Origin of the sequence: Bradyrhizobium viridifuturi, from assembly GCF_001238275.1 — a bacterium.
Lineage (GTDB): Bacteria > Pseudomonadota > Alphaproteobacteria > Rhizobiales > Xanthobacteraceae > Bradyrhizobium > Bradyrhizobium viridifuturi.
The window spans coordinates 55,145-112,815 of sequence record NZ_LGTB01000006.1 but is presented as its reverse complement, the minus strand read 5'-3'; the positions used below and the strand labels follow the sequence as shown (position 1 = coordinate 112,815).

The following is a 57,671-nucleotide window of genomic DNA, read 5'->3' as shown; positions in this document are numbered from 1 at the left end:
CGAATGCCATGCCCGGAACGACCGCAGCCAAACCACCGCTTGAGACTGGTGTCCGCCACGCCCCGGCTTCTTCGAAGCCTGCTGACCGCTCACTTATCTCAAGCATCTCGCATGCTCGTTTTCCCGCGCGTTCGCCACCCGATTCGGCGTTCAAGCTCCCATTGGGACTCTGCAAGCTCCCATCGACGCCAGAAACCGTCGCAAAACCCTCGTCGCCGCCCTTTTGACCCTCGGTAAACCCTCGAAAACCCTCGTCAACCCTCGCCGCCCGGCGTCGGCGGTACCAGGTGGCGCGACTGACGCCGTCGTCTTCCCACGGACGCAGGCTCTCATTGGAGTTTTCTTCGTACAGATCGCGCGGCACTGCGCCGTCGGCGCGGCGCTTCCGTTGCTCATTGGCTCTGGACCGCTGCCTGCGAAGGCGCTCGCGGTCGGCCGAGTTTACGTCCGTCGAGCCGATGGTCTTGATACCGAGCGCCTGACGCTCGGCGTAGATCAACCCGACCTTCTCCGCGAGTACGTCGGCGGTGAACTTGTAGGGATGGCTCACGACGTGCGCGGCAAGCGCGGCGGCTTCGCCGGCTGAGCACCACGGCGCCCAGACTCGTGCCCAGGCGACAACCTTTGTCGGGATATCGCCTTGCCGTCTGCTGATCAGCTGAGCGGCGATCCAGAGGTCATCCGCGCCCGCGTCGTCGTTCGGAAGGGTGCCTCCGTAGCGAACGCTCCACAACCGCTCGAGCTCGCAGAGCCGGAGCAGCGCCACAAGCGACCGCGATCCGCGCCGCAGCGGCGCGTTGCGCGGCTTCTGGCTCCATGCATAGCGCCGAATGATTTCACCGTGAGCGGGCTCGTCACGAGGCGCGCCATCTCGATAGATCGAGTTGGCCAACTTCTTGTTGGCAATACGCCGGCGACGATTTCGAGACCGCTCGTCCAGTTCGTAGCTCTCGATCTCGGCATCGATCGTCGCTAGCCGCGCCAAGCTTGCTTGGCGCGCGTCAAGCGCATTCGTGGCTTCGCGAAGGTGTCTGGATCGAGCTTGGCGCAGTATCCGTAATTGGGTGCGAGGACTGTTGTCTAACATGGGGCACAATCCGCCGCCGCGATGAGCTTGATGCCGAGGAACCAGATCACGCTGCTTTGTCGCTTAGCAAAACCCCGCTCGCTCAGCCAAGTTGAAAAAGCCTTGTGAGATATCGGCTCTCGATCGCGAGACAAGCTCATGCGCCGGTAGGCATCGTACAACACCGAGGACTGAACGCGGTCCCCAGGACTCTTGACGATGCAGCGACAAAGAAATTCGCTCAACGTTGCATCGTCGGCTGGACGCGATCTGACGGGCGCTGGCGGTCGCAGCGCCGCCGCCGCTCCTGGCAAAAGCTCCACCAGCAGCTCGGCAACAAAGCGGCGGCGCTCAATGCTACTGGCGGCGTTCCAAGCAGTCCGCAGAGAAACCCGCGCGCGCAGCGATCGATTGTGGGAAGCTCTCATTGTCGGGCATTCCCCGCTTGCAGCAGGCCGCTTTTTTTACTAGCTTGCTGCTGCTCAACATCAGCCTTCTTTTGCGAATTTGCCCTCTCATCTTGCCGGATGGGGGGGCTTCGCATTTGTGGAGGATCGGGAGGCGGATCGTCTCCCATAAAGTGCTCTGGCGGAACCATTCTCGCACCGGAACAGTGGGGTTCATCCACAAGCCGCCAACCATTCAGGATGTAGGTCTGAACCTCATGCACCGGCACGGTGACGAGCTTGCGAACTCCACCACCTGAGACACGAGGTTGAGACAAACATTGGCATTTATTGAAACTTGCCAGCGTCTCAAGTCGCGATAAGTCTTTGTTTTCGCTACATTGGATCAGGCCTGCCGGGCCCACCAATGATATCTTACCGGCCCCTCATTGCTCGTAGCGCAGCGAGCGCGAGTATTGCCGATTATTCCCGATATTTAGGAACGAACTGGTTGTCGCCACGTTCACCGACCGGAGCAAACGGAGTGGCTGAGATGGGCGTTGGCGATCAGTTCGCATGCATGTCTGTGGTGGCGGTGTTCTCACTTGCGCTGATCGTGACATCCAGCCTGTTCGCGGAATCGAGGGCGGCAAAGAACGTCGCGATACCGGCCACACAGCAGCTCCGGACCCAGCGCTAGCCGGCACCAAAGCCTTAGCTTCTTCGATCCGGGCGGTGCCTGAGGCAATGCCGCCGACTTAGTCGTTCATCAAATTTGGCCGGTACGGCAATTGGCGCGCGGCTAAGACCCGCGCGCGCGCCGCCACGAGCCGAAAAAGTTAGCTCCGGCGCAGCCGGGGAACTGCGCCGGAGCCCTTTGGGAAGTTGATTGTGTGCCTTAACACGGATCATTAATCGCCGCGGCGACCAGTAGTTCCCGCGCGAATTGCACATTTTTCCCGCCAGGCACTGAGCGCCGTACGAGCGGTTCGCCTTCCGCGAGCAGGAGCGTCGCGGCTATTGGCGCGGCGACAAGTGGACCACCTGTTTGCGCCCCGGGGCAACAGAAGGAGGCCGCCGATCGGCGGCCTCTTTCTTTGGTGAGAGAGCCGTCAAGAACGTACGCTTGCCGTTTTTCCCATTGTCGGGCGCAAGTCAGCCGAGCTCCATTTCGACGGCGATCCGCACCAGGTCGGAGTGGCTCTTCGCGCCAAGCTTCTGCTTGAGCAGTGAGGTCGTGTTGGCGACGGTCTTATACGAAATGCCAAGCACCGATGCGACCTCGACAATCTTGTCGCCGCGGCCGAGCAAGCGCAAGATTTCCAGCTCCCGCGCCGACATCTGCGAGGCGGGGTTGGCCTTGATTGCGGCGCCGGCGAAGGCGATCGCCTCCGCGAGGTGCGGCGAAATGAACCTTTCGCCGGCCGCAACCTTGCGCACCGCCTTGACGAACATGCGTGGATCGTCGCTCTTGGAGAGGTAGCCCTGAGCGCCCATCTCCACGGCCCGCACCACGAATGCGGGATCGTCATTCATGCTGAACATGATGATGCGGGCGTCCGGATCGACCTTGCGGATTTTGCGCAGCAGCTCAAACCCGGACACATCGGGAAGCTTGATATCGATGACGGTCACGTCCGGTCGCTTCTGCATGAAGGCTCGGTGACCGGTCTTGGCATCGGCGGCGTCGTCGATCTTCACCGTCTTGTCGGAAGCGAACAGCGAGCGACAGCCCGACACTACCACCGGATGGTCGTCGACGATCAATACCCTTGTGGCTAATTTGGCCGTATCCTGCATTGCTGCCTCCTCTGCCTACATAGAACTTCGCGCGGGAATTGAAAGAGAAGAATCGCCGAACGGAGCCTGAAGTGTCCAGATTGTGGAATCGCCTCTCCCTTCGCGCACGACTGTTGTTGCCCATGGCGGCAATGGCTGTCGGCGCGTTGCTGCTCGGGGGCCTCGCCTTGCAGACTTTCTCACCCGAGCAGTTCAAGGACGAGAACACCCAGGGTGCGCGCTCCGCCCAGCTTGTGGCTGATGCGCTGAACGCTGCTCTAGCAGCCGCTAACAATCCGCGCGAAACGCTCGACGCGTTCGCAGGCGCGCTCCGGTTGCCTGCCCCCATCGCGTTTGTGCCGCCGGGCACCGAGGGGCAACGTACCAGCTCGTACATTTATCATGGCAACGTTCCCGCCTGGTTCACCGCACTGCTGCAGATTCCCGAGCTCGGCTCGACCCACCCGATCACAATTCGAACGACGCATGTCGGTGACATCGTGTTCAGACCTGACCTCTCAGCCGAGATCCTCGAAAAATGGGTGGGTTTCCTGGCCCTCGCCGCTTCGAGCATAGCGCTGATGCTAGTTGCCGGACTCAGCGCCTATCTTACGGCAGGCACGGCGCTTCGCCCGCTGGAGCAACTCGGAGCCGGATTGACCCGAATGCGAAGCGGCGTCTACGATTCGGCGATTCCGTTGGCCGGGCCGCCCGAGATTAGCAAGAGCTGTGCGGAGGCCAATGAGCTTGCAGCGACGCTAAAGCGCCTCAGCCGCGACAATCGGGACCTGCTGCGCAAACTCGTCGCGGTGCAGGACGACGAGCGCCGAGACCTGGCGCGGGAGCTGCATGACGAGATGGGCCCGCTTCTGTTCGCGATCCGCGCCAACGCCACGGCGCTGTCCGACCCCGAGGCAGAGGATCCCCCCGAACCTGGTTCCCCGGTATACGGCATACTCAGCGCAGCGGAGGCCCTGCAACAGGCGAATCGGCGCGTGCTGGAGGGCCTGAGCCCGATCTACGTTGCGGAACTGGGATTAACCGCCAGCGTGCAGGCGCTGCTGCGCGATGCTCAATCCCAGGCTCCCGACCTCTATGTGATCTCTCGTATCGACCATCGCTTGAATGAGCTCGACGGCTTACTCTCGCAAACCAGCTATCGCGTGATCCAGGAGGGCGTGACAAATGTACTTCGGCATGCGCAGGCGAGCACGATGAGCGTCGCGGCGACCATCAACGGCGATCAGATCCAGATCGAGATATCCGACGACGGAATTGGTCTGCCGCCGGATCTGACGTTCGGCAGAGGCCTGACCGGGATGCATGAACGCGTACGTGCACTCGACGGAAAATTGAGACTGCTCCGCGAGGGGGGCCTGACCATGGTCCGCTGCGGGCTTCCGCTCGATCATCTCATCGTGCGTTAACTGGGATATCACGGACCTGTCACCACGCCGGCCGGCGCCCAGCGAGCTTCCCGTGCGCACTCCAGGCCGCTTCCTGGCCCCTCGTCACGGCTTGGCTTCGAGCTCCTTGCGGACAGCTACCGCGAAATCCCCGGCCCTTTCGACAATTTTCCGAAGCTCGCCGTTCGCGATGCAAAACCGCGTCCTACGATAGGCGCTCCCGAAGCTCACGCCTGACAGACTTCGCTTGTGCCTGCCGAAAAACGTCAACACTCAACTGCGCTTCAAACGAGCGACGCGCCTGACATCTATCCACAACTCGATGATCTCGTGCGCATCCAGATAATCCTCCGCCCGCCGTTTCGCCTCTTCGTCATTAGCGCAGCGAAGTTCGTAGGTTGCGCAAGCAATGCCCGCTGGATCGACTCCGAATGCCACATATGCTTTGCGTTCTTCAATCATTTTGCCCTCGCAAACAACAACGTGATGCAGCCCGATCGACGCAGCATGCATCGATGGCGCCTTTGCAAATCAAAGGAGCAATGAGGAGGCCGCCAAACCGGACAGCGGCCTCCTGAACCCGATTTCAAATGAACATCTTGGAAATAAAAATCGCCGCTGCGGGTCCGCCAGTATTAGACAGCGAATTCGTTACGCCGTGAAGTCCAAGTGCGTCCGATGCTCAAGGCAAATATCGAGACGTTGCGAGCGCGACACACCTTAGCAGACCATTTCGAAGATCTTTTTGAAGGTGGCTGCCACTTCTTCCCCGAAATATTTGCCACTTTCTCCCACGAGACTCTGCCGCTTTTTCCCATAGCGTACTGTGCGGCAAATGAGCACGAGCAGGACTCTCTTGGTCGCATACTCGCCGTCATGCGGCCGAACAGGTCTTTGCTTGTCAGCCGCGAATGAAGCTCCAGCCCTTCCGCAGCGAGTAACCTTAAGCCGACGGCTCTCTCGCGCGGTAGTTTGCGAGTTACTCCAATCTTGCTAGGCTAGACCTCATATTGATGGCGTTTTCAGTACACATTCGATTTTCTATCGACATTTGCTATTTGCGATAAGGCGCAGCAAACATGAGAGTATTGATCGTCGATGACCACCCGGTGGTGGTGTCGGGGTGTCGATCCCTGTTCGCCTCCGACAAGACTGTGACGGTCGACGAAGCCGTCGACGCCAAGACCGGCCATCGGGCCTTCCTGCAGAACCGGCCGGATGTGACTGTCATCGATATCAAGCTTCCCGATGTATCCGGGTTCGAGCTGCTGCGCAGGATCCGCAAAGGCGATCCGGACGCCCGGATCATTGTATTCAGCATGAACGACGATCCGGCATTTGTGGTGCGGGCCGCAGAGATGGGCGCACAGGGCTATCTCTCCAAGAGCGACGATCCGCGCATGTTCGTCAAGGCGGTGCGCATGGTCGCCGCCGGTGAACGGTTCATTTCGCCGCACCTTGCGCAGGCGGTTGCATTTGCCAGGGGCGCAATCAAAGCCAATCCCGCTTCGCAGATGTCAGCACGCGAACTGGAAATCCTGCGGCTGCTCAGCCGCGGCAGCAAGATCATCGACGTCGCAAAGATGCTCAATATCTCCTACAAGACCGTCGCCAACACCACGTCCCTGCTTAAGCAGAAACTCGGCGCAAAGAACCATTCGGACCTGGTGCGGATCGCCGTCGAAATAGACCTTACTTGACGATCGGGGCCGACCGAGCCGCTTGCCATCAGACCGGGGCTTTTCAGGATAGGCGGCGTCGCGGAAATGGTATAAAAAAGTTACTCGGCATTCTGGTGATTAAATATGTCCGTTGACCCAATGGCCACCGCGATTGACTGGCTTGATGCCTACCGCGCGCGTGACCTCGATACTCTCATGTCATTGTTCGGAGACGAAGCTATTCTCGAATGCACTTGGTGTGTTTCCGAGACGATAGTCGGGAAAGAGCCGTTGAGGGCGTTTTGGCCAGAACGGTTTAGCGACTGTGGCGCTTCGATCGAGGTGCACGACATCATGCCCGAGCATGATGGGGCTTCAATCTCTTATGTCGCTCGCAACGAGCTGATGATGGCCACGTTGAAACTTGCCCCAGATGGCAAGATCGCCTTTATGCGGTGGGGCCGCCCGTGCGCGCCTTCAGAAAAGTCATTCGACACACCAGTCAACGACGAATTTCCATTCCTTGTATTGCAACGGATCAACGGAATGTATCGAAACCTGCTCGAGCCGTTCGCCTCGTTCGCTGACGCGCTTTCCAAGGTGGAGAGCGTGCCGCCTGGCGATTACGCAATTCTGCATCTCGGCGAGATCATTTGGCCCCGGACTGCGCGGGCATAGTTTCCTACGCTGCAGTTGCGCCGACACTTGACTGAAGCGCTTGCATGATCGACGCTCTAGAGGCGTGCTAAATTTGCATGAAGTCGTGAATGGGCATGGAGCGAGACCGGGAAAAATTGGAAATCGAGCGGAAGCTTGCGCATTGCCGCCAGCTAGCGAAGCAATTTACCGACGACCCGACCGCCAAACACATCCGTGAGCTCGAGGCGGAGCTCAGGCAATGCCTGTACGCGCTGGAATTCCCTTCGCAACAATAGCCGGCGCCCGTACCCGGCTCCTGGCACCAAGGAAAAACATCCTATCTACACCGAACGATCTGTTCGCCGGATGCTGGACAAGAAGGCCCCAGCAATTCTGGGGGCATATGAGGCCAGTACCGAGGGCGTTCGCCGCAATCTCATCGCGCCTCAATGTCGCGGTCTCTCCGTTTGTACCCTCGCCGAGCCGCTGTCTTTTGGATCGCTCGCGAGCGGCAATCGGAAGCAAACACGCCGTCCGCCTAGATATGGCGCGGACGGCGGTTGCTAGCCCGAGCCCACTTCTGGGGTAGTCCGCGTGGGCAGTTTTCCGTTACCACTTTTTCCCGATACCATGCATAGCGCTCTTGGATGGGCGCTGAGAACGGCTCCGGCGCGTTGGCCCTGCTAGCCCCGGACGTTGCCGGAGCCGTTCCCACTCGGAAGCTCGGCTTGGCGCTACCGGGGGCAGCCCCCGGGGCGCAATTCTCACATCGGCTCGAGCTGGTTGCTGTTCGGCCAATTGCCGATTTATCCCGATCTCACATAGGCCTATGCGTGTAGCCCAGCTTGTCGCTGGCGTGACGCGCTGTACCATGCATGGGCGGTCCATTCGCATAGGTTGCCGCTGAGGCGGATCACGAACGCCTGACGACTAGAACCACCAACTTGGCCTCAGCTTGTGCCCATAGCTGGGGCCCTCTTCTTTTGGCCGCTATGCCTGCCAGGCCAAATTCGGTGCTGTTCGGGCTAGAGCACTCACAACGGCATCCAAATTTCGGGAAAAACTGGCAATTGCTCTGGTCATATGGAACCGGGCGGTTTACGATTAGACTATCGGGCATGCCCGACATCATAGGAAACAACTTAGGCCCGGGCTTCGCCGCCCGGGCTTTTTTTTGTGCCGAGCGTCGGGAAAAACTGGAAACGCTTCGGACATTAGAATCCGCCGCCCGATTTGGCCGCCATGGACGGCTCTTGACCGGACCGCGCGGAGCGCCTGCCGCTCGCCGCTCCCTTCTCCGTGGGTAAGCGGCGTCCACTCTCACCAACTGCGCTGATGTGCCAGCGGACGAGTGGACCTTCGGCTTCGGGACCGAAAGGCACGCCTCCCTCGATCATCGGGATATTCGTGCTTTTTCGCCGTCAGCTCGCGGACTGCACCGCGATCTTGTTCTGCGCGATGATGGCTTCGGCCCGCGCGAGATTTTCCAGCAGGCGTTGGCTGGTCAAGACAAGGAAATAATAGCCGAACTGCGGGTTCTGGAAGTAGATCTCGAGCAGCTTCTCATAGGTGATGGCCAGAACGTGCCCATCCTCGATGCATTCGATGGTCGCGGTCCGGCGGTTGTCGGGTGTGAGGAAGCCGAGTTCGCCCATCAGGCGTCCCGGCGGAACATCGACGTTGATTTCGACAACCCGGAATTTTCCGGTAACCGTCAGCAGCATTTCGTTGGCTGCGTCACCCTTCTTCATCAAGGTATCGCCCTTGCGGTACTTGCGCTGGGTCATGAACGGCTTGAGCCATTCCATCGACATGTCGCCCTGTGTCGCCGTGCGCGCCTTCTTCACCAGAGCGAGCATTTGGTGAAGGCGGTAGGCGTTGATCGGAACCATCAGGAGATAAAGAAGAAACGTCGTGATGGCTCCAGTGAGCGCGCCGAAGATGGCAAAGAATACGCAACCGATCATGTTGGCGACCCGGAGCGGGACCATGGTCTGCGTCAGAAGGGTGGCGACAAAGAAGGTCGCGCCGACCAGGGCGAACATGTTTGCCAGGGTGATGTTGTGCAGAAAGATTTCCAGCAGGCGGCTGAAGATGGCGTTCCAGGTCACGTCATTGGGATCGAGACCGATCTGAATCAGAATCTTCGCGAACCTGAGGTTGTCGGTTGCCGCATCGAGAATGCGGTCCAGTATGCTGGACACGTCTGCGCTGAGCATCATTTGTTTCGCCAAAGGGTTGTGTAAGCCAATACCGGCAGCGGCTATTCCGGATGAAACCATTGCGCCCGTCAAGTCGAACGAAAGACTCGGCGAGCGGAGGTCGGTGACGGGAATACCGCGACCATCCAGCCTCCTTCAAGCGGCACCGGAATCATCGCATGCATCACCAGGGCAAGAACGGCGCCACCCCATGCATCGCCAAATATACAGCAGGCGCGCAAGCTTGACCGGCAAGTACAAGCTCCCCGCCATAGATTCTCGTTCCTATCCCCGACTTTTCCGTGACGAACATCACTCCGTGGACTATCCTTAGCGATGGGCGGCGACACGGGGCTGTCGCCCGCCCGGCAGAATTAGAACTGCAGCCAACCGGATATTCGGATCAGCTTGATCCAATCGATCCGGACCGATTCGATCGGCCGATCGCCTCCCTTTGCATCGAGACCGGTGAGGATCGCGAAGAGCTTCCGCTGCACTGGCACAAGTAGGGGCAGCTGGATCGACCGGCTGGCTCGCAACAGGTCTTCACCTCGATGCGGATGCCGTCCTAGATGTAGCTCTCGAACGCCAGCCGCTCCGTCGGCGTCAAATGCAGGCCATGCTTGGTGCGCCGATCCAGGAAGTCGGCGGGCAACCTGGCCCACTCCTTCGCGCGCAGATATGCCGCCTCGCATTCATAGAAGTCGCCGCCGAAATGCCGGCCCAGATCGGCCACGATGCGGGCCGAGCCCAGCAACTCGCGCGCGCGCGTGCCGTAGAGGCGCGCATAGTGATGAATCAGCCTTTGCGGCAGATCGGGATAGTCGCTCGCCAGCGCGCGGGAGAAATCATCGAAGCTGCCGCCGATGTCGCCGCCCGGCAGCGGCCGGGTCGCGGTCCAGGCCGGCGGCAGTTTTGGAAACCACGGCGCGAGGCGCTGCATCGCCTGCTCGGCCAGCCGGCGATAGGTGGTGATCTTGCCGCCGAAGATCGAGAGCAGCGGCGGCGCCCCCTCGGCGCCGTGAACCTCGAACACATAATCGCGCGTCACGGCCGACGGATCGTCGGCATTGTCGTCATAGAGCGGCCGCACGCCGGAGAAGGCGTGCACGATCTCGCTCGCCCGCGGCGGCGTGCGGAAATAGCGGCGCAGCACCTGCAACAGATAGGTCGTCTCATCCTCGCCGATCGCGACCTCCTCGGCCCGGCCCTGATAGGGAATGTCGGTGGTGCCGATCAGCGCGAGATCATTCTCATAGGGGTTGACGAAGATCACCCGGCGGTCGGTGTTCTGCAGCAGATAGGCCTGCGGCCCGTTCCAGAACTTCGGCACCACGATGTGACTGCCCTTGACCAGCCGCACGCTTTGGGCGGAATTCAGTCCCGCCACGCCCTGGATCACATCCTGCACCCACGGCCCGGCGGCGTTGACCAGCGTTCCCGCCCGCACGACCTGCGCCGTCCCGTCATCACTCCGCATCTCGAGCAGCCAGTGCTCGCCGTCCCGGTGCGCGCGCACCGCCCGCGTGCGCGGCAGGATGCGGGCACCGTTCTGCGCTGCATCGATCAGATTGAGGATCACCAGCCGGCTGTCATCGACCCAGCAATCCGAATATTCGAAACCTCGCCGGAACTCTTGATGCAGCGGCGCACCCTCCGGGGCCCGCGACAAATCCAGGCTGCGGCTCGCCGGCAGCTGCTTGCGGCCGCCGAGATGGTCGTAGAGCAACAGCCCGGTGCGGACCAGCCAGGCCGGCCGCTGCTCCGGCGAATGCGGCAGCACGAAGCGCATCGGCCAGATGATGTGGGGGGCCGAGGCAAGCAGCACCTCGCGCTCGATCAGCGCCTCGCGCACCAGGCGGAATTCGTAGTATTCGAGATAGCGCAGGCCGCCATGGATCAGCTTGCCCGAGCGCGACGAGGTGCCCTCGGCGAAATCATCCTTCTCGCACAGCAGCACCTTCAACCCGCGGCCGGCGGCGTCGCGGGCGATGCCGGCGCCGTTGATGCCGCCGCCGATCACCGCGATATCGACCAACCCGTGATCTGTGCCTGCGACCGGCGCAGTGCCCGTCATCGCTTGCTGCTACGCCGTTTCTCGGCGCGGCGCGGTGCCGCCTTTGCCGCAGCGCGCGCCTTGCTCGGCTTTGGCGCTTGCAAGCCATAGGTCGAGAACCCCTTCGCGGTATCGGCAATCTCCTCGTCGGTCAGGATGATGCGCGAATCGAGCGCGAGCGAGAGGTAATACTGCCGCGCGATGGTCTCGAGCTCGACTGCGAGCCACATCGCCTTGTCGAGATTGGCACCGAGCGCGATCATGCCATGGTTGGCGAGCAGGCAGCCGTTGCGGCCCTCCAGCGCCGCGATCGCATGGTCGGACAATTCCTTGGTGCCGTAGCGCGCGTAGCCGGCGCAGCGGATGTCGGTGCCACCGAATGCCGCCATCATGTAGTGGCAGGCCGGGATCGGCTTGCGCGCGATCGCGAGCACGGTCGCATAGGTCGAGTGGGTGTGAACGATGGCGCCGACATCGGGGCGGGCGCGCGTGATGTCGAGATGGAAGCGCCATTCGGTGGACGGCTGCAGCGGCCCCTCCCACGCGCCATAGTCGCCCTCGAGCGGCATCGACGCGATCATCTCCGGCTTCATCGAATCATAAGGGGTCGCCGACGGCGTGATCAGCATCCTTTCCTTGTAGCGCGCGGAGATGTTGCCTGATGTCCCCTGGTTGAGTCCCGACGCGTTCATCCATCGGCACTTGGCGATAACAGCCTCGCGCAATTGTCGTTCCTCACGGGTCATTCGGACTGCCTTTCTTATTCAGCACGGATAGCTTCTTCAGCACGGATTGCGTGGCGGCTCGCCGGCTAGGAAGCGGCGAACCTCTTCGGCCGCCTGCTCGGCAGCCACGGTGACGGTACGCACGGAGGCGCCGGCGATGTGCGGCGTCAGCGTGACATTGGGAAGTCGCAAGAGCGGCCAGTCCGCCGGGACCGGCTCGACCGCGAAAGTGTCGAGCATGGCGCCGCCGAGATGTCCCGATGCCAGTGCATCATGCAGCGCGTCGTAGTCGACCAGCGGACCGCGCGCGGTGTTGATCAGGTAGGCACCCGGCTTGATTCGCGCCAGCGCCTCGCGCCCGATGAAGCCGGTTGTCTCCGGCGTCACCCGCGGGTGCAGGGTAATGACGTCGGCGCGGCCGAGCAGTTCACCAAGCGCGACATGCTCTACGCCGTCATTGCGGTCCTGCGCGCTGAGCTGGACATAGGGATCGGCAACCAGGATCCTGCAGCCGAAGGCCTTCAGCAGCTTGACCACGCGGCTGCCGATCGCGCCATAGCCGACGATGCCGACCGTCATCTCGCCAAGCTCCCGCCCGGTGCGGTCGGCGCGATAGAGATCGCCGCGCCATTCGCCGCCGCCGCGCAGCGCCTCATGGCCGCTGCGGATCAGGCGTGTCTCCGCCAGAATGGCGCCGATGGTGAATTCCGCCACCGCGCTCGCATTGCGGCCCGGCGTGTTGACCACGAGCACGTTGTGGTCGCGCGCCGCCTGCATGTCGATGTTGACAGGGCCGCCCCGCGACACCGCGATGAACTTCAGCGTCGGCAGCCGCTCCAGCATCGATCGCGAGATCGGCGCGAGGTGCGTGACCAGCAGCTCGGCGCCGCCGATAAACTCGATGATCTCGTCCGGCCGCCCCATGAACTCCTTCAGGCCATCGAGCTTCGAGCCGGCGTAGCCATGCTCCATCGGCTCGTCCGGCCAGGGCTGCTCGAGGGTGCGGATATCGACGCCGTTGCCGCAGGCGATGCGGATCTGCTCGGCGAACACCGACGGCAGCATGAAACGATCGCCGACGATGGCGATGGAGTTAGACATGGTCGCCTCCGGCGCGCAGCGCGGCGAGTTGCTTCCAGACCGGCCGCGACGCCAGCCTTGCATCGAGATAGGTCGGGAAGATGCTGGCGTAGCGCTTCGCCAGCGCCGCGTCAGGCGATTGCGGCGCGCTCAGATGTGGCGTGACCCACTGCTCGGCGCAGGCGCGCATGTCGGGATGGGCATCGATCGCGACCGCGGCGATCATCGCCGCGCCTGCGGCGCCGGCCTCGGCACGGCTGCAGATGCGGACCTCGCAATCCAGCGCGGCCCCGAGAATGGCGCCTAGCGCACGGCTCTTCGCGGCACCGCCGGTGATCCTGACATCGCGCGGCAGCGATCCCATCGCGGCGTAGCAATCCCGCGCGGCGAAGGCGAGGCCCTCCATCACGCCGCGCATCAGATCGCCATAGCGGTGGCGCGAGCGCAGGCCGAAGAATTGTGCGCTGGCCTCATGCGCGACGAACGGCCCGCGCTCGCCGGCATCTGAAATGAACGGATGGAACAGCACCTCGCCGGGCTTGGCCCGCAGCACCTGATCGTCGAGCCGGCGGATCAGCTCGGTGCGCGTGCGCGTCACGCCTTCCGCCGCCAGCAAGTCGCAGGCAAGATCGAGCATCCAGTCGATGTTCAGCGTCGCCGCCATGTTGGACTGCATCTGGGCATAGTGACCCGGTACCGGGAACGGCATGGTGTAGCCGGTTGCCTCCCGGTTCAGCGTCACCGCGTCTGCGCTCGACACCAGCCGCATATGCATGCCGGTCGAGCCGATGATGGTGCAGCCGACATCGGGCGATGGGTCGTACAGCCCGGCCCCGAGCGCGTTGCAGATCACGTCGACATAGCCGAGGCAGACCGGCACGCCTTCCGGCAGGCCGATCTCCATGGCCGCCGCCGAGGTGAGCGGATGCGTCATGACCGCACCGTCAACAACCGGCGGGAACAGGTGCGTCAGCTCGGCGATACCGATCAGCCGCGCGGTCTCCGCATCGAAGCCGCGCTTGCGGAATTCGCCGCAGGAGAACGTGGCTTCCGACGGATCGGTTGCGCGCTCGCCGGTGAGCAGGAAATAGAGCCAGTCCTTGCAATGGAAGGCCGTCGTCGCGTTGGCGATTGTGTCGGGCCTATGCGCCTGCAGCCACGCCAGCTGCGGCCCCTGCTGGCACGCATTGAGCCCGGAGCCGGTGCGGCGGTAGAGCGGCGCGTTGCGCTCGCTTGCGCGGATCTCCTCGACCAGCCGCCCGCGCGCGAGTCCAGCCACAGCAGCGCCGGCGCAACCGGCCGACCGTCGTCATCGATCAGCCAGGTGCCGTCGCCCTGCCCGGTCACCGCGATCGCAGCAATCCGTGCGGGCAAATCGGGCACCGTGTTCGCAAGCGCGCGAATGACCGCGACCGTATCGCTCCAGGTCCGCGCCATGTCCTGCTCGACATGGCCGCCGGCCAGGCTGCTATACGCATTCGGCCGCGCGACGTCGGCAAGCTGCTCGCCGGCCAGCGTGAACGCCACCGCCTTGATCAGCGAGGTGCCGGCATCGATGCCGATGATGACGTCGCGGCGTGCGGAAGCGGCCATGGTCAGGACATCTCCGCATGGCGGATGCAGGTCCCATCGCCGTCAAAGATGTGCAGGTGACGCGGCTCCAGCGCAAACGGCACGATATCGCCCGGCCGCGCGGCGACGCGGCCAGGCGTGACCGCGATCAGCATGCGGCCGCCGCAATCACCGGCGACATGCGATTGATCGCCAAGCCACTGATTGGAGATGACCTTCACCTTAACGTCGCCGGCGCCGACCGCGATCTTCTGCGGGCGAATGCCGATCCGCACCTGCGGCGTGCCGGCCAGCGCTTTCGCCGCCGCACCGTCAAGCCCGGCGCCGCTGATGTCGAAAACCATGTCGGTTCCGACCGACAGGTGGAAGCCGCCATTCGATGGTGTGACGGCAGCGTCGAGCAGGTTCATCGGCGGCTCGCCGATGAAACTCGCGACGAACAGATTGGCGGGCCGGCCCTTCAGCTCCTTCTCGCTGGCGAACTGCTGCAGCACGCCGCCTTCCATCACCGCGATGCGATCGGCGAGCGCACTGGCTTCGGTCTGGTCGTGGGTGACGAAGATCGCAGTCATGCGGCGCTCGGCGAGCAGGCTCTTGATCCGGCCACGCAGCACCGCACGCAGCTGCGGCTCGAGCTGTCCCATCGGCTCATCGAGCAGATAGAGATCGGCATCGCGCACCAGCGCCCGGGCCAGCGACACGCGCTGCTGCTGCCCGCCGGAGATCGCGCGCGGATATTTGTCGAGGATGTCCTCGATCTCGACCAGGCGGGCAATCTCATCGACCCGGCGCGTAACCTCACTGCGCGACAGCTGGGCGGATTTCAGCGCGAAGGCGATGTTTTCGCGGACCGTGAGCGGCGGATAGAGCGAGTAGCCCTCGAAGGCCATCGCGACCTTGCGGCGCGCCGGCGGCAGCTCGTGGATCCGCCGCCCGCCCAGCGCGATCGATCCGGCCGAGACGTCCTCGAACCCCGCGATCATCCGCAAGGTCGAGGTCTTGCCGCAGCCCGACGATCCCAACAGCGCGACGATCTCGCCCTTCTCGACCGCCATGTCGAGCGCGCGCACCGCGTGCACCGGCGGCTTGCCGCGGCTGCGGTAGACCTTGTCGATGCCTCGAAGCTCGAGCATGTCCATGACCATCCGCTCCTATGCCGCCTTGAGCCGATGCGACGCCCCGATCCGGAGCCCGGATGCGCGATCGAACAGCATCGCTGCATCGGGTACGAAACGTACGAACACGTTATCATCAGCCGCGCCGTGCGGCGCATCCGGTGGCAGCGCCGCCAGCCACTCTGTTCCGTCGGCAAGACGGAGCAGCAGCACCGCCTTCTCGTGCATCGGCGTGATCGCAAGGATGCGCGCCGGGATGGCGTCGTCCGCAGACGCCGACGAGATCGCGATATCCTCCGGCCGGACGCCGAGCCAGCATGGGCCAGCAGGCGCTGCGCCATCGGCGGCCTCGAGCCGCATCCTGGCGCCGGCGACATCCGCCGACAGCATGCCATGCTCCGCGACCGGCGAAACCTCGGCGAGGTTGATGGTCGGGTCGCCGAACAGCCGCGCGATCGCCACCGACGCGGGTTGGGCATAGATATCGGCAGGCGTTGCGACCTGCGCGAGCCGGCCGTCGATCAGGACCGCGATGCGGTCGGCGATCGCCATCGCCTCGCGATAGTCCTGGGTCACGTAGAGCACGGCGGCGGTGCCGCGTCGCAGCAGGTTCGGCAGCTCGAGCCGCATCTCGTAGCGCAGCTTGGCGTCGACGTTGCGCAGTGGATCGTCCAGCAACAGCACATCCGGATTGCCGATCAGCGCCCGCGCCAGCGCCGTCCGCTGCTTCTGCCCGTTCGATAATTCGCGCGGCGCGTGGCCGAGCACATGCTCGATCTTGAGCAGCTTGCTGATCGCGGCAACACGGCCGGCAACTTCGTTGCCGCCGGCACGCAGGCCACTTGCGATATTGTCGCGGGCGGTCATGTGCGGGAACAGGGCGAAATTCTGGAACGCCATGCCGATGCCGCGCCGCTCCGGCGGCGCGCCGACCACCGAGCGGCCGCCGATCGTGATGTCACCGTCGTCGGGCTCGAACATGCCCGCGATCATGCGCAACAACACGGTCTTGCCGCTGCCGGACGGACCGAACACCGCAACGATCTCGCCGGGCTCGACCGCGAGCGACAATCCGTCGGCGGGCCGCGCCGCACCGAATGCCTTGCTCACCGCATTGATTTCGAGACGCGCCATCGGATCAGCCTTTCACCGCGCCGAGCGAGAGACCTTCGACCAGATAGCGCTGCGCATAGAGCGCGAGCAACAGGGTCGGCGTCACCGACAGCACGATCGCCGCCGCGATCTGCCCGTACTGGATTCCGGACGCAGTGACGAAGGCCAGCGCACCGACCGTCACCGGCTGCTTGTCGGCGGAGGCCAGGATCAGGGCGAAGACGAAATTGTTCCAGCAGAAGATGAAGGACAGCAGCCCCGCCGCGGCGATGCCCGGTCCCGCCAGTGGCACCGCGATCCGGGTGAAGGCCTCGCGCCAGGAATGCCCGGCGAGCCGGTAGGCATGCTCGATATCGGGGCTGATATCCTCGAAATAGCCGCGCACGATCCACAGGATCAGCGGCAGCGCGATCAGCTGATAGACCCAGACGATGCCGAAGTAAGTGTCGTTGAGGCCGAGCTCCTGATAGTACAGCGACAGCGGCAGCAGCACGAGCAGCGGCGGCGCGAAGCGGAACGACAGCAGCGTGAAGGCGATGCTCTCGCCGAGGCGGAACTTGAAGCGCGCAAAGGCGTAGGCCGCCGGCACACCGAGCAGCAGCGCCAGCACCACCGCCGCGCTCGACAGCACGACGCTGTTGAACAGATTGCGCATGAAGGAGATCTGCAGATTTCCGGCCGCGGTGCGCAGCTGGCCGGAGATCAGCGCCTCGTAATTCGCAAGCGTCGGCTCGAACAGGATCCGCGGCGGAATCCGCAAGATCTGCTCGTTGGTCTGGAACGACATCAGGAAGATCCAGACGATCGGAAACATGAAGAAGATCAGGATCAGCGTGAGCGCCACGCCGCGGAAGATGCGACCGGCAAGGCTGGAATGTTCCATCGCGCCGCTCCCCGTCACGCGTGGCCGTGCGCACGCTCGCGCAACCGCAGCCAGTTCTTGATGAAGATGTTCGACAGGATGTTGGTGATCAGCCAGAGGATCATCAACAGCGCCGCCGACCTGCCGACATTGGTGTACTGGAAGAATTCCAGATAGGCCTGCACCTGGAACACCATCAGCCGGTCGCCCGGCCCGCCCTGCGTCATCGCATAGATGATGTCGAACTGCTGGATCGAATCGAGCAGCCGGAACAGCGACGCCGTGATGATGTAGGGCGCGAGCATCGGCAGCGTGATGCGGAAGAACACGAAGCTCGCCGGCACGCCGTCGAGCGCCGCGGCTTCGAACGGCTGCTGCGGCAGCGAGCGCAGGCCCGCCAGCAGCAGGATCATGATGAAGGGCGTGTAGACCCAGACGTCGACCAGCACCACCGTGAACAGCGCGCTCGACGGATCGGAGGCCCATTTGAAGTCGGTGACGCCGAACAGGCCGACCAGGTAGGACAGGATGCCGAAGCTCGGATTGGTCATCAGCTTCCACATCAGCGCAGCAATCGCCGGCGCCGTCATCAGCGGCAGCAGCAGCATGATCGACACCGCATTGTGGAACCGGGTCGGCCGCCGCAGCAGCAGCGCGATGCCGAGGCCGAGCAGGAGCTCGAGCACGACCGTCACTGCCGTGTAGGTGATCGAGATGCGGAACGTATTCCAGAACGCCGGATCGGACAGGAAGTCGATGTAGTTTCCGGCGCCGATGAAGCCGCGCAGATAAGGCAGGTTCAGCCGGTAGCGCTGCAGCGAATAGACCGCCGCAGTCACGAACGGAACCAGGATCGCCACGCAGACGAGCAGCGCCGGCAGGCTCAGCAGATAGGGCAAGAGGCGCACGCGCGGCCTTGGTTTGGGCGGCGCTGCCTGCGCGTTCGTCTGGAGAAGTTGGACCATGCTCATGATGATAAGAGATCGCGTTCGGCTGGCAAACGCCGCCGGCTCGGATGGGACAAGGCTCCGAGCCGGCGGATGGGTGCGGTGCGGGGGATCGAGCACCGCACAGTTGACCCGTCAGCCGAGACCGGCCTGCTTGAGCTGGCGGTTGATGCTGTCGGCGAGCTTGTCGAGCCCTTCGTCGACGCTGACCTCCTTCGCCACCATCTTCTGCAGCGAGGCGGCCCATTCCGTCGTCAGATCGAAGAACAGCGGCTGCGCCGTGAAGTAGATCTTGGCGCCGGGCGACGACATGTCGTGCTGCTCGAGATAGCCGGGATAGGACTTCGCGATGCGGTCGCGGAACTCGCTGTCCTTCCACACCGAGGTACGCACCGGATTGACGAAATCCATCTTGCGCGCGCCGAACAGGTCATGCTCGACGGATGCCGCCCATTGCATGAACAGCCATGCGGCGTCCTTCTGCTTGGAGAAGGTCGACATCGCGAGCGACCAGATCCAGACGTTCGGGGTCGGCGCCTTGGCGGCCGGATTGGCGGCGAACGGCGCGTAGCCGAGATGCCCCTTTTCCTTGTTGTCGCCGCCGTTCATGAAGTAGCCGAGGATGTCGGCGTCGAAGATCATGCCGGAGGCGCCGGCGCCGAGATCGGTGCGACCTGGTACCAGGTGTAGGTCGACCAGTTCTTCGGCCCCGAGGTCTGGATCATCTTGACCCATTTGTCGTGGAATTCCTTGGAGGCCTTGGTGTTCATCGCGGCCTTCAGCTTGCCGCCCTCCATCACGAAGTCCTTCTGGCCGAAGTTCGAATAGGCCGACAGGAAGCCCGGATGAATGGTCGCCCAGGAGCGCGAGCCGCGCACGCCGACGCCGTAGGGCCCGCCGGCGTCCTTGGTGATCTTGGCCGCAACCTCCAGCATCTCGTCGAGGTTCTTCGGCGGCTTGACCCCGACCTTGTCGAAGACGTTGCGGTTGTAGGTGATGTTGTTGAGCTCATAGCCCCACGGGATGCACCACTGCTTGGCTTTGCCCGAGCCGAGCTCGGATCCGGCGACGCCGTCCCACGCAGTGGAGGCGCGCAAGCCCGGCAGCACGTCGTCCCAGGCGAACGCCGGATTGGTCTTGGCGGGATCCTTGATGTAGGTGTTGAGGTCCTCGATCCAGCCCGCCGGACCATAAGTCCAGGTCATGTAGGCGCCGGTCATGAAGGCGTCGTACTGGTCCGACTTCGACGACAGCGCCGCCGTCACCTTGTCGAAATAGACGTCCTCCGGGAAGATGTCGTAGGTGACGTTCATGCCGGTCAGCGTCTTGAACGCCTCGATGTCGCCGATCATCGCATCGACATAGGGGTGCTTGTTGAGCAGCAGCTTGACGCTCTTGCCGCTTTGGGCCTTCCAGTTGAAGTCCGCAGCCATCGCCTTCGACATCGAGGAGGCAAAGGCGGCGTTGGCGGCAAGGCCCGCGATGCCGAGCTTGGCGGCGCCGTCGAGGAGATCGCGGCGGCTGATGCGTTTGGCAGCGTAGGAGTCGAACAGATTCTTCTCGCGATCGAACATGTATTTCCTCTCCTTGTTGACGCTTTGTTTTATGTGTCCTTCCGGGTCTTGCTTCTTGTCTTGCCGGATGTGGTCTCCGGCTTGTCTGTTGCGAGCGCTTTTGCAGTCGCTTCGTCGATGATGAGGCCGTGCAGGACGCCGCTGCGCAGCACCCCGCGCAGCGCGGTCACCTTGGCCGGTCCGCCGGCGATGGCGACGATGCGGTGCTCCCTGAGATCGGCCATGCTCATGGAGGTGGCGCGCGCCGAGAGATCGGTGTCCAGCACCGCTCCGTCGGCGCTGAAGAAATGGCCGAGCAGATCGGCGCAGGCGCCGACGCGCTTCAGCTCGGCGACTTCGTCGGGCTTGATCATGCCGCTCGACACCAGAAAGCCGTCATGGCTGACTTGGCCGATGCCGACGAACAGCAGCGAAGCCTTGCGCGCCAGCGCGAACACGTCGGCGATGCCGAATTGCTGCATCAGCACGGCGCGATCGGCGACCGAATTGGCGAACACCGGCACCGGCAACAGATAGGCTTCCGCGCCGGTGCGCTCGGCAAGCCGATGAATCACGTCGAACGGATTGGCGGCAAATTTCCGCGTCAGCCCGCCGAGCAACGAGACGAATTGCGCGTCGCGCGCCGGCGTCTGCGGCATCTGCTCGACCACGGCGGCGAGCGTGCGGCCATGGCCGACGCCGATCACCTTGTCGTCGCCGCGCTCCAGGATCTGGCGCAGGAAGCTCGCGCCTTCCAGCGCCAGCGCCTTCAGCGGCAGGTCAGTCTCGCCGAGATCGGGCGCGACGCGGCAGAACGAAAGGCCGAAGCGCTGCGTCAGATCGTTCTCCAGCGCCACGCATTCGGCGACCGGCCCCTCGACGAAAACGCGGATCATGCCCTCGCGGCTGGCGCGCGCGATCAGGCGGTGCGCCTTGGTGCTCTGGATGTTGAGGCGGTCGGCGACCTCCGACTGGGTCAGTCCGGCCGCGAAATACAACCACGCCGCGCGGGTCGCAAGCGACGCCTCGCCGTCGATCGTCGGCAGCCTGTCGGGCGGTGTGGCCATGTCCGGAAAAGTCCGCTTGCAAATTTCTTCACGTCCTGCAAAAAATTGCAGAGGCCGAACGGGGCGTCAATCCCCCAAACGTGCTGCAGCGCAACCAACCTCGAAGCGCGGGCACGAGAGAGCGGTGAGGTCGGATGGGAGGCTTGTATCTCGGCATCGATGTCGGAACCGGCGGCGTCCGCGCCTGTGCGATCGATCCGCAGGCCGGCATCCGCGGCTTCGCTTCGATCGCGCTGCCTGCGCCACGCGTCGACGGCAACGCCATCGACCAGAACCCGGAGCTCTGGTGGCAGGCCGCGACGGCTGCGATCCGCAAGCTCGGCGAGACCGTCGCTCTAGGCGACGTCACGCGCATCGTCGTCGACGGCACGTCGGGCACGTTGCTGCTGGTCGATGCGGCCGGCCGGCCCTGCTCGCCCGGGCTGATGTACAATGATGCGCGCGCACCCGTGAGGCGGCGCGGGTGGCGGCGATCGCGCCGCGCGAGAGCGGCGCGCATGGCGCGAGCAGCGCGCTCGCCAAGCTGCTGTATCTCCAGAATGACGGCTATGTCGGCGATGCGCGCCACGCGGTGCACCAGGCGGACTGGATCGCCGGCCGGCTCGCGAACCATCACGGCATCAGCGACGAGAACAACGCGCTGAAACTCGGCTACGATCCGGTCGTGCGCGCCTGGCCGTCCTGGCTTGAAGCGCTCGGCGTGCGCGACGATCTGCTTCCCGAAGTGCTGGTGCCGGGAACGCCATTCTCCGAACTGGATCCGCAGATCGCGCGTTCGCTCGGGCTGCCCGCCACAACCCACGTCGCGGCCGGCACCACCGATGGCGTTGCGGCCTTCATCGCGACGCGGGCCGACCAGCCGGGCGATGCCGTAACCTCGCTAGGCACCACGCTGGTGGTGAAGCAGCTTGCGACCCAACCGATCTTCGCGGCCGACCAGGGCGTCTATTCGCACCGGCTCGGCGAGCGCTGGCTCGCCGGCGGCGCCTCGAACTCCGGCGGCGCCGCGCTGCTGCTGCATTTCACCGCCGACGAGATGGAGCGGCTGACGCCGCAGATGATGCCGGATGCACCGACCGGGCTCGACTACTATCCGCTGCCGAAACCCGGCGAACGCTTCCCGATCGCCGATCCCGCGCTGGCCGCGCGGATTACGCCGCGTCCGGCGGAAGATTGCCGCTTCTTCCAGGGCCTGCTCGAAGGCATCGCCTCGGTCGAAGCCCTCGCCTACCGCCAATTGGCACGGCTCGGCGCACCGCATCTGCGCCGCGTCATCGGCATCGGCGGCGGCGCGAAGAACGACGCATGGACCAGGATCCGGCACCGCGTGCTCGGTGTGCCGGTCTCGGTCGCCGAACAGACCGAAGCAAGCTACGGGGCCGCGCTGCTCGCGCTGAACGGAGGTCCGCCATGAAGGCCGATGCGACCGCGATCGCCGGCCTTCATGTCATCGCCGACCGCTTCGATCATGTGCTGCTCGACCAGTGGGGCACGCTGCACGAGGGCATGGCGGTGTTCCCCGCGGCGCTGGATTGCGTGGCGCGGCTGCGCGCGGCCGGCAAGCACGTCCTGATCCTCTCCAATTCCGGCAAGCGCGCCGGCAGCAACCAGCGGCGCCTTGCCGCGCTCGGCCTGCCGCCGGAGGCTTATGATGGCGTGCTGTCGTCGGGTGAGGTCACCTGGCACGGCCTGCATGCGCGCGACCAGGCGCCCTTCGCCGAACTCGGACGCACCTGCTTTCTGATCTCGCGCGACGGTGACCGCTCGATCGTCGACGACACCGGCCTCACGCTCGCTTCGACCGTGTACGAGGCCGATTTCATCCTGCTCGGCGGCCTTGACGATGACACGGCCGAGCCTGAACGCTGGCGCAGGCTGCTGACGGTAGCCGCCGCGCGGCAATTGCCGATGCTGTGCGCCAATCCCGACCTCGTGATGTTCGGCGTCGCAGGACTGATCCCTGCACCGGGCGCCCTTGCCGCCTTCTATCAATCGCTCGGCGGCACCGTGCTGTTCGTCGGCAAGCCGCATCCACCGATGTTTACCGCCGCGCGCGATCAATTGGGACGTCCTGCGCCGGAACGAATCCTCGTCATCGGCGACTCTCTCGATCACGATATCGCCGGAGGCCGCACGGCGGGCATGCTGACCCTGCTGATCGGCTCCGGCGCCCACCGCGCCGCGCTTGCGCAGGCGCGCGATCTGCCGCAGGCGATCAGGGCCGCAGCCGGCGCAGCGGCGCGGGTGCCACATTGGACGATGGACCATTTGACCTGGTGAGAATAGTTCGATGCGACCGCCTCAGAGCCTGAACGAACTACGCCGCATGTCGGCACGCGTCGGCCGGAATATCCTGCTGGTGCAAGGCGCCGGCGGCAATTCGTCGATCAAGGAGGCCGACGTGCTGTGGGTCAAGGCGTCCGGCACCTGGCTCGCCGATGCCGAGGACAAGGAGATCTTCGTGCCGGTCGCCTTGTCGGCCGCGCGCGCGGCGCTGACGCAAGGCGACGAACGCGTGCCGCTCGCGAAGGACGCCGGAACCACGCTGCGCGCCTCGATCGAGACCTCGCTGCATGCGCTGATGCCGCACCGGATCGTGCTGCACGTCCATTCCGTCAACACCATAGCGTGGGCGGTGCGCACCGATGCCCGCGACGAATTTGCCCGGCGTCTGGACGGCCTGGCCTGGCGTTACCTCGACTATCACCACCCGGGGCTGCCGCTGGCCCGCGCGGTCGGCGAGGCGATCGCACAGGATGCGGTCGACGTCCTGATCCTCGGCAATCATGGCCTGGTGGTCGGCGCTGCCGGCTGCGACGCGGCGGAAGCCCTGGTCGCCGATGTCGAAAGCCGCCTCGAACTGGAGCAGCGTCGCGCGCCCGTTGCGGATCATGACGCGCTCCGAACGGTCGGCGCCGGCACGAGCTATCGGCTGCCGCGCGATCCGCGCGCCCACGACATTGCCACCGACCGCTACAGCCGCGCGATCGCGACCAGCGGTTCGCTGTATCCCGATCACGTCGTCTTCCTTGGCCCCGGACTGCCGATCCTGGAGCATCACGAGAGCCTGAACGTCATGACCGCGCAGACCATCGCGAACGGCCTGCCGCCGCCGGTTGCGCTTCTCGTCCCGGATGTCGGCAGCCTCATCCGCGAGGACGCGAGCGATGGTGCCGAAGCCATGTTGAGCTGTCTGGCGCTGGTTACCAGCCGGCTGCCCCTGACTGCACGGGTCAACTATCTGACATCAGAGAATGAGCACGCGCTGCTCAACTGGGACGCCGAGCGATATCGCCGGCAACTGACCGCCGATCGCTGATCCGCCGACCGGCGTCTTCGGTCCAGCTGACGTCGCCGCAACCAGGCGCGTGATTGCAAGGGCGGCGTCGTGCCGGCCGCGCACATTCCCGCGGGTTATCGTCTCCTGAAAACTTGCAATTGGACGCTGGTTCGACCCGCGGGCTAATCCCATCGCGAAGCACGGCTCCAAATCCGTGATGGCACCGATCCATCGCCGCATGCTTCGACAGGGAGAAAGCACGTGTCATCTCACGCTCACGCGGAGACCAGTGAAGGCGCGCCGCGTTCGCTGGAGGCCACGCTGAAGGCAATCGGCGTTCCCCTCGCCTTTGTCGTCGCCGCCGCCGTCTGGTTCAGCCCGACCCCGGAGACGCTGTCCTTGCAGGGACACAAGGCACTGGCGCTGTTCGGCGGCATATTCGTGCTCTACCTAACCGAAGCGATCCCGTTGGCCGTCGCCAGCCTGATGGTCGTGCCGCTCGCGGTGCTGACTGGAACGGCGCCGCTTCGAACCGCGCTCGACGGCTTTGCCGCGTCACCCGTGTATCTGATCGTCGGCGCCTTCATCCTCGCGACCGCGATGGTGAAGACCCGGCTTGCCGAGCGCATCACCTACATCATTCTTGCGAAGTTCGGCAGCGCGCCGACGCGGATAACGCTCGGCGTGACGCTGGTCAATATCGCGCTCGCCTTTCTCGTTCCATCGTCGACCGCGCGCACCGCAATCCTGCTGCCGGAATGCCTCAGCATCCTGACGATCTTCGGCGCGGCAGCCCGTTCGCCATTCGCGATCAACCTTCTGCTCACGCTGACGATGACCAACGCGACGATCGGCGCCGGCGTGTTGACGGCGACGGTACCAAACCCCGTGACGGTCGAGTTCGTCGCCAAGATGAGCGGCCACACGATCACCTATGCCGAATGGCTGCTGTACGGATTCCCGCCGGCCCTGGTGATGACCATGTTCACCTGGTGGGTCATCCAGCGGGTGTTTCCGCCGGAATTCACGGCCGGCCACGACCAGGCCGACGCACGGATCTCACAGAATCTCGCCGCCATGGGCCAGATGTCGTCAGCCGAATGGCGCGCTCTCGCGGTGTTCGTGCTGGTGACCTGCCTGTGGGCGACGCAGGGTCTGACCGGGCTCGACACCACGGTGGTGTGCCTGATGGGCGCCTGCCTGCTGTTCCTGCCTCGCTTCGGCGTGATCGACTGGAGCGACGCCAACAAGGGCGTGTCCTGGCAGGTGCTGCTGATCGCCGGCGGCGGCGTATCGCTCGGCGATATCCTGCTCAAGACCGGTGCCGCCAACTGGCTGGCAAATTCAATCTTCCATGCGCTTGGCCTCGCCGGTGCATCTGCGCTGGTCGTCATCGTGGTCGTGATGTTCATCGTGCAATTCATGCACATCATGTTTGTCGGCACGACCGCCATGGCGACCGCGCTATTGCCGATCATCCTGGCGATGGCAACGACCGCGGGCGTCAATCCCGTCGCGCTGGCGCTGCCGGCCGGCATGATCATCGGCGGCTACCCGCTGCTGATGTTCTACAACACGCTGCCGAACATCCTCGTCTACGGCACCGGCCGGTTGCGCGTCGAGGATTTCCCGCGGGTCGGCGTGATCGTCTGCATCGCCGCCTGCCTGCTCTATGCGCTGTGCGCCGCGACCTGGTGGCACTGGCTCGGGCTCGTCTGATCATCATCCGGAGAACACCATGACACTGCCCCTCGCCGGCATTCGTATCCTCGACCTATCGAACGTGCTTGCCGGGCCGTTCTGCGGCTATCAGCTCGCCCGCCTCGGCGCCGAGGTCATCAAGGTCGAAAATCCAAAGGGCGGCGATCTCGCGCGCCGGCTCGGCGCCGATCCGGCGATGGCAAAGAACCTGATGGGCCTGTCGTTCGTCGCCGTGAACGCGGACAAGCAGTCCGTCGCGATCGATTTCAAGGCCGAAGAAGGCAAGGAGATATTCCTGCGCCTCGTCGAAACCGCCGACGTCGTCCTGGAGAACTTCCGGCCGAAGGTCATGGAACGGCTGGGACTCGGCTACGAGGTGCTCGCCAAGCGCAATCCGCGGATCATCTACTGCGCGATCTCGGGCTTCGGCCAGGACGGTCCATGGGCCGCCGGCCGGCCTACGATCAGATCGTTCAAGGGCTTTCCGGTGTCATGAGCGTCACCGGCGATGCCCAAACCGCGCCGCTCCGCACCGGCTTTCCGATCGCCGACACGATCGCGGGCCTCACCGCATCCTTTGCGATCACGGCCGCCCTCGTCGAGCAGCGGCAGACCGGGCGCGGACGGAAGATCGACGTCTCGCTGCTGGAATCGACTTTGGCCGCGATGGGTTGGGTCGTCTCCAACCACCTCAACGGCAATGTCGATCCGCAGCCGATCGGCAACGAGAATTTCACGGCATCTCCCTCCGGCACGTTCGCGACGGGCTGCGGACCGCTCAACATCGCGGCCAACGAACAAAAGCAGTTCGAAGCGCTTTGCGACATCGTAGGAAAGCCGGAGCTGAAGACCGATCCGCTGTTTCGCGAGCGGCAGTCGCGCAAGGACTACCGCGTCGCCTTGAAGCGCGAGCTCGAGGCCGCGCTCGCCGCTAAATCCGCGGCCGAATGGGAGACGCTGTTCAACGCCAAGGGCGTGCCGGCGGGATGCGTCCTGAGCGTGCCGCAGGTGCTGAACGAAGCCCAGATCGTCGGCCGCAAGTTCGTCGAGAGCCTGCAGGCTGAGGTCTCGGGCGGCCAGGCGATGCGCGTCACGCGCCCGGGCTTCCGGCTCGAAACGGACTATCCGGAGCCGTCTCCTCCACCCAGCCTCGGCCAGCACACCGAGAAATGGCTCGGACAGCTCGGCTTCACGCCTGAGGAGATACAGGCGCTCGGCCAGCGCGGCGTCGTCGCCTTCGACAACCGGCCGACGGTGAAGGAGACCATCAGAATGCCGGACCTGAAGGCCCGCGCCGAGACTTCAAGCACCTGAGACGCAATCGAGGACAGATGCCATGACCGACCAAGGCGCCGCAGACCTGCTGCAAAAGGCCACCCAATGGTGGTCGACCGACATCATCGACATGAAGCCGGGTGTGATCCGGTTCCGCGGCTTCCCGATCGAGCAACTGATCGGCCGGGTCTCGTTCCCGCAAATGATCTGGCTGATGCTGAAGGGCGATCTCCCATCGTCAGAGCAAGGCGCGCTGCTCGAGGCCGCGCTGGTCTCCGCCGTGGATCACGGTCCCCAGGCGCCGTCGATCGCGATCGGACGGATGGCCGTGACCTGCGGACTTCCCCTGAATGGCGCAATGGCCTCGGCCATCAACGTGCTGGACGATATTCACGGCGGCGCCGGCGAGCAATGCATGGAGCTGTACGCCGATATCGCGCGTCGCCAGGACGCAGGCGTCGAGCTGAAGACAGCCATCCAGCAGGGCCTCGACGATTTGCCGCGGCAAATGGCAAGATCGTTCCCGGCTTCGGACACCGCTTTCACCCCGTCGATCCGCGCTCGCCGCGGCTGCTCGAGCTCGTCGACGCGGCGCGCGACAACGGCGTGGTGTCCGGACGCTTCGCCGAGATCGGCCGTGGCGTCGAGGACGAGATGCAGCGGCGCAAAGGCCGCAAGATTCCCATGAACATCGACGGCGCGACCGCCGTCATCTATTCGGAGCTGGGCTTTTCGCCAGCGCTCGGACGCGGCCTGTTCATCCTTTCGCGTTCCGTCGGCATCCTTGCGCATGCCTGGGAGCAATCGCAGCAGGGGGGCCGGATCAAGGGACCGATGCCGCCCGGCATCCCCTATCGCTACACCGGACCGGTTCCGCGGGATTTCGTGAAGTGATCGCATCGCCGGTGGGAGGCGGCAACTATCTTGCCGTTCGGCCGGAATGGCTGGCGCGAGGCCGCGAGGCTGCGCTCGAACCCGAGCTGCCGATCATCGATGCCCACCATCATCTCTGGGAGCGGCAAGGCTGGAGGTATCTGTTCGATGAATATCTCGCTGATATCGCCGGCAGCGGCCACAACGTCGCGGCGAGCGTCTTCATGCAGTGCCAGGCGATGTACCGGGCCGATGGACCGGCCGCGATGCGGGTCGTCGGCGAGACCGATTTCGTCAACGGCGTCGCGGCCATGAGCGCGAGCGGCAATTACGGACCGCGGCGGCTTTGTGCCGGAATCGTCGGTCACGCCGATCTGCGTCTTGGAGACGACGTGACGCCGGTGCTCGAGGCCCACATCGCCGCCGCGCCGGACCGGTTTCGCGGCGTCCGGCATATCACCGTGTGGGATGCGGATCGAAGCCTGATGAATCCGCTGAGCGCCGGTCCGCCCGGGCTGCTCGGCGATGCCGCGTTTCGCGCCGGGTTCGCGCGGTTGGCGCCATTGGGGCTGGTGTTCGACGCATGGCTGTTCCACCCGCAAATTCCTGAACTGACCGCGCTCGCGTGGGCTTATCCATACACCACTGTTGTGCTCGACCATCTCGGCGGGGTCGTCGGGATCGGCGCCTACAAGGATCGCCGCGCCGACATCTTCGCCGAATGGTCGCGCGCGATCCGCGAGCTTGCGAGCTGCACGAATGTCTGCGTCAAGCTCGGCGGCCTTGGCATGCGCATCAACGGATTTGGTTTCGAGACGCGGGACGCGCCGCCGGCGTCGGAAGTCCTCGCAGAGGCCTGGCGGCCCTATATCGAGGTCTGCATCGAGGCATTCGGCGCGCAACGATGCATGTTCGAGAGCAACTTTCCGGTCGACAAGGGCTCGTATGGCTATGGATCGGTGTGGAATGCGTTCAAGCGCCTGACGCGCCATGCCAGCGAGAGCGATCGTGCGAGCCTGTTCAGTGGGACTGCCGCGCGCGTTTATGGACTCGCTCTGCCCGGTTGACGACGATGGCCGGCGCGGTGGCCGCGGCATCCGTCATGCCTGGTAACGTGACCTGTTCGAGAAAGTCACGCCCCCTGGATTTGAGCAGGCTGACGACGCGCTGCGCGGCTGGAGACAAATAGCCATCCCGGCGGGTGACGAAACCCAGCGGCCTTCGCATCGTGGTGGTGTCGATCATCAGGCGGTCGAGCTGGCTGCCCAGCCGAAGCGGATGCAGGTTCCGCGTTGATGTGAAGCTGAGCAGCGCCGTGTCGGCGATCAGCTTGGGCAGCGTCGTGATCGAATTGGTCTCGATCTGCACCGTCGGCGGGGCAAGACCGTGCGCCTCGAACACGTTGTCCAGCCACTGGCGCATCGCGACGGTGCGGGCCGGCAGCACCCATTTCGCGGCGACCAGATCCTCGATGGCGAGCGGCTTGCCGCAAAGCGGATGCTCCTTTGCCGCGACCACGACGACGTCGTCCATGCCGAACGCCTCGTGACTGAACTCCTGCTCGTCGGAGGGCAGGATCGGGCCGATCGCAAGATCGAGGGTCCGCTCGCGCAGCGCCGCCCGGACCACGCCGCTCATTCCGATCTGCACCTCGATCGCGACGCCCGGTGCGTCGGCGATGATGGCGCGGCAGATCTGGGGCAGCAGGTACTCGCCCATGGTCGCGCCGCAGCCGATGCTGACGCGGCCGGCCGCACCGGCAGCGAAATCGGTGACCTCGCGCAACGACTCCTCCATCGCCTCGCGCATCCGCCGGGCCCGCGCCAGCAGCACTTCGCCGACCCGCGTCAGCGTGATCCCGCGCCCGGTCCGCTCGAACAGATCGGCGCCCACCGCCTCTTCGAGACGCTGGATGCATTTGGTCAGCGCAGGCTGGGTGCGGCCAAGCTTGTCGGCGGCCCGGCCCATGTGGCCGAGATCGGCAATCACCTCGAAATAGGTGAGGTCGCGAAGGTCCACTTCTTCCTCCCGGTTATCGGTTCTTGAACATTAGCGATTGGACCGCTGTCCGCTCTTTCTGGCATCTCTGACCCTAACACAGCCGGTACCCCTCAGGGTAACCGGCCGGACATGCAGGGGAGGATCGGCGGATGACCGAGATCACGGCCAACGGATCGTCGACGGAAGACCATCCGGATGCAGGGTTGCTCGCGAGCGCCCTTTCCAAGAACACCTGGCGCCTCGTTCCGCTGCTGGGCCTCGCCTATCTCTTCAACTATCTCGACCGCACCAGCGTCGGCTTTGCTGCGCTGCAAATGAACAAGGATATCGGTCTCAGCGCCACCCAATTCGGCTGGGGCGCCGGCATCCTGTTCTTCAGCTACTGCCTGCTGGAAGTCCCCAGCAACATGATGATGTACCGGTTCGGCGCCCGGCGCTGGCTGGCCCGCATCATGATCACCTGGGGCCTTGCAGCGGCGGCGACCGCGTTCGCAGTGGGACCCTACAGCTTCTACGCGATCCGCTTTCTGCTCGGCGTGTTCGAGGCCGGCTTCTTCCCGGGTGTGATCTGGTACCTCTCGATCTGGTTTCCGCAGAAGCACCGCACCGGCGTGCTCGCCCTGTTCATGGCCGCGACGCCGCTCTCCTCGCTGCTCGGCAGTCCAATCTCGGCGGCCCTGCTCGGCATGGACGGATTCTGGGGGCTCGCAGGCTGGCAATGGATGTTCCTGCTCGAAGGTCTTCCGGCCTGCCTGCTCGGGGTTCTCTGTCTCTTGCTGCTCGCCGACACGCCCGAGCAGGCCCGCTGGCTCACGCCCGAGGAGCGGCATGCGCTGCTCGGCGCCCTCGCCAGCGACAAGCACGACAAGCCCAAGAAGGATTTGTGGGCCGCCATGCAGGATATCCGCGTGCTGATGCTCACCGCGATCACCTTCGCCTTCACGATCGGCTCCTACGGCATCGGCATCTGGCTGCCATTGATCCTGAAGAGCCACGGTCTGAGCAACATGCAGGTCGGTTGGCTCTCGGCCATTCCCTACCTATTCGCGACGATCGGCATGCTATTCTGGGCACGCCTCGTCGATCGCAAGGGCCAGAAGATCTACAACCTGATGGCCGCGCTGATCCTCGGCGCCCTTGGGCTTGCGCTCTCCGTGGTCTTCAGCTCGCTTGTTCCGGCGCTCGCCTGCCTGACGCTGGCGCTGGTCGGCACGATTTCGGCACGAACGGTGTTCTACACGATCCCGCAGAGCTTCCTGACCGGTGCCGCGGCCGCCGGCGGCATCGCGTTCATCAACTCGGTTGGTGCGTTCGGCGGCTTCGTCGGTCCCTACATGGTCGGCTTCCTGAAGGACGCGACGGGATCGTTCAACGCCGGTATGATCGGGATGGCCGTGATCCTTGTGGTCGCGACAGGAATTGCCGGTTCGCTCAGGCTGGTCGCCGGCAGGATCTGACCAGCAGCGCGTGGATCCTCATCCCTGCTCGGCCGAGAGGAACAGCCGGTAGGCCGGATTCTCGCTCTCGTTCCAGTAGGGATAGCCGAGTGCATCCAGCGCTTGAACGAACCGGGCGCGCTCCTGCGGCTTGACCTCGATCCCCGCCAGGATGCGTCCGTAGTCGGCGCCGTGATTGCGGTAGTGGAACAGCGAGATGTTCCAGTCCGGCGCCAGGCTCTCGAGGAATTTCAGCAGCGCGCCGGGCCGTTCCGGAAACTCGAAGCGGTAGATCACTTCGTCCCTGAGCAGCGGCGCGCGGCCGCCGACCATGTAGCGCACATGGTCCTTGGCCATCTCGTTATCGCTCAGATCCAGGATCGGATAGCCTTCGCGGCGAAGCAGCTCCATCACCTCCCGCTTCTCGGCCTCGCCGCGGCTCAGCGCGATGCCGACGAAGAGCTGCGCCGGCGCGGTGGTCTCGGCAAAGCGGTAGTTGAACTCGGTGATGGCGCGCGAGCCGAGGATGCGGATGAAGTGCCGGTAGCTGCCAGGCTTCTCCGGCACGGTGACCGCAAGCAATGCTTCGCGATGCTCGCCGACCTCGGCGCGATCGGCGATGGTGCGCAGCCGGTCGAAGTTCAGATTGGCGCCGCTGTTGACGGCGACCAGGCTGCCGTCGCTCAGCGCGCCACGCTCGGCATAGGCCTTCAGCCCGGCAAGCGCCAACGCCCCGGAGGGCTCGGCAACCGATCGCACGTCGTCGAAGATGTCCTTGATCGCCGCGCACATCGCGTCGGTATCCACCGTGACGACCTCGTCGAGCAGGTCGCGGCAGAGCCGGAACGTCTCCGCGCCGACCTTGCGGACGGCGACACCGTCGGCGAACAGCCCGACCTGATCCAGCGCGACAACGCCGTCCTTGGCGAGCGCGGCCGCCATCGACGCGGCGTCCGCCGGCTCCACGCCGACGACCTTGATCGAGGGATTGAGGAATTTCACGAACGCGGCGACGCCGGCCGCCAGCCCGCCCCCGCCGATCGGCACGAAGATGGCCTCGATCGGATCCGGATGCTGCCGCAGGATCTCCATCCCGACGGTGCCCTGGCCGGCAATCACGTCCGGATCGTCGAACGGATGCACGAAGGTCAGGCCGCGCGCGACCTCGATCTCCCTGGCCTTGGTTTGCGCATCGTCAAAGGTGTCGCCATGCAGGACGACGTCACCGCCCAGACGCCGCACGGCTTCGACCTTGATGGCGGGCGTCGTCCGCGGCATCACGATCGTCGCGGGAATACCGAGCTTGCGGGCCGACAGCGCCACGCCCTGGGCGTGATTGCCCGCCGACGCGCAGATCACGCCCAACTTGCGCTGCGCGTCCGGCAGCCTGACGATCTTGTTGTAGGCACCGCGAAGCTTGAACGAGAAGATCGGCTGGAAATCCTCCCGCTTCAGCAACACGGATCGCGACAAGCGCTCCGAAAGCCGCGGCATGGGATCGAGCGGCGTCTCGACCGCCACGTCATAGACCCGGGCGGTCAGGATGCTTTGGGCGTAGTCGCGGAGCGCGTTGGCGGTAGCGGTCATCTGGTATGCTTCTGGCGATGGGCGGGCAATCCTTATCGGTTGCACCTGCCCATCGTCGGCGCCGACCTGGCGAGCAGACGGCACGGGACCGTCGCTCCATCCTGCTCGAAGCATCGCATGACCGGAGGCGCGAGTGAAGCAAAGACCGCCGGATCACTCGCCTGGCCGAGCGCACGTCCGGGCCGTCGCAGGGGGCGCCGCCAAAAATATCGAAAACAACCCCATGCAAAGCAGGCGGCGGCCGGGCAACTTGACACGTCGGGCAATTCAGGGATATGTTTCTAATATTCCGAAATCACCCAACAAGCGCCTCCGGCACCGCAGGCTCAATCGGCGACCCGTCCAAAAATGCGGCCCTGGCGTTGCCCGGTTCACGCCACGAGACGCGATGAATTCCACCCCCGACCATGATCTCCGGGGGCTTCCCAGCCCGTTTCGGAGACGATCAGCGTGTCCTCGAGCTTGATGTAGCCGCGCACCGGATGCAGCAGCGCGGTTTCGACCGAGATCACCATTCCCCGCTCAAGCGGCCGGTCGGCGTCATACGGCGCATAGGGCACCGGACCGGTTGCGGTCAGACGGGGGGCTTCGTGGCTGACCAATCCAATTCCGTGAGCGGTATAGTCAAGCACGGTACGGTGCGGTGAAGATGCGACGGCTGCCTCACCCGCCGCGATGATATCACCACCCATCGCGCCCGGCCGGATCACGCGCCGGGCGGCCTGCTGGATGTCCTCGACTTCGCTGAGCAAGTCGCGAAGCTCGCTGTCGGGCTCACCCAGGATGCCCATGCGGCTGAGGTCGCCGATATAGCCCCGGTAGTTTCCGCCGGAATCGATCGAAATCACGTCACCCGCCGCAAGAAGCTGGTCCGACGGCGCGCGGTTATGGCTCTTGCCGCCGGCAATCAGGCAGTATTCAAACACCAGATCGCGCGCGTGCTCCTCATGCCGCAGACGAGCGACGATGTCGTTCTTGGTCATGCCTGGCACGCAGCTGCTGAACGTCGCCAGCATCGCATCGACGACCCGTTCAGAGGCTTCCCTGATGAGATCGAGTTCGGCGGGAGATTTTACGGCGCGAAGCCGTTCCAGGGTGAAATGGGCCTCGCGCAGTTCGGCATCGTCGAGTCCGGCACGCAGATGATCCCTGGCATCGGCCGGCAGGAAGCTTGCCTCGACGCCGACACGCTTTGCCGTAGCCCCGAGCTTCCGCACATGATCGATCGCGAGGCCCATCGCATCGATCGTCCCCCAGCTGCCCGTCTTAACCAGCGGCGTCCATATCCGTCCGAGATCGTGCTCGAACTTCTCCATGCGGTTGCCGACGTAGATCGCATTCTCCGGATGCCCCTTCTGATAGACGAACACCGGCAGATAGCGGCTGGTGCCGATCGCCTCCATGACATCGAAGAAAAAGAAGCGATAGCCGCCAAGCAAATACTGCACATTGTGGCGCGAGGTTGCGATCAGGATATCGAGCCCCGCCTCGTCCATCAGCCGGTCGAGCTTCGCGGTGTCGAACGGCGCCGTGGTTGCGATGGTGTCGTGCGCATTGTCCATGATATGACCCTTCGTCTTGTCAACTTGCCGTTTTCGCGGCCAACGATTTCGGTGCGGCGCCTGCGTTCTCGCCGAACAATGCCACCGGGCGGCCGTGCGGTTCGACGCCGAGGAACGTGAAGGCAAGCCCGATCAACAGGCCGGCACCGGCAAGAAAGCAGAACGCCGGCATCACCGCCGCGGCGGTTGCGCTCGGATGCACCAGATTGTCCGCACCCGCGATCAACGCGAGGCACAGTGGGCCGACGATCTTGCCAACGCCATTGGAGAGCTGGGCAAGCCCGACTGCGCGCCCCGACAGCTGAACCGGGAAGATTTCCGCGGGATAGGGCCCGATGTTGGAAAATCCGCCATCGAAGAACAACGCGCCGATTATCAAGAAGACCAGGAACAGCGGCACCGAGCCGGCAAAGTCGCTGTGGAAATAGGCGGCGAGCGCCAGCGTGATCGCGGCGCCGTAGCCCATCAACTGACCGCACGGCTTGCGGCCGATCCGATGTGCCAGAAAGGCAAAGCCGGTCCGGCCGAGGACGCCGGCGAGGCTGACATAGATGAACATCTTCGCCGCCTCCTGCGGCGCGACGCCGAGCAGCAGCGCCACGATGGTCGGCCCCCACAGGAACACGCCGTAGTTCGCCGTGCTGGCGCCGAACCAGATCAGAACCGTCAGCCAGAACCGCCGCTGCTCGGCAAAGAGATCGGCAAATGTTGCGGAGCTCGCGGGCGGCAGCGTGGGCAAGGCGAACGCGTCGCCGCCGACCCGATAGAGTTTCCGGATGCTCGCCTGCGCCTCGCGCACGCGGCCCTTGCTGATCAGCCAGCGCGGCGATTCCGGCATGATGATCATGGTCAGGATTCCGAGGATGATCGGCAGGAAGCCGACCGCCGCCAATCCGCGCCAGCCGACCAGCGGCAGCAGGAAGCTCGCCGTGACCGACGCCGACAGCACGCCGAAGGCGACCGGCACGACCACGAGGCTCGTGACCAGCGTGCGATGACGGGTCGGAGCGAATTCGACGATGGCAGGAACCGCCGCCGCCGCGCCCGCGGCAAGGCCGAAGCCGACGAAGAAGCGCAGGATCGCAAACGCAACCCAGCCGTCTTCCGGAATGAACGCGATCGCGCCCGAGGTCAGGCCGCACACCATGACACCCGCCACCGCCAGCGGCTTGCGCCCGAAACGATCGGCGAGGATTCCGGCGGCGAACGCGCCGAGCATCGCCCCGATCCCGGCGCTCATCAGCATGATCGAGGTCTGCCCGAACGTCAGGTGCCATTTCGGCGCCAGCACCGAGACCAGAAACCCGACCACGAAGAAATCAAAGAAATCGACCACGCCGGAGATGGCGAAGATGATGATCGATAGCCAATAGCGCGTCGTCACCGGCGCTTCGTCGAACGGCACGGCGTTCGTCTGCTCCATGGTCTCCCCCTGTCGTTGTCAAGCGGCCTTCTTTTTTGAACTCAGAAATGCAGTCACCGCTTCCGCCACCCGCCCGGGCGCCTGGATCGACGCGACGTGGCCCGCGTTCGCGATGGTCCTGGTCTCGACGTGCGCAAGATCGCGCGCGAGTGCGAATGTCTCTGCATTCGGGATCAGCCGGTCGTCGCCGCCCACCAGCAGCAGCGTCGGGCGATCGAAGCCTGCCAGGTCGGCGGCAACAGGTTGCGCGAGCAGCGCGCCGCGTCGCGCCTTCTGGCCGTCGTCGCGGGTCGAGCCACGGAAGATATCGATCAGCTCGGGCCGGGCGCGCAGGTACTCCGGCGGGAAGAAGAACTCCGCAATCTTCGGCGCGTTGCCTGCGGTGTCGCTGCGGTACGACGCGAGCGTACGGAACGCATCCGCGTTGACGTCCAGCGGGCTTTTGTTGACCTTCCAGGTGCTGCTCAGGATCAGGCGGTCGATCCTGCCGGGATGGCGCGCCGCCAGCACTTGCGCGATCTGGCCGCCGAGCGAGGTTCCGAAGACATGGGCGCGATCATAGCCGAGCCCTCGGATCAAGGCCGCGGCATCATCGGCGAGATCGGCCAGCGAATAGGATGACGGCGGATTTCTGGTTGCGCCGGAATCGCGCTGGTCATAGGCGATCACCGTGAAATGCGTCGCAAGCACAGGCGCAAGGCCATCGAACATCGAATGATCGGCCTCGCCGCCATGGAGCAGCACGATCGGCTCGCCACGTCCACTTCTCTCAAACGCCGTGACGACGCCGTTCGCTTCGAGCGATTGCATCGGAGATCTCCCTAATGCAGCAGTGTCGAGAGCGCGCCGGCCAGTTCCTTCGCCGGGTCCGACGGCAGCCATGGCATGCGCCACGCCACATGCCCGTCGGGGCGCACCAGCACGGCGCCGCGCATGCCGAGCTGGAATCCGTCCGCCGGGTCGGCTGACGGCAACTGTTTCAGCGAGAGCGGCAGGCGGGTCTTCTCCGACACCTGCCTTCCCGCCTCCAGCCACTCGCCGCCGAGCGGCCCGGTCACGACGGTGAATTCCTTGTCGAACCAGTCGAGCGTCGATGTCTTGCGCGACGGCTCGAGCCACATATGCGGAAAGCGCGCGCCGGGCCGGTCGGTCGGCGTGTAGTAGCGGGAGTTCAGCGCCTTCGCGACGGTGCCGTCGGGGATCACCGCGCCCTCCTCGTAATTATGTCCGAGGTTCTGGCCGATGCTGTGCAGATGATTGTCCATGTCGTTGATCCAGAATTTGATCCGGTCCGGATTGCGCGAGCGCACGGCGTCGTCGGTCAGCCCAAAGCGGAGCCGGTTGCCGTAGCTGAAATTGGCGTTGGACTGCGCGATCGGGCGACGCTCGCTGGAATAGCTGTCGAGCAGCTTTTCATCCGCGAGGCCCTTCAGCACGGAGGCGAGCTTCCAGGCGAGATTGTGCGCGTCCTGAACGCCGGAGTTCAGACCGAAGCCGCCGGTCGGCGGAAACCGGTGAGCACAGTCGCCGACCAGAAACACCCGGCCCTTTCGAAAGGTCTCGGCGACCTGCATGCTGACGCGCCAGATCGAGCGGTTCAGAAGCGTGACGTCGAGGTCGGGAATGCCGACATGGCCGCGCGCGATCTCGATGAACTCCTGGTCGGTCCACGGCCGCTCGCGATCGTCCTTGGTCAGGCCGATCTGCGTCACGGTCAGCCAGCGATCCCGGCCATTGGTGTTCAGGATGCCGGCGCGCGGCAGAGCGGGCGTGTCCGGGACGATGATGAAGCCGGCGGCCTCGCGCGCGATCGGCAGCTGCGACAGATCGGCGCGCCAATATTCATTGGACATCACCGCCAGCGTCGAGGGCCCGACCATGTCGATCCCGGCGCTGCGCCGCGTCTGGCTGCCGGCGCCATCGGCGGCGATCAAGTAAGTTGCCGCCCAATGAGTTACCTCGCCGGTCTTCTGACAGCGCGTCGTGACGTTGACGCCGCTGTTGGTCTCCTCGAATGATTCACATTCCGTGCTGAACAGCACCGTCGCGTGTTTTGACTTCTCGACCACGCGGAGAATCTCTTCCTCGACGGCATCCTGGGCGACCAGGCTTTTCCAGGCGGGCGTGTGACCGACATTCGGCTCGGGGCGGGTGCGGCCGAACTCGTGCCCCGCGATGCTGTCGAGGAACACGAACATGTCGGAGTTGTCCTGCAGGCCGCGGTCGCGGATCGCCTGCTCGATGCCCCACTGCCGGAAAATCTCCATGGTGCGGACCCAGCAGCCGCGCGACTTCGGATGATCCGTTGTCGTCGAGCTCTTCTCGACCGCCACGCAGTCGATGCCGAAGCGATCGAGCAGCAGCGACATCGCAAGGCCTACCGGCCCGCCGCCGGCGATGAATACTGACGTGCGGCGTGTCCCGTCCGCGGCGATGCCCATGCTGGTGTCTCCTCGATTTGATCGTTGGGCGAAGACTGCTCCTTTTTTGCTATCTCACAAGAATATGTTTGATATGGTATCCATCTCGATCCGAGATGGAGCTGGCATCATGGACCTGCGGCAGATCCGCTATTTCGTTGCCGTCGCCGAGCGTGGCGGCTTTGCCGCCGCAGCCAGCACGCTCAACATCGCCCAGTCGGCGCTCAGCCGCCACGTCAAGGAACTCGAAGACGAACTGGGCGGCGCCCTGCTCGAACGCGGTGCGCGCGGCGTCTCCGTCACGGAGTCCGGCAAGGTGCTGCTCGCGCGGGGGCGCTGGCTGCTCGGCGCGATCGACGACATCAAGGCCGAGGTGCGCACGGAAAATCGCGAGCCCAGCGGCACGGTGCGGATCGGCGCGCCGCCGAGTCTCGGCGACGTCCTCTACGCGCCGCTGGCCCAGGCATTCGTGAAACAGTTTCCGCGCGTGCGGCTCGAGTTGAATGAGGGGCTGACCGAGAATCTATCCGAACGCCTGTTGCGCGGTGAGCTCGATCTGGCGATCGTGACGACGCCGTCGCCCAACGATCACCTCGACTATGAGATGCTTGTCGTCGAGCAGGTGTTCCTGATCGGACCGCCGCGCGATCCGCTGCTGAAGCGCGGCCGGCTGACCCGCAAGGAGTTCGACGCGCTGCCGTCCGCCGTGGCGCCGCTCAGCCGCAACCCGTTCCCGCCGACCATGCTCTGCGCGGTACGGGTCGACAACAGCACCCCGATGAAGCGCATGGTGGCCTCGGGCCTCGGCTACGCGTTGCTGCCGTTTTCCGGCATTCACCAGGAGGTGACCACCGGAGCGCTGTCGGCAGCGCTGTTGCCATGGATGCACGCCGACCGCGTCCTGGCGCTGCCGCGCGGACGGCCGGTCAGCCGCGCCACGCGCGAAGCGATCGCCGCGCTGAAGACGATCTGCCGCGCCCTGATCGCCGAGGGAATCATCCTGACGGCGCCGGCGCGCAAGACCTGAACACTGCTTGCCGCCGCAGCGACCTGCCACGGAACCCGGCGTAATTTATGTTTCAGTAAGCAAGTTGTAGCAAGGATGGATCAGTGAGTTGCGTATGGGAGACTTCCAGTGATCGACTTTGACGAACTTCGTAGTATCGCCGCGGATGTTCGTATCTTCATCGACGCGTCGGAAGACAAGGGCGGCGCCTTGAAGGCCATCGTCGACGCCTACGACGTCGTTCTCGGCATTTTCCCGGCCGCCCCGGAATGGACCTGCACGTGGTCAAGGGCAATGACGTCCTCAATCACATCGCGCAGACCCAGGCCTCGACGGGCTTTACGCACACCGCCATCGCGTTCCAGACCCGCGAGCAGGCTGTTGCACTCGAGCACCTGATGGCGGCCTAGCCGTCGGCAGCGCGCCTGCGTTGCGGGCGCCTGAAGCCGCCGCACGATCCAGTCCGGTGTCCCCGGCGATGCTAGATCGTTGAGAGATAAAGCGACGGGTCAAAATACTGCATGGCCGGCGTCGCCGCCGCGATCGGAGCCTCGGTCGCGAAGAAGTCGCTGACCTGCTGCAGCCATTTGGCCACGGTGCCATCGGCGTAGAGCCGTTTCCACTCCCGCGACGAGAACATCTTCTGCGCCGCCAGCGCCTCCTCGATGTCGGCGACCGATGCCTGCGGATAATGCTTCTTCTGCAAGGTCTCGGCCACCGCCCTGCCGTTGCGGAGCATGTGGTCGTTGGCGTCGGCCCAGCCGCGGATGATCCGCGCGAAGACGTCACGGTTCGCGCCATAATAGTCCTGCCGGGCGACCCAGCCGCCGACGACCGCAGACTGCGGATAGTAAGCCGATGCGTCCACCAGCTTGACGGCGCCGGGCAGCTTGTCGCGCACCACGACATTGAACGGGACCCAAAGTGCCACGGCAGGCACCTCGCCCGCGATGAACGCATCTACCGCGGCGGACATGTTACTGTTCACGATCTCGACATCGGCCGGAGCGAGACCGTTGGCGCGCAACGCGCGATCCAGGAAGATGTGGGCGGTGCTCATTTTGGTGGTTGCGATGCGCTTGCCGCGCAGCTCCGCGAACGTCCGCACACCCCTGTCGGGCCGCACCCAGAGCTGGGCGGTCGCGATCTCAACATCGTTGACAAGGAACGCGGTATAGCCGCCGCGCGGCAGCAAGCTTGAAATGACGGCACCGGCCGAGAGCACATCGAGCCGGCCTGCGGCCATCGCCTGCACCACTTCGAAACCGGTGTTGAACTCGACCAGATCGAAGTCGATCCCCTCGCGATCGAACGAGCCGCGGTCCAGCCCGGTGAGAATCTGGCCGTCGACGGCAACGACATGGAGATAGCCGAGCCGTAGCCGGGCGCGTTCCCGGGCGATTGCGGGTGAACCGAGCGCCGCAGTCCCCAGCGCGGCGCCGATCAGAAAGCGCCGTCGACTGGTCTTGCGGGCCAACGGACCGCCCTCGATCCGCATCTCAGTGCACCGAAAGATCGAGCAGCGGCCGCTGAGCGGCATTGCGCAGCCGTTCCGCGTGATACCGCGCGACACCATCCCAGGGATATTCGGCGAGGAAGTCGGCAATGCGCAGCAGCGCCGTTGCCGGCTCGCCGCACCTGATCGAATTGTAGACGGCTTCCCAGCGCGCGCAGAACGTCAGCTCCGCCTCGCCGCGCTCACCGCAGAGTTCATAGACCGTGATCGCGTCGGCAAAGCCCTTCGGCCGGATCTGGTCGACGCTGCGGAACGCGAACCTGTGTTCGGCGCGCGCCCGCACGGCCGCGCTGACCAGCACCTGCGTGCCGTAGTTCTTGTTGAGGCCTTCGAGACGCGAGGCCAGGTTGATGGTGGCGCCGAGTGCGGTGTAGTTCATGCGATCGGCGGAGCCGACGTTGCCGACCACGGCGTCGCCGAGATGCAGGCCGAACCTGGTGGCATAGGCCGGCCAGCCCTCGCTCCGGAAGGCGCGGTTCAGCTCGGCGTTGCGGTGCAGGCAGTCCAGCACGGCCTCGCAGGCATGGATGACGTGATCGGCATCGTCGTCCGGCGCGTTCCACAGCGCCATCACGGCATCACCGATGAACTTGTCGATCGTGCCATGGTGCTGCATGATCGCCTGCGACATCGCGGCAAAGTAGCGCGACGTGAAGATCATCACCTGCGACGGATCGGCCTTCTCCGTCTTCGCGGTGAAGTCGGCGACGTCGGTGAAGAGAACCGTGACTTCGCGCCTGACGCCGCCGAGCTGCAGCGAGGCGCCGGACTCCATCAGCTGACGCACGATCGGCTGCGGGATGAAGCTTGAGAAATTGCGCACCACGGTGCGCATCGTGAACACCGAGCGGCCCAACTCGTCGATCTCGTCGATCGCCGATTGCATGCGCGGCCGGTCGGCGAGCTGGAAGCGCTGGATCTCATCGGTCTGCCGCGCGAGCTCGCGCAGCGATCGGGCGAGCAGCGATCCGAGCCAGAATGCAAAGGGCAGCATCGCGACCACAAAGGCAAGCGCGATGGCGAACAGCGCGCGCCGCTCCGAGATGATCTTGGCAAAGAACTCATCGAGCGGGGCGATCACTGCAAGGCGGATATTGGCCGGCCCGGCCGTCTCGATGCGATGGAAGGCTGCAACCAGCGTCCGGCCGTCGCCGTCGGTGAAGAACTGCTGGGCGCCCCCTTCGCTGCGCCAGGACTGGATCGCCGCGGAAAGGCCGGGGAGCTTGATGGCGTCGATCCCGGGCAGCGCGTCGCTGCGCTCCGCCATCAGATCGCGCATCTCGGGGTGGCCGACGATGCGGTCGGCGTCGTTGAACAGGAAGGCCAGCCCCGACTTGCCGAGCTTCTGCCTGCTCAGCATCTCCTCGAGACGATTGAGCAGAAGATCGGCGGCCACCACCCCACGGCGGCCCTCCCTCAACGGCGTGCGCAGCGTGTAGCCCGGCTCGCCCGTCGCATAGAAGACATAGGGTCCGGTGAGCAGCGTCTTGCGATCCTTGAAGGCCTCGACATACCAGGGACGCTGCCGCGGGTCGTAGCGCTCCGGACCGGCGACCTCCGCGACCTGGATCAGGTTTTCCGACAGGAACAGCGTGACCGGCGCTGCCGCGGCCGCCCCGGTGCGGGCAATCACGACGACGCGATAGACCGCATCGGCGTCGACATTCAGGCCGCTGCGGAATTGCGGCTTGGCGCGATCGATGACATCCATCTCCAGGAACGAACCGTCTTCATATCCGACATAGAGATTGAAGATCTGCGGATTGTTGCGCAGCATCGAGGCCAACAGGCCGTAGAGCCTGGTGTTGTCGGCGATGTCGGCTTCCTGGATGGCCGGAAGCCCCGCCAGGATCTCGAGGCTGTCGCGCACGTTCTTGAACTGCGCGTCGATGCGGTCGGCGCCGAGCTGCCCGACCTTGTCGATGAAGGTGCTCGCGGCCATCCGCGTGATCGACGAGACCCGCCTGAAGCTGAGATAGACCAGCGTCAGTCCGACCACCAGCACCGCGGCGATGAACACCGTGATGATCGAGGTGCGGAAGCCGATCCGGACCGGCCGCCGGCTGGTCGCACGCGCGTCACTCATCCGGTCAGTCGTTCGCCTCCTAATATTTCCGCACGATCGGCTTCGCGGTCGGTGCAGCCGCCGGCGCGGCCGGCGAGAGCTGGAACGTTACCCACGCCGTCCATCCCTCCGGCCGGTTCTCGGCGGCAAAATCCTTGTAGCCTCTCAGATTGAGATAACCCTGGTAGCCTTCGGCGACCGGAAAGATGAAGCCGACCTGCGGGCCGATGCCGGCGACGCGCCCCTTGAAATCGCCGAGCTTGGCGCCGGCGCCGCTGTCTCCGGTGAGCTGCTGGAAATAGTATCCGGCGACACCGACATGCACATTCTTGGCGACGAACTTCGAAAGCCCCCAGTCGACGTGGAAGTCGATACCGTTCTGATACTGGAGATCCTTGTTCATTCCATTGTAGGTGACGCCCGCCAGCACCGAGAACTCCTGTCCGGATTCAGGATTGAGGTAGGTGTAGGCGCCGCCGACGTCGATCGCGGTGAATCCGAAGCTCAGATTGGCAAGGCGCGTGCTGTCATAGGTCCCGCTCGGAATGTTGCCGAAAACGTAGAACATCTCGTTGTTGACGCCCTGATTCCATTTCAGGGTGCCCTGATAGAACACGTCCGAAACCGTATTGCGGTTGTCGGTCGCCGTGCCCGAGATGCTGTTGCCGCGCGGGCCCGTCAGCGTCGCGTCGACGCCGACACCGACATTTCCGGGCGCGGCGAGGAACGTTATGGCCGCCTGTCCTCCAAGCACCGACTGGGCCCAGGTATAGGTGAACCCTTCCACCAGAACGTCGGCGTGCGCATTGAGACCTGCCACGACGGATCCGGGCACGCGATTGCCGATGACGAAATTCTTTCCCGCGCTGGCGCTCTGGTCGAGGTGAATGTAGATCGTCTCATACGCCCAGCCGGGCATCGCCGGCGCCGCCGTCAGGCTGGCGAACGAGCCGGGCAGCCAGAAGCTGACCCCGCCGGAATCGGCCAACGCTGTTCGCGGCGTTGCCGACAGCACGAGTGTGCCGATGATGCCGAATAACGCAAACTCGCGACGTTTGATCATGCCCATTTCGGTCTCCCCACTTTCGTTCAGGACATCGTAGCGGATTCGTATGCGCCTTAGTTGGCCTTCCTGACCGGCGGCGGCGTCCAGCTGCCATCCAGGGCCGCGCGCTGCGGCGAATAGAGCCGCATCGCGAGGTTGAATTCGCCCGCCGGCGCCGGCAGCCAGTTGGCTTCCCGCTCTGCGCCGGGGCTTTCGTTCTGGAGATAGATGTCGAGCGAGCCATCCGCGTTGAATTTGAGCTTGTCGCGATCGCCGAGCGCAAACCGGTTCAGCGCGTTCGGTGCCTGGAAGCCGTCCTTGTCGTAGAGCGTGACCGACCAGAAGGCATTAGCCGGCGGCAGCTTGCCCTTGTCGAAGTGCAGCACGTAGCGATTGGCGCCGCTGTAGGGCTTGCCGTCGCCATCCACGAACGACGCCGGATAGACCGCATCCTCGGGCAGATTGACGCCCAGCCCGATCAGCGCGGCCATCCCGCGGAGCTTGTAGGCGGTGCCATAGGTGCCGACGGTGCTGGTTTGATAGAACCAGCCGTTGACGTGAAGGCCGATGCCGGCGCCGCTCTTGCCCGACTGCTCCAGATCGGCAAGCGCATCCTTGGCGGCAGCGTTGATGGTCTTGACCAGCGCCGGGTCGAGCTTCGCGGCGTCGAACGGCTTGCCGGGCTCCAGGCCGATCTGTCGCATCCGGAACAGGATCGGATAGTCGTTGCCGTGCGGCGGATGTTTCGCCATCAGATCGGCCAATCGCCCGAGCACAGCAACGCCGTCCATCTTGTTGACCTGCACAAGCGGCGGCGTCTTGTCGTCGATCGCCGGATCGGTTGGCATGTCGACCGGGGGCGGACTGGTCTTGCCCCACTGACTGAGCGGCGTCAGTCTGTAGCCGTCCTGTACCTTGTGCACGTTGTCGTAGTCGGCGGGACCGTTCGTCTGCGTACGGCCGAGAATCCAGATTGTCGGCGTCGGCGCGACGATCTTGATCACCCCTTCGGGCAGCGTTCCGCTCCAGCCCGGCGCGACGAGTGCGAAATCTCCTGCCTTGGTTCCGGTCGTGCGCGAGCCGACGACGCTGAACACGTCGGTCCACATGTCCAGCATCGGCAGCAGGTAATAGCGCCCACCCGTGTCCGGCACCGACAGGATTCTCGGCTCCTGCGACAGGTCGAGCCAAGCGAACGAGTAGAGCGTATCGAAATTGTAGCGCACGACGTCCCGATCCACGGCGCGCGGATAGGTCCTTGCATGCGCAAACTGGTTGACCGGAGCACGCAGCGGGATCGTGGCCGCGTTGGGCACGTTGGTCGACTGACGCATGGACACGTCCATGGTGACGATCGGATAGGCGAAGACATAAGCGTCGCGCGCGATCTCGTACGCCTGCTGGTCGGAGATGCCCTGCGCGGAAGCGGGCACGCCCGGTGTCAGCCCCACTCCAAGGACTATCGATGCAAGTATTGATCTGATCATCGACGACTTCCTTCCCGCAGCTTCCAATTCAAACTCCGCCTCGACGATATCCGGCATCAGGAACCTCAGTTCACCGCCTGCGCCTCCGGGAATTTCCACTTGCCGTTCAGGATTTCCGCACGCGGCCGGTAGAGCCGGACGGTGTAGTTCCAGCCTTTGGTGATCGGCAGGCAGTTTGGGACCTTGCCGTCACAGCCTCCGAACTGGATCGCGATGGAGCCGTCAGGGCCCCTCGTGCCGGTGATGTTGTTCAGCGTATAGGCGTCGGCGGAATTCTTCTCGAAATATCCCTTGGCATTGTAGACGCTGATCGACCAGAACGCTTCGACCGGAACATCGCGGACGGTAAGCTTGTAGACCGTCGTGCCGTCGTTCCTGGTCGGCGTGACGCTCAGATAAGTGGCGTCCTTGTCGGGATTGCCGCCCCAACCGGCCGCAGTGCCGATCAAGTGCCTGACGGGATCGACCTGCCCCTTGGGTCCGAAGGCGTGGGCGAAGCCGCCGGTATGATCGTTCAGCGCCAGCAGCGCATCGCGAATGGCCTTCTGGCTGGCTGGGTCCCAGTTCGGAAGCTCGAGCTTGCCGGTCGCCTTCTGGCTGACCTTGATGGCATCCTGCAGCGCGTGCACCTGCGCGAGGTCCTTGGTGTCGTTCGGATCGACCAGCGTTCGAATCCCGACGACCGCATAGCGCGTGCCGACGTTGTCGCGCGTCAGGGTGCGCTTGCCGGCGCCATAGTACACGGCCGGCACATAATGATCCTCGTTGATCACTTGCAGCGACATGAAGCGCTTGCCCGGGTCCGGCATCGTGATGGTCACCGGCCCGGCATCGAGATCGAACACCCCTGACGTATAGAGCGTGTCGCGGTTGAGCCGGATCACGGTCTGATTGTCGATGCTGGCCGGCTCGCGGCGATGCTCGAGCTTTCCGAGGCCCACGCCCTTGGCGAGGTTGCCCAGATAAAGATCGGACTCGGCGCGGGCGAAGTTGTCGACCGTGACAGGCACTGGTGATTGCGCCCGTGCCGTGCCAATCGCGAGCAGGCTCGCGGTGAAAAGCGCTGCTGAAGTTCCTTTCATCGTCGTCATCTCGATCAATTCACCTTCTGCACTGCGGGCGGCGTCCATGTGCCGCCGGTGATGGCCGCCTTCGGCCAATAAGCGCGAACGTAGAGGGAGAAGTCGCCATCCTTCGGCGCCGGCAGCCAGTTGGCTTGCTTGTCCTTGTCCGGGGACGACGCCTGCACGTAAAGGGTCAGGGAGCCGTCGCTATTGTACTTGAGCGATTTGTTCTTGGTGCCGAGAGAGTAGCGTTCGAGCTCGTTCGGGGCGAAGAAATGATGCTCATTGTAGAGCGTCAACGACCAGAAGCCGTCGACCGGAGGTGTCTGATCCTTGGCGAAGGTGACAGCATAACTGTTCTTTCCGTTCAGCCTGTCGCCGGCAGCGTCGAGGTCCTGATAGAAGTACTTGGTCTCGTTGGGGGAGTTGACGAGGATGTTGGACCTCGCGACCGCGGTGCGGGTAAAGTAGTCGGTACCGAACGCGGCTTCGTTGGAAATCGTGCTCCAGTTGTGCGGAAGCTGCTCGCCATAGTTCCGGAACTGCAGCAGCGGCGTGACGAGCTTCTCCTCGGCCTCTTTCGCGCCTTCGACAAGGGCGGCCTTGATCCTGGGATTGTCCTTCGCTGCATTGACGACGGCCAGCATCTGGCCGTAGCGGGATTCTTCTCCCGGCAAGGGAGGCGCATCGGCGAGAATGGCGGGCAATTCATCGAAGAACTTTTCCGGGAAGACGAAGCGCGTCTCGGCCGCGCCCTTTTCCCCGGACGGAAGCACCTTCATCTTGCTCCAGTCGGCGCTCTTCATCACGCCGTCGTATTGCGACATCGGGTACATCATCACCAGCTTCAGGACGGGCTGGATGGCTTTCCTGTCCTCGGCCGTGTCGTCCTGAAAAATTCTTGGAGCGACGAAGCCGGTATCGGTCGGTGAACGGAATACCTTGGTGATGCCGCGCGGGACTTCACCCTTCCAGTTCGGGCCCACCAGGAGATAGAACCCCGGTGTCGTCGCATACATCTTGCCGAGTTGAACAAAGCTGTCGGTTCTCAGATCAACCATCTGATAGACCCAGAAGCGATCGCCGAAATCGGGGACCTGAACGACCACCGGTTCGATGTCGAGTGCCAGCGAGCCGGCCCCATAGACCACATCCTGATTGGGGCACGCGACGAGCCGTTCGTCGGGCGTGATGTAATTCGTCAACATCGCAACGGTGTTAAGCGGAGCGATCGGGACAGGACCCGACATCATCGGCTCCTTGACGTCCTTGAACGAGACGCGGCGATTGAAAATGTTCGCCATCGGCCAGCCCCAGAAGTAGGCATCCTTGCCGACATGCCTTGCATAATCCTCCGTGATCTTCACTCGCGTGTCTGGACCCATGGGCATGGCACGCGCCCAGTTCGGCGAAGGCGGCAGCGGTTGGGGATTCAGTTGGTCAGCCATGGCGAGCGTCACCTGAGACGCCGTCCCGAGAAGCAGCATGGTGAGCAGAAATCGGATCTTCACCGAACATCCCCTTGTTGCATCAACAACTGATTCTCGCCTTTCACTTCGTTGAACCGCCGACGGTGGTGGCGATCCGTTCTACATCGGGCAGCTTCCAGCCGTGATCGAACAACGGCTTCTCCGGACCGTAGAGGCGGAACAGCAATTCGAACTTGCGACTCGGATCGGTCGGCACCCAATTGGCTTCCCTGCCCTCAGGCGCCTTGGGGCCGAAAAAGACGTCGACCGAGCCGTCGGCATTCTTCTGGATGCCGTCGCTAATCGAGGCGCGGCTCGCACGCGGCATGTTGCGGACCAATGCGTGGGTCTCGCGGTCGTAGACGGTCGCCGACCAGTATTGCTTGACGGGCGCGTCGGCCGGTACGGTGAGGCGATAGGTGATGCCACCGTCGAGCGGCTGGCCGTCTTTGTCCTTGCTGACCATCAGATAGAACTGCGCGGTTCCGATCCGCTTGATGCCGGTGAAGCCGAGCGTGTAGGTCACCCCGCGCACGTCCACCGGATAGACATCGGGATCGGCGTAGCCGCCCTGCGCCGCTTTCACCATCTCCGGCATCGCCGCCGGAAACCAGCGGATGCCCGGATTGATGACCGGGAAGCCGGCGTCGTAGCGCTGCGACAGGAGCGCGTGGGCTTCGCGCGCAGCCTGCGCAAGGATATCCTCGGTCTTGCGGTCCGGATTGTACGGCTTGCCCTTCTCGATGCCGATCGTCTTGAGCTGATCGATCATCACCCGATCACGGTCGAGCCACGGCTCATTCTGCACCACGCGATCGAGATTGCGGTAGAAGCGGGCATCATACGGAATCGTCGCGTCGAACAGGACGTCGTAGGCATCGGTGAAATTGGTCGGCGGCGGACTTGCGGCCTGCGCTAGCGGATAGATCCTGATTTGCTTGCCATAGGCGACCGACTTGGCGATGTCGGCGTCCTTGTGACTGGCAAGGCTGGAGCGCAACAGCGCAAAGCCACTGAGCGTGTCTGATTGCAGCGCCAACGCGCCGGCCGGCAGTTCGCCCTTGTACCCGGGCGGCAGGATCACGTATTTGCCGCCCTGCCCCTTGTCGGCGCCTTCGGGACCGGCGTCTTCCAGCGGCATCTGCCATGCGGTGACGATGTTTCCGGCGATCGATCCGCCCTGAGCGGGCGGAATCTCGATCACGATAGGACCGTCCTTCACGTTCCAGAATGACATGAAATAGATCGAGTCCGGATTGGGCGTCAGCGTCTGGTTCTTCCAGTTCACCGGCTTCGACCAGTAGACGATCTCGTTTACCTTGGCCTTGGTGCTCGTGAGCATCGCCTGCAGCATCAGGTCGGTGTTGACGGCGGGCATCGCCCAGATCACGGCTTCGACCGCGCGGCGCTGAATGTTGCGCGCGGCAAGCTCTTCCGCCGAGGGCGTCTGTGCGCGCGCCGCAGTAGCCGCCAGCATCATGACGAGGGCTCCGAGGATCTTCCTTCTCATGCTGGCTCCCTCTCAGAACGGATTGACATAGTTTACGATCGCGACCTGCCGCAGGATCACGCGGCGCACGACGTGGGTCGGTTTCAGATGGTCGGTGTAGATCGCAGCCGTGCCGGTCGAGCCGGCAGGCAAGCGACCGGCGAAGGCGGCATCATCGAGCCTGACGCGCACGACGAACGGCACCGCCTCGATCGCCTTCGGCGCGACGGCCGTTCCCGAGGTCGTGACCTGGCCGGTCGCCACCGCCTGCAACACGCTCTCGACCTTGCCGGTGTAGATCTGTCCGGGCGCGAACTTGAAGGTCACCTCGACCTCCTGGCCCGGCGCGACATAGCGCGCATCGATCTGGTTGATCTCGACGCCGATGATGGTGTTCGAGGTATCGATGAACGCCATCACCGGCGACAGCGGCAGGTTCGCCACCCGCGCGCCCTTGCGCAGCGCAACGTTGGTGACGTAGCCATCGGCCGGCGCGCGGACAATTGTCTTGTCGCTATTCCACTGCGCGGCCTCGAGCTGACCAGTGAGCTGGTCGACCTCGGACTGGCGCTGCTCGACGTCGAAGCCGCGCCCGGCGTCGCGTTCATAGAGCGTCGTCATCTGCGCAAGCCGCGTCTTCGACAGATTCAGCTGCGCCGTGATCGCCTTGACCTGCGCATCAAACGGTGTCGGATCGATCTTGAAGAGGACGTCGCCGGCCTTGAGCGGCGCGTTGGCGGCGACGGGCACCTCGCTAACCTCGCCCGCGACGTCAGGCACGATCGAGACCGCGTTGCGCACCACCAGCGCGGGGCCCTGCGGCGCGCCCCAGCCCATCGGCACCAAGAGGCCGAACAGCAGCAGCACCAGCACGATGAAGGGCGACGCCTTCCAGAACAGGTTGAAGCGCACGATCTTGAAGTGCACCAGCAGGAACAGCAGCACCAGATAGGTGTTGAAGATCGCGACACCCATCACGCATCTCCCACCCGGCGCGGCGCCGGCACATCGACATAGGCCCAGATGAAGGCGACCGGCCACAGCGCGAAGCCGCAGATCAGGGTGATCCAGCCGGCGACCATCACCGCCTGCGCATAGGGGTGGTTGCGCGTCTTCGCGATATGCCCGGGCAGCCAGCCGGCGATGCAGAACACGCCGATCGCGCTGGCGATCAGGACGACAAGCACGATCCAGGCGAAGAAGTCGTAGCCGCTCATCGCTTGACCTCCCCGGCTGTGACCAAGGGTGGAAAGACCTCGTTCCAGTCCTGCTTCATGTCGACAACGGTCCAGCCGCCCGCGGATGCCGCATCGAGCGCCTTGTCGAGCCTGCCGATCTTCGAATCCCGATCGTAGGCATATTCACGGACAGCGTCGGTATGATGCACGATGCCGGCGAAGCGCGCGCCCGAACCTGCGACGGTCCATTGCAGCATCTGCAGGTCGCCATCCGAATTGCCGAACGCGAAGATCGGACGGCGGCCGATGAATCGGTTGATGCCGACCGGCTTGCCCGGGCCGTCATCGATGAACTCGACCCTGGCTTCCTTGATCAGCTCCGGCTTGCCGTCAGCGCGGACGTCGAACTTGACCACGCCGGACGATCCGACCACCTGCTCCGGCGGAATGCCGTAGACCCGCTCCATCCACGGCCGCATGAACTCGACGCCGCCCCCGGAGACGACAAAGGTCTTGAAGCCGTTGGCCCTGAGATAGGCCAGCAGCTCCAGCATCGGCTGGTAGACGAGGCTGTCATAATGGCGGTTGAAGCGTGGATGCCTCGCGCTCGCGAGCCAGTCGCGCACCAAGCTTGCGAACGCATCCGTCGTCATGCCGGCATGGGTGGCCGCCATGATCTGCAGCAGGCCCTTCTCTCCGGTGGCCGCAAGCGCCTTGGTGTCCTTCTCCAGAAGCGCCTTGAACGGCTGCCGCGTCTGCCAATCCGGATGCTCCGGCGCCATTGCCTTGACCCGATCGATCGCGAAGGCAAGCTGGAAATAGAACGGCCGCTCGGTCCACAGCGTGCCGTCATTGTCGAAGGTGGCGATGCGCTCGGCCGCCGGCACGAAGTCCGGGCCGCCCTGCTTCGTCACGCGCGCGACGAAATCGGTAATGGCCCGCTTGGGGGCGCCGTCGTTCCAGGAGGGTAACGGGTCCGTCTGAGCCAACGCGCCCGCGAGGCCTCCGATCGCAAGAACGATCGCCAGCGCCGGAGCCAGGACATATCGGACCGCGGATCGCAAGTTGACCTCCAGGTTTGGAGTTTGCATCGGCCGGCGGACGTGCCGGCGATGCAAGGGATCGCTATCTTGACCTCTGCTGAATCTGCTGATCGATCATCGTCCGCAGGTTGGCGCGAATGCGGTCAATGCTCTGCTGACGCGTCGCCTGCTTGGCGCGCTCCTCCTTGATGCCGTCGGTGACTTCGCCAATGATGGTGGACGGATTGAAGCTCGGCGGGAACGATCGTGGCGGAAATTCCTTGAGGCTGACGGCGAACACCGCCACCTCATCGATCATGCCGTAGACGCCGCCGACGTGATTGATGAACCAGTCCCAGTAGGTATTCGACGTGATGTCGGCGCGCTCGAACGGGTCCTGGTACAGATTGAATATCTTCTGCATGCGCAGGTTGGTGAAGGGCTCGGCCCAGACACCCATGGTACCCTGCAGGCGCTGCTCGGCGAGGACGTATTTGTAGTCGCCGGCGCGGATACCCACCAGCATCCCGTCATCGTCCGAGTAGAAGAACGTGCTGCGCGCGCTCTTGGTCCCGTTGTTGTTGGCCGCCGTTCCGCTCACATTACGCAGGAATTGCGACTGGTCGTAACCGTCGAGATGGACCTTGTAGTTGATGCCATTCGCGGTGTAGCCGGCCTTCAGCTTGCTGACGATGTCGGGCTCGCCGGCGATCGCGCAGAAGGTCGGGATCCAGTCGTTGTGGCTCATCAGCTCGTTGGTGACGGTGCCGGGCTTGATCACGCCGGGCCAGCGCACCAGGCAGGGCACGCGGAACGCGCCTTCCCAGTTGGTGTTTTTCTCGGACCGGAACCAGGTCATGGCACCATCGGGCCAGGTATTCATGTGCGGCCCGTTGTCGGTCGAATACATCACGATGGTGTCGTTCGCGATCCCCATGTCGTCGAGCGCCTTCAGGAGCGATCCGACCGTGTCGTCATGCTCCTGCATGCCATCGATATATTCGCTGTCGCCATGGGTATAGCGCCCGCGATGATCCTGGCGAACATGGGTGCGCAGATGCATGCGGGTTGCGTTGAACCAGCAGAAGAACGGCTTGCCCGCACCCTGCTGCCGCTTCATGAAGTCGATCGCCGCCGCCGACGTTTCATCGTCGATCGTCTCCATTCGCTTCTTGGTCAGTGCGCCGGTGTCCTCGATCGTCTGCTTGCCGATCTTGCCGAACCGGGGATCCTCGGTCGGATCGTCGCGATCCGTCGCCTTGCAGCGCAGCACGCCGCGCGGCCCGAACTTGGCGCGGTAGCCGGGATCCTTGGGATAGTCCGGCAGCTCCGGCTCCTCCTCGGCGTTGAGGTGATAGAGATTGCCGAAGAACTCGTCGAAGCCGTTCACGGTCGGCAACGACTCGTTGCGGTCGCCGACATGGTTCTTGCCGAACTGGCCGGTGGCATAGCCGAGATTCTTGAGCAGACCGCCGACCGACGGATCGAGCTGGCTCATCCCCATCGGCGCGCCGGGATAGCCGACCTTGCTCAACCCCGAGCGGATAATGTGCTGGCCGGTGAGGAACGCGGAACGGCCGGCCGTGCAGGATTGCTCACCATAGTAGTGCTGGAACTTGATGCCCTCGCGCGCCACGCGGTCGATGTTTGGCGTCTCGTACCCCATCAGGCCGTTCGAATAGGCGCTGATGTTGGCGATGCCGATGTCGTCGCCCCAGATCACGAGGATATTCGGCTTGCGGCCGGATGAAGCTGCCGGTGCGGGACTTGCCGCCGGCGCGGCTTTTTGCGCCTGCGCCAAGGCGTCGGATGTCAGCGCTGCCGCGGCTACGAGCGTGGACGTGCCCAGCAACAGATTGCGGCGGTCGATAGCCTGAGTCTTGCCGTTCGGCTTGTTGTCGTCGGCTTCGTTGCTCATATCAAACTCCCTACATTGCAAACGCCTTCGTTTCGGCGGGCGACAAGAAGAATGGAGAAGCAGGGTACGGAGCCTCAACCTGCGCTTTGATGCGGCCCAGCCGCTCGCTGGGCCGCTTCGTTTTCAGTTGTTGTTCGTTCCTCCGGTCGTCAGCTTGTCCATTACGTCGCCGACAGTGAAGCTCGCGGCCTTGGCACGAGGCGGAAACTCTTTGAAGCTTTCGATGTACTTGGCGACAATGGCCTGGGCCGGCACCAGAAGGAAAGCTCGGTGCGCGTGCCAGTCCGCGTAAAGGATGCTGGTAGGGCCGCGCTCGAACGGATCGGCCCGAAGATTGTACAGCATCGGCGCGCGCAGCTTGGTGAACTGTCCCATCCAGGGTCCGAGCGGCGCCTTGGGGTTCGTGTCGGTGTGCTGCTCCATGAAGGTGATCTTCCACTCCTTGACGCGGAGTGCCATCAGGTCACCATCGTCGCTCCAGTAGAGGAATTCCCGCCGCGGCGATTCCTTCTCGTCACCCTTGAGGAACGGAAGCAGATTGAATCCATCGAGGTGGACCTTGAAGCTTTTGCCGTTGAGCGTTGTACCCTTGGTGACCTTGTCGACCAGTTCCGGATCGCCGGCTGCCGCGGCGAAGGTCGGAATGAAGTCCTCATGCGCGCAGACGTCGTTGACGATCGTTCCCGGCTTGACGACCCCCGGCCATCGGATCAGGCAGGGAACGCGGAAAGCGCCTTCCCAATTGGTCGCCTTCTCGCCCTTGAACGGCGTTGTGCCGCCGTCCGGCCAGGTAAAAACTTCGGCGCCGTTGTCGGTGGTGTAGACCACGATCGTATTGTCAGCCGCGCCAAGGTCATCCAACAACTTGATGAGCTCGCCGACATGACTGTCGGTTTCGACCATGCCGTCCGGATAGAGGCCAAGGCCGGTCTTGCCCTGCGATTCCTTCTTCAAATGCGTGAAGATGTGCATCCGGGTCGTATTGAAGTAGCAGAACCATGGCGTGCCCGCGCGCTGCTGACGTCCGATGAAATCCTTTGCGGCGCCGAGGAATTCCGTATCGATGATTTCCATGCGCTTGGTGTCGAGCGGACCGGTGTTCTCGATCACCTGCTTACCGACACGACCGTAGGCGGCGTCTTCAGTAGGGTCGTCTCGATCGCTCGCCTTGCACTTCAACACCCCGCGCGGCCCGAACTTGGCACGAAAGCGCGGATCCTTCGGGTAGTCCGGGTTCTCCGGCTCCTCCTCGGCGTTGAGGTGATAGAGATTGCCGAAAAACTCATCAAAGCCGTGCACGGTCGGCAGATGCTCGTTGCGATCGCCGAGATGGTTCTTGCCGAACTGCCCCGTCGCATAACCGAATGTCTTTAGAACATCGGCGACGCTAGGGTCGAGCGGTCCGAGGCCGAGCGTGGCGCCGGGCAAGCCAACCTTGGTCAGCCCGGTGCGGATCGGCGATTGCCCGGTGATGAACGCTGCGCGACCTGCGGTGCAGCTCTGCTGGCCGTACCAATCGGTGAAGATCGCGCCTTCCCTTCCGATGCGGTCGATATTGGGCGTGCGATAGCCCATGATGCCCATGTTGTAGGCCGAGACGTTGAACCATCCGATATCGTCGCCCATGATGAAGAGGATATTCGGCTTGCGGCCGGATGGCGCTGAAGGCGCGGGACTTGCGGCCGGTGCGGCCTTCTGCGCCTGCGCCAAGGCGTCTGATGTCAGCGCTGCGGCGGCTACGAGCGTGGACGTGCCCAGCAACAGATTGCGGCGGTCGATAGGCTGGGTCTTGCCGTTCTGCTTGTTGTCTTTGGCTTCGTCACTCATCTCGAACTCCTACATTGAGAGGCCTTCACGTCGGTGGGTGAGAAACGGCGGGGGATGACCGCACCACGCAGCGGAAGCCGACATGGCTGGTCGAGGTGTCGACCGGCTCGGCGTGACGGGCGGCGGGGCGATAGCGGCGACAGTAATTCGGCGCGCAGAGATGCGAGCCGCCCTTCAGCACCTTGCGCGGAATCCTGATTGCGGGCTGGGAGGAATCGTAGCTCGCCTCCTCGCGGCCGCCGCGCGGGTTCTGCGGGATACAGCAGGGCTTGTTGGCGTCGGCCTCGTGGCGGGCGGACCACCAGTCGGCGGTCCACTCCCAGACATTGCCGATCATGTCGTAGACGCCATAGCCGTTCGGCGGGAACGCGGTCACCGGCGAGGTCCGGTCGAAGCCGTCCTCGCAGAGATTCTGTAGCGGGAAATTGCCCTGCCAGGTGTTGGCCATGTGCTTGCCGCCAGGCGTCAGGGCGTTGCCCCAGGCGTACTCCTCGCCTTCGAGCCCGCCGCGCGCCGCGAACTCCCACTCGGCTTCGGTCGGAAGCTCCTTGCCGGCCCATTTGGCGTAGGCGAGCGCGTCGGCATAGGCGACGTGGACGACCGGATGGCTGCCGAGCACGTTGATGTTGCTGCGCGGACCGTAGGGACGACGCCAACTCGCGCCCTTCATGAAGGTCCACCATTGGCTCCAGTCGCGCAGCGTGCTGACCCGGCGCGGCGGCTGAAACACCAGCGAGCCGGCGTACAGCATCTCCGGCAGCGCGCCGGGATATTGCGCGGGGTCGGGCGGCTGCTCGGCGATCGTGACGTGACCGGTCTCGCGCACGAATTCGCGGAATTGCGCGTTGGTCACCGGCGTGCGGTCGATCCAGAAGCCATCGACCGACGCCCGATGCGACGGCGCTTCCTCGGGATAATGATGGTCCGAGCCCATGCGGAATGTGCCGCCGGGAATCCAGACCATGTCGCCTTCGGTCTGGACGCCGTCATCCGGCTCTGGCTCGGCGGAGAAGATATCTGCGCGGAACATGACGCTGCACCCGTTCGCGTACTACCGCGGGCAATAGTCCCAGAAGCCCTGTGTTTTCGATGGATCGGTGTAGTACCAGCACATGCCCGCTGCCGGCGGCGCGCCGGCCCAGGCAGCTGCGCTCGCCGCCGTCACGAAGCCGACCGCAGCACCGGCCGCGATCGCGCCGCGACCGGCCAGCCGTACCAGCCGGGCCGCACCCAGCCTCCCGGCCGCGGTCCCGGGATCGGCCGTGGTCCGACCCAACGCGTGCCGCCGCCGTGCCAGCCGGGCCGAACGCCCGGGCGCACCACCGTCCGGCTACGATAGGCCACCGCCCCGCCACGCGGACCGACCGCGACGCCGCCGCGGTGTACGACCGCGCGCACCTGCACAACGTCGCCGCTCGCCTGTTGTTTGAGGATCGGCAGCGAAGCGGAGGAACCGATGTTGAGCGCCGATGCCGGACCTGCCTGTGCCGCAAGCGCGGTGATTCCAAACACCGCCGCGCGGAAAATCTTGCTGAAGATCGCAGCTTCTCGTTGTTGTTGCTCTTGGTGACCGAACTTCATGCTTGATCGCATTGTCGCGCCCTTCCAATTTTCTGTGCTGCTCGCTTCGGCAGCATTGATCCGTCAGGCCTTCTTCCCTTTCTCTTCTGTCGTCATCTATGTGCACCTTAACGTGCACAGCCGTTCTCACGGCCCGTGAACGGTTCCACCGGACGTTGTCACGAGCTGATTTCGCTTCGAGATCAAACGATAGCGCAACGCGCCTTACGTGTGATGTG

Annotated in this window: 45 protein-coding genes and 5 pseudogenes (1 of these 50 cut by a window edge); 16 read left to right on the top strand and 34 right to left on the bottom strand. The window is 64.2% G+C overall.

Annotated elements, in window-relative coordinates:
• Positions 1-1,087, bottom strand: partial view of a hypothetical protein gene (locus ALC15_RS07600; RefSeq protein WP_050626691.1) — the 5' portion only. 215 nt of this gene lie to the left of the window's left edge; 1,087 of the gene's 1,302 nt are visible here — the first part of the coding sequence; the start codon lies at positions 1,085-1,087; its stop codon lies off the left edge, out of view.
• A gap of 918 nt (positions 1,088-2,005) precedes the next feature.
• On the opposite strand from ALC15_RS07600, the gene ALC15_RS44095 reads away from it, so the two are divergent.
• The gene (locus ALC15_RS44095; RefSeq protein WP_210168582.1) at positions 2,006-2,152 is read left to right on the top strand and encodes a hypothetical protein; all 147 of its coding nucleotides are present in this window, start codon (positions 2,006-2,008) and stop codon (positions 2,150-2,152) included.
• 455 nt (positions 2,153-2,607) lie between these two features.
• Here the strand turns inward: ALC15_RS44095 and ALC15_RS07590 are convergent, their stop codons facing one another.
• Entirely contained in the window at positions 2,608-3,252 is a 645-nt protein-coding gene (locus ALC15_RS07590; RefSeq protein ID WP_050626689.1) for a response regulator transcription factor, read from the bottom strand.
• A 122-nt stretch (positions 3,253-3,374) separates the two neighbouring features.
• Between ALC15_RS07590 and ALC15_RS07585 the strand changes: the two genes are divergently transcribed.
• Complete coding sequence (locus ALC15_RS07585) at positions 3,375-4,658, top strand: histidine kinase (RefSeq protein ID WP_167350134.1); 1,284 nt, start codon at positions 3,375-3,377, stop codon at positions 4,656-4,658.
• Between the two features lie 252 nt (positions 4,659-4,910).
• Here ALC15_RS07585 and ALC15_RS07580 read toward each other — a convergent pair whose 3' ends face one another.
• Positions 4,911-5,150 carry a hypothetical protein gene (locus tag ALC15_RS07580; protein ID WP_244485984.1) on the bottom strand — a complete coding sequence of 80 codons (240 nt, stop codon included), beginning with the start codon at positions 5,148-5,150 and terminating at the stop codon, positions 4,911-4,913.
• 165 nt (positions 5,151-5,315) lie between these two features.
• On the opposite strand from ALC15_RS07580, the gene ALC15_RS45425 reads away from it, so the two are divergent.
• From ALC15_RS45425 to ALC15_RS44090, 4 genes are all read left to right on the top strand, one after another.
• Positions 5,316-5,552: a hypothetical protein gene (locus ALC15_RS45425; RefSeq protein WP_050626687.1), complete on the top strand. Its 237-nt coding sequence runs from the start codon at positions 5,316-5,318 to the stop codon at positions 5,550-5,552.
• Positions 5,553-5,716: 164 nt separating this feature from the next.
• Positions 5,717-6,337, top strand: coding sequence for a response regulator (locus tag ALC15_RS07570; protein ID WP_050626686.1), 621 nt, complete (start codon positions 5,717-5,719; stop codon positions 6,335-6,337).
• Between the two features lie 120 nt (positions 6,338-6,457).
• Entirely contained in the window at positions 6,458-6,976 is a 519-nt protein-coding gene (locus ALC15_RS07565; RefSeq protein ID WP_128089468.1) for a nuclear transport factor 2 family protein, read from the top strand.
• A gap of 89 nt (positions 6,977-7,065) precedes the next feature.
• Complete coding sequence (locus ALC15_RS44090) at positions 7,066-7,233, top strand: hypothetical protein (protein WP_157860877.1); 168 nt, start codon at positions 7,066-7,068, stop codon at positions 7,231-7,233.
• A gap of 1,125 nt (positions 7,234-8,358) precedes the next feature.
• Here ALC15_RS44090 and ALC15_RS07560 read toward each other — a convergent pair.
• The 11 genes and pseudogenes from ALC15_RS07560 to ALC15_RS07510 form a co-directional block, all read right to left on the bottom strand.
• Positions 8,359-9,159 carry a cyclic nucleotide-binding domain-containing protein gene (locus ALC15_RS07560; RefSeq protein WP_050626684.1) on the bottom strand — a complete coding sequence of 267 codons (801 nt, stop codon included), beginning with the start codon at positions 9,157-9,159 and terminating at the stop codon, positions 8,359-8,361.
• 547 nt (positions 9,160-9,706) lie between these two features.
• Positions 9,707-11,215, bottom strand: coding sequence for a glycerol-3-phosphate dehydrogenase (locus ALC15_RS07555; protein WP_050626683.1), 1,509 nt, complete (start codon positions 11,213-11,215; stop codon positions 9,707-9,709).
• Complete coding sequence (locus ALC15_RS07550; RefSeq protein WP_050626682.1) at positions 11,212-11,940, bottom strand: class II aldolase/adducin family protein; 729 nt, start codon at positions 11,938-11,940, stop codon at positions 11,212-11,214. The genes ALC15_RS07555 and ALC15_RS07550 overlap by 4 nt, the downstream gene beginning before the upstream one ends.
• 36 nt (positions 11,941-11,976) lie before the next feature.
• Positions 11,977-13,020 carry a 2-hydroxyacid dehydrogenase gene (locus tag ALC15_RS07545; protein WP_050626766.1) on the bottom strand — a complete coding sequence of 348 codons (1,044 nt, stop codon included), beginning with the start codon at positions 13,018-13,020 and terminating at the stop codon, positions 11,977-11,979.
• Positions 13,013-14,592: pseudogene (locus ALC15_RS07540) on the bottom strand (FGGY family carbohydrate kinase). Before ALC15_RS07540 ends, ALC15_RS07545 begins: the two are co-directional and overlap by 8 nt.
• Positions 14,593-14,594: 2 nt before the next feature.
• Complete coding sequence (locus ALC15_RS07535; RefSeq protein WP_430649146.1) at positions 14,595-15,710, bottom strand: ABC transporter ATP-binding protein; 1,116 nt, start codon at positions 15,708-15,710, stop codon at positions 14,595-14,597.
• 12 nt (positions 15,711-15,722) lie between these two features.
• Complete coding sequence (locus ALC15_RS07530; protein WP_050626681.1) at positions 15,723-16,820, bottom strand: ABC transporter ATP-binding protein; 1,098 nt, start codon at positions 16,818-16,820, stop codon at positions 15,723-15,725.
• Between the two features lie 4 nt (positions 16,821-16,824).
• Positions 16,825-17,682, bottom strand: coding sequence for a carbohydrate ABC transporter permease (locus ALC15_RS07525; protein ID WP_050626764.1), 858 nt, complete (start codon positions 17,680-17,682; stop codon positions 16,825-16,827).
• Between the two features lie 14 nt (positions 17,683-17,696).
• Positions 17,697-18,626: a carbohydrate ABC transporter permease gene (locus ALC15_RS07520; protein ID WP_200914649.1), complete on the bottom strand. Its 930-nt coding sequence runs from the start codon at positions 18,624-18,626 to the stop codon at positions 17,697-17,699.
• Between the two features lie 117 nt (positions 18,627-18,743).
• Positions 18,744-20,182: pseudogene (locus ALC15_RS07515) on the bottom strand (extracellular solute-binding protein).
• A gap of 29 nt (positions 20,183-20,211) precedes the next feature.
• Entirely contained in the window at positions 20,212-21,228 is a 1,017-nt protein-coding gene (locus ALC15_RS07510) for a sugar-binding transcriptional regulator (protein ID WP_050626679.1), read from the bottom strand.
• Between the two features lie 134 nt (positions 21,229-21,362).
• Between ALC15_RS07510 and ALC15_RS07505 the strand changes: the two are divergent.
• The 7 genes and pseudogenes from ALC15_RS07505 (at position 21,363) to ALC15_RS07475 (ending at position 29,424) form a co-directional block, all read left to right on the top strand.
• Positions 21,363-22,642: pseudogene (locus ALC15_RS07505) on the top strand (FGGY-family carbohydrate kinase).
• Positions 22,639-23,508, top strand: coding sequence for a TIGR01459 family HAD-type hydrolase (locus ALC15_RS07500; RefSeq protein WP_050626678.1), 870 nt, complete (start codon positions 22,639-22,641; stop codon positions 23,506-23,508). The pseudogene ALC15_RS07505 and the gene ALC15_RS07500 overlap by 4 nt, the downstream one beginning before the upstream one ends.
• A 10-nt stretch (positions 23,509-23,518) precedes the next feature.
• A complete protein-coding gene (locus ALC15_RS07495; RefSeq protein ID WP_050626677.1) occupies positions 23,519-24,547 on the top strand; it encodes a class II aldolase/adducin family protein in 1,029 nt (342 codons plus the stop codon).
• Between the two features lie 222 nt (positions 24,548-24,769).
• Positions 24,770-26,227 (top strand): SLC13 family permease, encoded by a 1,458-nt coding sequence (locus ALC15_RS07490; RefSeq protein WP_050626676.1) that lies wholly within the window; start codon positions 24,770-24,772, stop codon positions 26,225-26,227.
• Between the two features lie 19 nt (positions 26,228-26,246).
• Positions 26,247-27,523, top strand: a pseudogene (locus ALC15_RS07485) (CaiB/BaiF CoA transferase family protein).
• Between the two features lie 22 nt (positions 27,524-27,545).
• A pseudogene (locus ALC15_RS07480) lies at positions 27,546-28,378 on the top strand (citryl-CoA lyase).
• Positions 28,375-29,424 (top strand): amidohydrolase family protein, encoded by a 1,050-nt coding sequence (locus ALC15_RS07475; RefSeq protein ID WP_198961131.1) that lies wholly within the window; start codon positions 28,375-28,377, stop codon positions 29,422-29,424. The pseudogene ALC15_RS07480 and the gene ALC15_RS07475 overlap by 4 nt, the downstream one beginning before the upstream one ends.
• On the opposite strand, the gene ALC15_RS07470 is transcribed toward ALC15_RS07475, so the two are convergent.
• Entirely contained in the window at positions 29,378-30,376 is a 999-nt protein-coding gene (locus ALC15_RS07470) for a LysR family transcriptional regulator (RefSeq protein ID WP_094193747.1), read from the bottom strand. The two genes, ALC15_RS07475 and ALC15_RS07470, sit on opposite strands and share 47 nt — an antisense overlap.
• A 131-nt stretch (positions 30,377-30,507) precedes the next feature.
• On the opposite strand from ALC15_RS07470, the gene ALC15_RS07465 reads away from it, so the two are divergent.
• On the top strand, positions 30,508-31,815 hold the full coding sequence (locus ALC15_RS07465) for an MFS transporter (protein WP_050626675.1): 1,308 nt from the start codon (positions 30,508-30,510) through the stop codon (positions 31,813-31,815).
• 18 nt (positions 31,816-31,833) lie between these two features.
• Here the strand turns inward: ALC15_RS07465 and ilvA are convergent, their stop codons facing one another.
• From ilvA to ALC15_RS07440, 5 genes are all read right to left on the bottom strand, one after another.
• A complete protein-coding gene (gene ilvA / locus ALC15_RS07460; RefSeq protein ID WP_050626674.1) occupies positions 31,834-33,381 on the bottom strand; it encodes a threonine ammonia-lyase, biosynthetic in 1,548 nt (515 codons plus the stop codon).
• Positions 33,382-33,752: 371 nt separating this feature from the next.
• Positions 33,753-34,943 carry a M24 family metallopeptidase gene (locus ALC15_RS07455; protein ID WP_050626673.1) on the bottom strand — a complete coding sequence of 397 codons (1,191 nt, stop codon included), beginning with the start codon at positions 34,941-34,943 and terminating at the stop codon, positions 33,753-33,755.
• 19 nt (positions 34,944-34,962) lie between these two features.
• The gene (locus ALC15_RS07450; RefSeq protein WP_050626672.1) at positions 34,963-36,366 is read right to left on the bottom strand and encodes an MFS transporter; all 1,404 of its coding nucleotides are present in this window, start codon (positions 36,364-36,366) and stop codon (positions 34,963-34,965) included.
• 18 nt (positions 36,367-36,384) lie between these two features.
• Entirely contained in the window at positions 36,385-37,176 is a 792-nt protein-coding gene (locus ALC15_RS07445) for an alpha/beta fold hydrolase (RefSeq protein WP_050626671.1), read from the bottom strand.
• An 11-nt stretch (positions 37,177-37,187) separates the two neighbouring features.
• Positions 37,188-38,807 carry an FAD-dependent monooxygenase gene (locus ALC15_RS07440; protein WP_050626670.1) on the bottom strand — a complete coding sequence of 540 codons (1,620 nt, stop codon included), beginning with the start codon at positions 38,805-38,807 and terminating at the stop codon, positions 37,188-37,190.
• Positions 38,808-38,916: 109 nt separating this feature from the next.
• Between ALC15_RS07440 and ALC15_RS43195 the strand changes: the two genes are divergently transcribed.
• Positions 38,917-39,813 carry a LysR family transcriptional regulator gene (locus ALC15_RS43195; protein ID WP_050626669.1) on the top strand — a complete coding sequence of 299 codons (897 nt, stop codon included), beginning with the start codon at positions 38,917-38,919 and terminating at the stop codon, positions 39,811-39,813.
• 248 nt (positions 39,814-40,061) lie between these two features.
• On the top strand, positions 40,062-40,202 hold the full coding sequence (locus tag ALC15_RS45990) for a hypothetical protein (protein WP_244485982.1): 141 nt from the start codon (positions 40,062-40,064) through the stop codon (positions 40,200-40,202).
• A 71-nt stretch (positions 40,203-40,273) separates the two neighbouring features.
• Here the strand turns inward: ALC15_RS45990 and ALC15_RS07425 are convergent, their stop codons facing one another.
• From ALC15_RS07425 to ALC15_RS45985, 14 genes are all read right to left on the bottom strand, one after another.
• Positions 40,274-41,290 carry an ABC transporter substrate-binding protein gene (locus tag ALC15_RS07425; protein ID WP_050626762.1) on the bottom strand — a complete coding sequence of 339 codons (1,017 nt, stop codon included), beginning with the start codon at positions 41,288-41,290 and terminating at the stop codon, positions 40,274-40,276.
• Between the two features lies 1 nt (position 41,291).
• Positions 41,292-43,394, bottom strand: a complete 2,103-nt coding sequence (locus tag ALC15_RS07420; RefSeq protein WP_050626668.1) for an adenylate/guanylate cyclase domain-containing protein — start codon at positions 43,392-43,394, stop codon at positions 41,292-41,294.
• Between the two features lie 19 nt (positions 43,395-43,413).
• Positions 43,414-44,442 carry a SphA family protein gene (locus tag ALC15_RS07415; RefSeq protein ID WP_347336277.1) on the bottom strand — a complete coding sequence of 343 codons (1,029 nt, stop codon included), beginning with the start codon at positions 44,440-44,442 and terminating at the stop codon, positions 43,414-43,416.
• Between the two features lie 50 nt (positions 44,443-44,492).
• The gene (locus ALC15_RS07410; protein WP_244485981.1) at positions 44,493-45,869 is read right to left on the bottom strand and encodes a DUF1254 domain-containing protein; all 1,377 of its coding nucleotides are present in this window, start codon (positions 45,867-45,869) and stop codon (positions 44,493-44,495) included.
• Positions 45,870-45,970: 101 nt separating this feature from the next.
• A complete protein-coding gene (locus tag ALC15_RS07405; RefSeq protein ID WP_050626759.1) occupies positions 45,971-46,987 on the bottom strand; it encodes a DUF1254 domain-containing protein in 1,017 nt (338 codons plus the stop codon).
• A gap of 14 nt (positions 46,988-47,001) precedes the next feature.
• A complete protein-coding gene (locus ALC15_RS07400) occupies positions 47,002-48,429 on the bottom strand; it encodes a DUF1254 domain-containing protein (RefSeq protein WP_244485980.1) in 1,428 nt (475 codons plus the stop codon).
• A 91-nt stretch (positions 48,430-48,520) separates the two neighbouring features.
• A complete protein-coding gene (locus tag ALC15_RS07395) occupies positions 48,521-49,948 on the bottom strand; it encodes a DUF1254 domain-containing protein (RefSeq protein ID WP_050626667.1) in 1,428 nt (475 codons plus the stop codon).
• Between the two features lie 12 nt (positions 49,949-49,960).
• Positions 49,961-50,902 (bottom strand): HlyD family secretion protein, encoded by a 942-nt coding sequence (locus ALC15_RS07390; RefSeq protein WP_050626666.1) that lies wholly within the window; start codon positions 50,900-50,902, stop codon positions 49,961-49,963.
• Positions 50,902-51,144: a DUF3302 domain-containing protein gene (locus ALC15_RS07385; protein ID WP_050626665.1), complete on the bottom strand. Its 243-nt coding sequence runs from the start codon at positions 51,142-51,144 to the stop codon at positions 50,902-50,904. Before ALC15_RS07385 ends, ALC15_RS07390 begins: the two co-directional genes overlap by 1 nt.
• Positions 51,141-52,196, bottom strand: coding sequence for an HAD family hydrolase (locus tag ALC15_RS07380; RefSeq protein WP_094193743.1), 1,056 nt, complete (start codon positions 52,194-52,196; stop codon positions 51,141-51,143). The genes ALC15_RS07385 and ALC15_RS07380 overlap by 4 nt, the downstream gene beginning before the upstream one ends.
• Before the next feature lie 34 nt (positions 52,197-52,230).
• Positions 52,231-54,045, bottom strand: a complete 1,815-nt coding sequence (locus ALC15_RS07375; protein ID WP_050626664.1) for a sulfatase-like hydrolase/transferase — start codon at positions 54,043-54,045, stop codon at positions 52,231-52,233.
• 123 nt (positions 54,046-54,168) lie between these two features.
• Positions 54,169-55,872: an arylsulfatase gene (locus tag ALC15_RS07370; protein ID WP_050626663.1), complete on the bottom strand. Its 1,704-nt coding sequence runs from the start codon at positions 55,870-55,872 to the stop codon at positions 54,169-54,171.
• 25 nt (positions 55,873-55,897) lie between these two features.
• Entirely contained in the window at positions 55,898-56,902 is a 1,005-nt protein-coding gene (locus ALC15_RS07365; RefSeq protein ID WP_050626662.1) for a formylglycine-generating enzyme family protein, read from the bottom strand.
• Positions 56,903-57,033: 131 nt separating this feature from the next.
• Positions 57,034-57,465 carry a hypothetical protein gene (locus tag ALC15_RS45985; RefSeq protein ID WP_430649145.1) on the bottom strand — a complete coding sequence of 144 codons (432 nt, stop codon included), beginning with the start codon at positions 57,463-57,465 and terminating at the stop codon, positions 57,034-57,036.
• Between the last annotated feature and the right edge of the window lie 206 nt (positions 57,466-57,671).

Bases quoted from the DNA above. Each gene is read 5' to 3' on its own strand.
- ALC15_RS44095 (WP_210168582.1), top strand. From the start codon at position 2,006: ATGGGCGTTGGCGATCAGTTCGCATGCATGTCTGTGGTGGCGGTGTTC.
- ALC15_RS07590 (WP_050626689.1), bottom strand. From the start codon at position 3,252: ATGCAGGATACGGCCAAATTAGCCACAAGGGTATTGATCGTCGACGAC.
- ALC15_RS07585 (WP_167350134.1), top strand. From the start codon at position 3,375: ATGGCGGCAATGGCTGTCGGCGCGTTGCTGCTCGGGGGCCTCGCCTTG.
- ALC15_RS07580 (WP_244485984.1), bottom strand. From the start codon at position 5,150: ATGCATGCTGCGTCGATCGGGCTGCATCACGTTGTTGTTTGCGAGGGC.
- ALC15_RS45425 (WP_050626687.1), top strand. From the start codon at position 5,316: ATGCTCAAGGCAAATATCGAGACGTTGCGAGCGCGACACACCTTAGCA.
- ALC15_RS07570 (WP_050626686.1), top strand. From the start codon at position 5,717: ATGAGAGTATTGATCGTCGATGACCACCCGGTGGTGGTGTCGGGGTGT.
- ALC15_RS07565 (WP_128089468.1), top strand. From the start codon at position 6,458: ATGGCCACCGCGATTGACTGGCTTGATGCCTACCGCGCGCGTGACCTC.
- ALC15_RS44090 (WP_157860877.1), top strand. From the start codon at position 7,066: ATGGGCATGGAGCGAGACCGGGAAAAATTGGAAATCGAGCGGAAGCTT.
- ALC15_RS07560 (WP_050626684.1), bottom strand. From the start codon at position 9,159: ATGATGCTCAGCGCAGACGTGTCCAGCATACTGGACCGCATTCTCGAT.
- ALC15_RS07555 (WP_050626683.1), bottom strand. From the start codon at position 11,215: ATGACGGGCACTGCGCCGGTCGCAGGCACAGATCACGGGTTGGTCGAT.
- ALC15_RS07550 (WP_050626682.1), bottom strand. From the start codon at position 11,940: ATGACCCGTGAGGAACGACAATTGCGCGAGGCTGTTATCGCCAAGTGC.
- ALC15_RS07545 (WP_050626766.1), bottom strand. From the start codon at position 13,020: ATGTCTAACTCCATCGCCATCGTCGGCGATCGTTTCATGCTGCCGTCG.
- ALC15_RS07535 (WP_430649146.1), bottom strand. From the start codon at position 15,710: ATGGACATGCTCGAGCTTCGAGGCATCGACAAGGTCTACCGCAGCCGC.
- ALC15_RS07530 (WP_050626681.1), bottom strand. From the start codon at position 16,820: ATGGCGCGTCTCGAAATCAATGCGGTGAGCAAGGCATTCGGTGCGGCG.
- ALC15_RS07525 (WP_050626764.1), bottom strand. From the start codon at position 17,682: ATGGAACATTCCAGCCTTGCCGGTCGCATCTTCCGCGGCGTGGCGCTC.
- ALC15_RS07520 (WP_200914649.1), bottom strand. From the start codon at position 18,626: ATGGTCCAACTTCTCCAGACGAACGCGCAGGCAGCGCCGCCCAAACCA.
- ALC15_RS07510 (WP_050626679.1), bottom strand. From the start codon at position 21,228: ATGGCCACACCGCCCGACAGGCTGCCGACGATCGACGGCGAGGCGTCG.
- ALC15_RS07500 (WP_050626678.1), top strand. From the start codon at position 22,639: ATGAAGGCCGATGCGACCGCGATCGCCGGCCTTCATGTCATCGCCGAC.
- ALC15_RS07495 (WP_050626677.1), top strand. From the start codon at position 23,519: ATGCGACCGCCTCAGAGCCTGAACGAACTACGCCGCATGTCGGCACGC.
- ALC15_RS07465 (WP_050626675.1), top strand. From the start codon at position 30,508: ATGACCGAGATCACGGCCAACGGATCGTCGACGGAAGACCATCCGGAT.
- ilvA (WP_050626674.1), bottom strand. From the start codon at position 33,381: ATGACCGCTACCGCCAACGCGCTCCGCGACTACGCCCAAAGCATCCTG.
- ALC15_RS07455 (WP_050626673.1), bottom strand. From the start codon at position 34,943: ATGGACAATGCGCACGACACCATCGCAACCACGGCGCCGTTCGACACC.
- ALC15_RS07450 (WP_050626672.1), bottom strand. From the start codon at position 36,366: ATGGAGCAGACGAACGCCGTGCCGTTCGACGAAGCGCCGGTGACGACG.
- ALC15_RS07445 (WP_050626671.1), bottom strand. From the start codon at position 37,176: ATGCAATCGCTCGAAGCGAACGGCGTCGTCACGGCGTTTGAGAGAAGT.
- ALC15_RS07440 (WP_050626670.1), bottom strand. From the start codon at position 38,807: ATGGGCATCGCCGCGGACGGGACACGCCGCACGTCAGTATTCATCGCC.
- ALC15_RS43195 (WP_050626669.1), top strand. From the start codon at position 38,917: ATGGACCTGCGGCAGATCCGCTATTTCGTTGCCGTCGCCGAGCGTGGC.
- ALC15_RS45990 (WP_244485982.1), top strand. From the start codon at position 40,062: ATGGACCTGCACGTGGTCAAGGGCAATGACGTCCTCAATCACATCGCG.
- ALC15_RS07425 (WP_050626762.1), bottom strand. From the start codon at position 41,290: ATGCGGATCGAGGGCGGTCCGTTGGCCCGCAAGACCAGTCGACGGCGC.
- ALC15_RS07420 (WP_050626668.1), bottom strand. From the start codon at position 43,394: ATGAGTGACGCGCGTGCGACCAGCCGGCGGCCGGTCCGGATCGGCTTC.
- ALC15_RS07415 (WP_347336277.1), bottom strand. From the start codon at position 44,442: ATGGGCATGATCAAACGTCGCGAGTTTGCGTTATTCGGCATCATCGGC.
- ALC15_RS07405 (WP_050626759.1), bottom strand. From the start codon at position 46,987: ATGAAAGGAACTTCAGCAGCGCTTTTCACCGCGAGCCTGCTCGCGATT.
- ALC15_RS07395 (WP_050626667.1), bottom strand. From the start codon at position 49,948: ATGAGAAGGAAGATCCTCGGAGCCCTCGTCATGATGCTGGCGGCTACT.
- ALC15_RS07390 (WP_050626666.1), bottom strand. From the start codon at position 50,902: ATGGGTGTCGCGATCTTCAACACCTATCTGGTGCTGCTGTTCCTGCTG.
- ALC15_RS07385 (WP_050626665.1), bottom strand. From the start codon at position 51,144: ATGAGCGGCTACGACTTCTTCGCCTGGATCGTGCTTGTCGTCCTGATC.
- ALC15_RS07380 (WP_094193743.1), bottom strand. From the start codon at position 52,196: ATGCAAACTCCAAACCTGGAGGTCAACTTGCGATCCGCGGTCCGATAT.
- ALC15_RS07375 (WP_050626664.1), bottom strand. From the start codon at position 54,045: ATGAGCAACGAAGCCGACGACAACAAGCCGAACGGCAAGACTCAGGCT.
- ALC15_RS07370 (WP_050626663.1), bottom strand. From the start codon at position 55,872: ATGAGTGACGAAGCCAAAGACAACAAGCAGAACGGCAAGACCCAGCCT.
- ALC15_RS07365 (WP_050626662.1), bottom strand. From the start codon at position 56,902: ATGTTCCGCGCAGATATCTTCTCCGCCGAGCCAGAGCCGGATGACGGC.
- ALC15_RS45985 (WP_430649145.1), bottom strand. From the start codon at position 57,465: ATGCGATCAAGCATGAAGTTCGGTCACCAAGAGCAACAACAACGAGAA.